General features: G+C 71.8%; 48 protein-coding genes and 1 tRNA gene (1 of these 49 running past the window's edge). 30 read left to right on the top strand and 19 right to left on the bottom strand.

All coding sequences use genetic code 11. From position 1 onward, the window contains the following. The 3 genes in view from AB0D48_RS19600 to AB0D48_RS19590 are tightly spaced (at most 49 nt apart) and all read left to right on the top strand, a layout consistent with a single transcriptional unit that may run on beyond the window. Positions 1-348 carry the 3' portion of a septum formation initiator family protein gene (locus AB0D48_RS19600; protein ID WP_362397989.1) on the top strand. 141 nt of this gene lie to the left of the window's left edge, so 348 of the gene's 489 nt are visible here — the last part of the coding sequence; its start codon lies beyond the left edge, outside the window; it ends in the stop codon at positions 346-348. 49 nt (positions 349-397) lie between these two features. Further along, positions 398-937 (top strand): DUF501 domain-containing protein, encoded by a 540-nt coding sequence (locus tag AB0D48_RS19595; protein ID WP_362397986.1) that lies wholly within the window; start codon positions 398-400, stop codon positions 935-937. Next, positions 934-1,920: a Ppx/GppA phosphatase family protein gene (locus AB0D48_RS19590; protein ID WP_362397983.1), complete on the top strand. Its 987-nt coding sequence runs from the start codon at positions 934-936 to the stop codon at positions 1,918-1,920. Before AB0D48_RS19595 ends, AB0D48_RS19590 begins: the two co-directional genes overlap by 4 nt. 46 nt (positions 1,921-1,966) lie before the next feature. Here AB0D48_RS19590 and AB0D48_RS19585 read toward each other — a convergent pair whose 3' ends face one another. Beyond that, the gene (locus AB0D48_RS19585; protein ID WP_362397980.1) at positions 1,967-2,236 is read right to left on the bottom strand and encodes a type II toxin-antitoxin system RelE/ParE family toxin; all 270 of its coding nucleotides are present in this window, start codon (positions 2,234-2,236) and stop codon (positions 1,967-1,969) included. Further along, complete coding sequence (locus tag AB0D48_RS19580; RefSeq protein ID WP_134073792.1) at positions 2,233-2,505, bottom strand: type II toxin-antitoxin system Phd/YefM family antitoxin; 273 nt, start codon at positions 2,503-2,505, stop codon at positions 2,233-2,235. Before AB0D48_RS19580 ends, AB0D48_RS19585 begins: the two co-directional genes overlap by 4 nt. A 523-nt stretch (positions 2,506-3,028) precedes the next feature. Between AB0D48_RS19580 and AB0D48_RS19575 the strand changes: the two genes are divergently transcribed. After that, entirely contained in the window at positions 3,029-4,405 is a 1,377-nt protein-coding gene (locus AB0D48_RS19575) for an NAD(P)/FAD-dependent oxidoreductase (protein ID WP_362397976.1), read from the top strand. Positions 4,406-4,550: 145 nt separating this feature from the next. Beyond that, the gene (locus AB0D48_RS19570) at positions 4,551-5,939 is read left to right on the top strand and encodes a cyclopropane-fatty-acyl-phospholipid synthase family protein (RefSeq protein WP_362397973.1); all 1,389 of its coding nucleotides are present in this window, start codon (positions 4,551-4,553) and stop codon (positions 5,937-5,939) included. A 79-nt stretch (positions 5,940-6,018) separates the two neighbouring features. Here AB0D48_RS19570 and AB0D48_RS19565 read toward each other — a convergent pair whose 3' ends face one another. Beyond that, positions 6,019-8,562: an ABC transporter permease gene (locus AB0D48_RS19565; protein WP_362397970.1), complete on the bottom strand. Its 2,544-nt coding sequence runs from the start codon at positions 8,560-8,562 to the stop codon at positions 6,019-6,021. A 63-nt stretch (positions 8,563-8,625) separates the two neighbouring features. Next, entirely contained in the window at positions 8,626-9,399 is a 774-nt protein-coding gene (locus AB0D48_RS19560) for an ABC transporter ATP-binding protein (protein ID WP_362397968.1), read from the bottom strand. 458 nt (positions 9,400-9,857) lie between these two features. Between AB0D48_RS19560 and AB0D48_RS19555 the strand changes: the two genes are divergently transcribed. After that, a tRNA-Leu gene (locus AB0D48_RS19555) sits at positions 9,858-9,939 on the top strand. Positions 9,940-10,118: 179 nt separating this feature from the next. Next, positions 10,119-10,970, top strand: a complete 852-nt coding sequence (locus AB0D48_RS19550) for a Bax inhibitor-1/YccA family protein (RefSeq protein WP_362397965.1) — start codon at positions 10,119-10,121, stop codon at positions 10,968-10,970. Positions 10,971-11,088: 118 nt separating this feature from the next. Here the strand turns inward: AB0D48_RS19550 and AB0D48_RS19545 are convergent, their stop codons facing one another. Next, the gene (locus AB0D48_RS19545; RefSeq protein ID WP_069920555.1) at positions 11,089-11,319 is read right to left on the bottom strand and encodes a DUF4287 domain-containing protein; all 231 of its coding nucleotides are present in this window, start codon (positions 11,317-11,319) and stop codon (positions 11,089-11,091) included. A gap of 101 nt (positions 11,320-11,420) precedes the next feature. Here AB0D48_RS19545 and AB0D48_RS19540 point away from each other — a divergent pair, with 101 nt between their 5' ends. Next, positions 11,421-11,756 (top strand): hypothetical protein, encoded by a 336-nt coding sequence (locus tag AB0D48_RS19540; RefSeq protein WP_362397961.1) that lies wholly within the window; start codon positions 11,421-11,423, stop codon positions 11,754-11,756. On the opposite strand, the gene AB0D48_RS19535 is transcribed toward AB0D48_RS19540, so the two are convergent. The 3 genes from AB0D48_RS19535 to AB0D48_RS19525 form a co-directional block, all read right to left on the bottom strand. Further along, the gene (locus AB0D48_RS19535; RefSeq protein WP_362398212.1) at positions 11,740-12,546 is read right to left on the bottom strand and encodes a hypothetical protein; all 807 of its coding nucleotides are present in this window, start codon (positions 12,544-12,546) and stop codon (positions 11,740-11,742) included. The genes AB0D48_RS19540 and AB0D48_RS19535 overlap by 17 nt on opposite strands. A gap of 286 nt (positions 12,547-12,832) precedes the next feature. Beyond that, complete coding sequence (locus AB0D48_RS19530) at positions 12,833-14,053, bottom strand: acetyl-CoA C-acetyltransferase (protein WP_362397958.1); 1,221 nt, start codon at positions 14,051-14,053, stop codon at positions 12,833-12,835. A 48-nt stretch (positions 14,054-14,101) separates the two neighbouring features. Then, positions 14,102-15,208, bottom strand: coding sequence for an SGNH/GDSL hydrolase family protein (locus tag AB0D48_RS19525; protein WP_362397955.1), 1,107 nt, complete (start codon positions 15,206-15,208; stop codon positions 14,102-14,104). A gap of 134 nt (positions 15,209-15,342) precedes the next feature. Between AB0D48_RS19525 and AB0D48_RS19520 the strand changes: the two genes are divergently transcribed. Then, positions 15,343-16,728, top strand: a complete 1,386-nt coding sequence (locus AB0D48_RS19520) for a cystathionine beta-synthase (protein ID WP_362398209.1) — start codon at positions 15,343-15,345, stop codon at positions 16,726-16,728. A gap of 351 nt (positions 16,729-17,079) precedes the next feature. Here the strand turns inward: AB0D48_RS19520 and AB0D48_RS19515 are convergent, their stop codons facing one another. Then, on the bottom strand, positions 17,080-17,451 hold the full coding sequence (locus tag AB0D48_RS19515; protein WP_362397952.1) for a hypothetical protein: 372 nt from the start codon (positions 17,449-17,451) through the stop codon (positions 17,080-17,082). A 141-nt stretch (positions 17,452-17,592) separates the two neighbouring features. Here AB0D48_RS19515 and AB0D48_RS19510 point away from each other — a divergent pair, with 141 nt between their 5' ends. Beyond that, positions 17,593-18,435 (top strand): MurR/RpiR family transcriptional regulator, encoded by an 843-nt coding sequence (locus tag AB0D48_RS19510; protein ID WP_362397949.1) that lies wholly within the window; start codon positions 17,593-17,595, stop codon positions 18,433-18,435. A 7-nt stretch (positions 18,436-18,442) separates the two neighbouring features. On the opposite strand, the gene AB0D48_RS19505 is transcribed toward AB0D48_RS19510, so the two are convergent. Continuing rightward, the gene (locus AB0D48_RS19505) at positions 18,443-19,615 is read right to left on the bottom strand and encodes an FAD-dependent monooxygenase (RefSeq protein ID WP_362397947.1); all 1,173 of its coding nucleotides are present in this window, start codon (positions 19,613-19,615) and stop codon (positions 18,443-18,445) included. A gap of 106 nt (positions 19,616-19,721) precedes the next feature. Here AB0D48_RS19505 and AB0D48_RS19500 point away from each other — a divergent pair, with 106 nt between their 5' ends. Together AB0D48_RS19500 and AB0D48_RS19495 are read left to right on the top strand one after the other, a co-directional pair. Then, entirely contained in the window at positions 19,722-20,276 is a 555-nt protein-coding gene (locus AB0D48_RS19500) for a TetR family transcriptional regulator (protein ID WP_362397944.1), read from the top strand. Between the two features lie 384 nt (positions 20,277-20,660). After that, complete coding sequence (locus AB0D48_RS19495) at positions 20,661-21,971, top strand: hypothetical protein (RefSeq protein WP_362397942.1); 1,311 nt, start codon at positions 20,661-20,663, stop codon at positions 21,969-21,971. Here AB0D48_RS19495 and AB0D48_RS19490 read toward each other — a convergent pair. Next, positions 21,968-23,338, bottom strand: coding sequence for a diaminopimelate decarboxylase (locus tag AB0D48_RS19490; protein WP_362397939.1), 1,371 nt, complete (start codon positions 23,336-23,338; stop codon positions 21,968-21,970). The two genes, AB0D48_RS19495 and AB0D48_RS19490, sit on opposite strands and share 4 nt — an antisense overlap. Before the next feature lie 104 nt (positions 23,339-23,442). Here AB0D48_RS19490 and hutU point away from each other — a divergent pair, with 104 nt between their 5' ends. From hutU to AB0D48_RS19450, 8 genes are all read left to right on the top strand, one after another. Then, the gene (gene hutU / locus AB0D48_RS19485) at positions 23,443-25,107 is read left to right on the top strand and encodes a urocanate hydratase (protein WP_362397936.1); all 1,665 of its coding nucleotides are present in this window, start codon (positions 23,443-23,445) and stop codon (positions 25,105-25,107) included. Between the two features lie 23 nt (positions 25,108-25,130). Beyond that, positions 25,131-26,321: an allantoate amidohydrolase gene (locus AB0D48_RS19480; RefSeq protein WP_362398206.1), complete on the top strand. Its 1,191-nt coding sequence runs from the start codon at positions 25,131-25,133 to the stop codon at positions 26,319-26,321. Further along, positions 26,318-27,685 carry a formimidoylglutamate deiminase gene (locus AB0D48_RS19475; protein ID WP_362398203.1) on the top strand — a complete coding sequence of 456 codons (1,368 nt, stop codon included), beginning with the start codon at positions 26,318-26,320 and terminating at the stop codon, positions 27,683-27,685. Before AB0D48_RS19480 ends, AB0D48_RS19475 begins: the two co-directional genes overlap by 4 nt. Positions 27,686-28,015: 330 nt before the next feature. Then, positions 28,016-29,191, top strand: coding sequence for an imidazolonepropionase (hutI, locus tag AB0D48_RS19470; protein ID WP_362397934.1), 1,176 nt, complete (start codon positions 28,016-28,018; stop codon positions 29,189-29,191). 113 nt (positions 29,192-29,304) lie between these two features. Then, a complete protein-coding gene (locus AB0D48_RS19465; RefSeq protein WP_362397931.1) occupies positions 29,305-29,985 on the top strand; it encodes an LPXTG cell wall anchor domain-containing protein in 681 nt (226 codons plus the stop codon). Positions 29,986-30,002: 17 nt separating this feature from the next. Further along, entirely contained in the window at positions 30,003-31,022 is a 1,020-nt protein-coding gene (locus AB0D48_RS19460; protein ID WP_362397928.1) for a hypothetical protein, read from the top strand. A 29-nt stretch (positions 31,023-31,051) separates the two neighbouring features. Continuing rightward, positions 31,052-32,050 (top strand): hypothetical protein, encoded by a 999-nt coding sequence (locus AB0D48_RS19455; RefSeq protein ID WP_362398200.1) that lies wholly within the window; start codon positions 31,052-31,054, stop codon positions 32,048-32,050. Further along, positions 32,047-33,408, top strand: coding sequence for a hypothetical protein (locus AB0D48_RS19450; protein WP_362397925.1), 1,362 nt, complete (start codon positions 32,047-32,049; stop codon positions 33,406-33,408). Before AB0D48_RS19455 ends, AB0D48_RS19450 begins: the two co-directional genes overlap by 4 nt. A gap of 70 nt (positions 33,409-33,478) precedes the next feature. Here the strand turns inward: AB0D48_RS19450 and AB0D48_RS19445 are convergent, their stop codons facing one another. Further along, entirely contained in the window at positions 33,479-34,996 is a 1,518-nt protein-coding gene (locus tag AB0D48_RS19445) for an oligopeptide:H+ symporter (RefSeq protein ID WP_362397922.1), read from the bottom strand. 475 nt (positions 34,997-35,471) lie between these two features. On the opposite strand from AB0D48_RS19445, the gene AB0D48_RS19440 reads away from it, so the two are divergent. Both AB0D48_RS19440 and AB0D48_RS19435 read left to right on the top strand, forming a co-directional pair. Continuing rightward, a complete protein-coding gene (locus AB0D48_RS19440; protein WP_215139424.1) occupies positions 35,472-36,149 on the top strand; it encodes a response regulator transcription factor in 678 nt (225 codons plus the stop codon). A gap of 14 nt (positions 36,150-36,163) precedes the next feature. Beyond that, positions 36,164-37,432, top strand: a complete 1,269-nt coding sequence (locus tag AB0D48_RS19435; RefSeq protein ID WP_362397918.1) for an ATP-binding protein — start codon at positions 36,164-36,166, stop codon at positions 37,430-37,432. Positions 37,433-37,527: 95 nt separating this feature from the next. Here AB0D48_RS19435 and AB0D48_RS19430 read toward each other — a convergent pair whose 3' ends face one another. After that, the gene (locus AB0D48_RS19430; protein WP_362397915.1) at positions 37,528-38,103 is read right to left on the bottom strand and encodes a GtrA family protein; all 576 of its coding nucleotides are present in this window, start codon (positions 38,101-38,103) and stop codon (positions 37,528-37,530) included. 211 nt (positions 38,104-38,314) lie between these two features. Here AB0D48_RS19430 and AB0D48_RS19425 point away from each other — a divergent pair, with 211 nt between their 5' ends. The 4 genes from AB0D48_RS19425 (at position 38,315) to AB0D48_RS19410 (ending at position 42,365) form a co-directional block, all read left to right on the top strand. Continuing rightward, on the top strand, positions 38,315-39,454 hold the full coding sequence (locus AB0D48_RS19425) for a 5-(carboxyamino)imidazole ribonucleotide synthase (protein WP_362397912.1): 1,140 nt from the start codon (positions 38,315-38,317) through the stop codon (positions 39,452-39,454). Further along, the gene (gene purE / locus AB0D48_RS19420; RefSeq protein ID WP_362397909.1) at positions 39,451-39,987 is read left to right on the top strand and encodes a 5-(carboxyamino)imidazole ribonucleotide mutase; all 537 of its coding nucleotides are present in this window, start codon (positions 39,451-39,453) and stop codon (positions 39,985-39,987) included. The genes AB0D48_RS19425 and purE overlap by 4 nt, the downstream gene beginning before the upstream one ends. Then, positions 39,984-41,162: a dipeptidase gene (locus tag AB0D48_RS19415; protein WP_362397906.1), complete on the top strand. Its 1,179-nt coding sequence runs from the start codon at positions 39,984-39,986 to the stop codon at positions 41,160-41,162. Before purE ends, AB0D48_RS19415 begins: the two co-directional genes overlap by 4 nt. Before the next feature lie 135 nt (positions 41,163-41,297). Continuing rightward, positions 41,298-42,365, top strand: a complete 1,068-nt coding sequence (locus AB0D48_RS19410) for a membrane dipeptidase (RefSeq protein WP_362397904.1) — start codon at positions 41,298-41,300, stop codon at positions 42,363-42,365. Positions 42,366-42,648: 283 nt separating this feature from the next. On the opposite strand, the gene AB0D48_RS19405 is transcribed toward AB0D48_RS19410, so the two are convergent. Beyond that, positions 42,649-43,992, bottom strand: a complete 1,344-nt coding sequence (locus tag AB0D48_RS19405) for a UDP-glucose/GDP-mannose dehydrogenase family protein (protein WP_362397901.1) — start codon at positions 43,990-43,992, stop codon at positions 42,649-42,651. Positions 43,993-44,185: 193 nt separating this feature from the next. Between AB0D48_RS19405 and AB0D48_RS19400 the strand changes: the two genes are divergently transcribed. Next, positions 44,186-45,343, top strand: coding sequence for an acyl-CoA dehydrogenase family protein (locus AB0D48_RS19400; RefSeq protein ID WP_362397898.1), 1,158 nt, complete (start codon positions 44,186-44,188; stop codon positions 45,341-45,343). Between the two features lie 235 nt (positions 45,344-45,578). Continuing rightward, positions 45,579-46,661: an NDP-sugar synthase gene (locus AB0D48_RS19395; RefSeq protein WP_362397895.1), complete on the top strand. Its 1,083-nt coding sequence runs from the start codon at positions 45,579-45,581 to the stop codon at positions 46,659-46,661. A gap of 107 nt (positions 46,662-46,768) precedes the next feature. Here the strand turns inward: AB0D48_RS19395 and AB0D48_RS19390 are convergent, their stop codons facing one another. Next, entirely contained in the window at positions 46,769-48,091 is a 1,323-nt protein-coding gene (locus tag AB0D48_RS19390; protein ID WP_362397892.1) for an LCP family protein, read from the bottom strand. 106 nt (positions 48,092-48,197) lie between these two features. Between AB0D48_RS19390 and AB0D48_RS19385 the strand changes: the two genes are divergently transcribed. Further along, positions 48,198-48,734 (top strand): acyl-CoA thioesterase, encoded by a 537-nt coding sequence (locus tag AB0D48_RS19385; protein ID WP_362397889.1) that lies wholly within the window; start codon positions 48,198-48,200, stop codon positions 48,732-48,734. Between the two features lie 79 nt (positions 48,735-48,813). On the opposite strand, the gene AB0D48_RS19380 is transcribed toward AB0D48_RS19385, so the two are convergent. Continuing rightward, positions 48,814-50,196, bottom strand: a complete 1,383-nt coding sequence (locus tag AB0D48_RS19380; protein ID WP_362398197.1) for an LCP family protein — start codon at positions 50,194-50,196, stop codon at positions 48,814-48,816. 293 nt (positions 50,197-50,489) lie between these two features. Between AB0D48_RS19380 and AB0D48_RS19375 the strand changes: the two genes are divergently transcribed. Further along, the gene (locus tag AB0D48_RS19375) at positions 50,490-51,521 is read left to right on the top strand and encodes a glycosyltransferase family 2 protein (RefSeq protein ID WP_362397886.1); all 1,032 of its coding nucleotides are present in this window, start codon (positions 50,490-50,492) and stop codon (positions 51,519-51,521) included. A 77-nt stretch (positions 51,522-51,598) separates the two neighbouring features. On the opposite strand, the gene AB0D48_RS19370 is transcribed toward AB0D48_RS19375, so the two are convergent. The 3 genes from AB0D48_RS19370 to AB0D48_RS19360 form a co-directional block, all read right to left on the bottom strand. After that, complete coding sequence (locus AB0D48_RS19370; protein ID WP_362398193.1) at positions 51,599-53,251, bottom strand: LCP family protein; 1,653 nt, start codon at positions 53,249-53,251, stop codon at positions 51,599-51,601. Positions 53,252-53,379: 128 nt separating this feature from the next. Next, positions 53,380-55,116 carry an LCP family protein gene (locus tag AB0D48_RS19365; RefSeq protein ID WP_362397883.1) on the bottom strand — a complete coding sequence of 579 codons (1,737 nt, stop codon included), beginning with the start codon at positions 55,114-55,116 and terminating at the stop codon, positions 53,380-53,382. 224 nt (positions 55,117-55,340) lie between these two features. Next, positions 55,341-56,648 (bottom strand): LCP family protein, encoded by a 1,308-nt coding sequence (locus AB0D48_RS19360; RefSeq protein ID WP_362397880.1) that lies wholly within the window; start codon positions 56,646-56,648, stop codon positions 55,341-55,343. Between the last annotated feature and the right edge of the window lie 366 nt (positions 56,649-57,014).

Below are 57,014 nucleotides of genomic sequence, written 5' to 3'. Positions count from 1 at the left end.
CTCCTGGTGCTCGTCCTCTGTACGCTGGTCGTCGCACTCGCGTATCCGATGCGCCAGTACGTCTCCCAGCGCTCGGAGATCGCGAAGCAGCAGCGGGCCGCCGCCGCCGCGCGGGACCGTCTGGAACGGCTCCGCGACGAGAAGGCCCGCTGGCAGGACAACGCCTACGCGGAGCAGCAGGCGCGCAAGCACCTGCACTTCCTGCGCCCGGGGGAGATCGGCTACATCATGACCGACCCCGGGGCGCAGGCCGCCGAGCGGCACCGGACCGGCCAGGCCGGCTCGGACCGCCCCTGGTACTCCAACGTCTGGGACGGCGTCGACAAGGCCGACCGCCCCGGCGACTGAACCAGTTCCACCCGTCATAGAACCGCGAACGAAGAGATTCCCTCCAGGCATGCAGACGCCCCCGCCCCAGACCGACCGGACCGAGCCGACCGACGCGGACATCGAGGCGTTCGAGCAGCAGCTCGGCCGCCCGCCGCGCGGGCTGCGCGCCATCGCGCACCGCTGCCCCTGCGGTCAGCCGGACGTGGTGGAGACCGCCCCGCGGCTCCCCGACGGCACCCCCTTCCCGACGCTGTACTACCTGACGTGCCCGCGCGCGGCCTCCGCGATCGGCACGCTGGAGGCCAACGGCGTGATGAAGGAGATGCAGGCCCGGCTCGCCGAGGACCCGGAACTCGCCGCCGCCTACCAGGCCGCGCACGAGGACTACATCCGGCGCCGCGACGCCATCGAGGTGCTCCAGGGCTTCCCGAGCGCCGGCGGGATGCCGGACCGGGTCAAGTGCCTGCACGTGCTGGTCGGTCACTCCCTGGCCGCGGGCCCGGGCGTGAACCCGTTCGGCGACGAGGCCCTGGCGATGCTGCCGGAGTGGTGGGCCAAGGGCGCCTGCGTCACGCCGTGCGGCGAGAAGAAGGAAGAGTCGCGGTGACGCGGGTCGCGGGCATCGACTGCGGTACGAACTCCATCCGTCTGCTCGTCGCCGACTGGGACCCGGCCACCGGTGAGCTGGCCGAGCTGGACCGGCGGATGACCATCGTCCGGCTGGGCCAGGGCGTGGACGAGACCGGTCGGCTCGCTCCGGACGCGCTGGAGCGCACCTTCGCAGCCTGCCGCGAGTACGCAGCGGTGATCAAGGACCTGGGTGCGGAGAAGGTCCGCTTCGTGGCGACCTCGGCCTCCCGGGACGCCGAGAACCGGGACGAGTTCGTCCGCGGCGTAGTGGACATCCTGGGCGTCGAGCCCGAGGTGATCTCCGGCGACCAGGAGGCGGAGTTCTCCTTCACGGGCGCCACCAAGGAGCTCACCGCGCACGAGCACCTGGAGCGGCCGTTCCTGGTCGTGGACATCGGCGGCGGCTCGACGGAGTTCGTCGTCGGCGAGGAGCACGTGCGGGCGGCCCGTTCCGTGGACGTGGGCTGCGTACGGATGACCGAGCGCCACCTGGTGGTGGACGGGGTCGTCACCGATCCGCCGACCGAGGAGCAGATCGCCGCCGTACGGGCCGACATCGAGGCGGCGCTGGAACTGGCGGCCGAGACGGTCCCGCTGGCCGAGGCCCGCACGCTGGTGGGCCTGGCCGGCTCGGTGACCACGATCGCCGCGATCGCGCTCGGGCTGCCGGAGTACGAGTCGGCGGCCATCCACCACTCCCGGATCTCCTACGACCAGGTCCGCGAGATCACCGGCCGGATGCTGACGTCGACGCACGCAGAGCGCGCGGCGATCCCCGTCATGCACCCGGGCCGGGTGGACGTGATCGGCGCCGGTGCGCTGGTCCTGCTGGCCATCATGGAGCGCACCGGAGCCACGGAGGTCGTGGTCTCGGAGCACGACATCCTCGACGGCATCGCTATCAAGACCGCAGAAGAGGCCCAGGCCGACAAGCGGCGTTCTGACCTGTCGAATCGCTGAACCGCGGCGCTCCGGTCGGCTGATCGGAGCGCCGTCGTCGTGGCACTCACATGGTGCGGTAGATGTCGCGCCGGTCGCCGACCTTGACGACGAGGATGACGAGCTCGCCGTCCAGGACCTGATAGGCGATCCGGTAACTGCCCACCCGGAGCCGGTAGAGGTCGGACGGTCCGTTGAGTTTCTTCACGTCGGCGTCCTCGCGGTACGGATCGTCTCCCAACGCGGTCAGTGCGGCGAGGACGCGCATTGCGGCCGGCTTGTCGATCGCCCGGAGCTGCCGTTGTGCCGCGGTGGTGAACCGGAACGCGTACTTCACGCCGCGCCGTCACCCCGTTCGCTGAACAGGTCGGCCAGCAGCTCGGCCATGGTCACGGTCGGCCCGCCTTCGGCGAGCACGGCCTCTGCCTCGCGTGCGAGCAGTTCGTCGGCCGCCTCTTCGAGCGCGTTGAAGTCCGCGATGGGGACAAGGGCGGCCACCGGAGCGCCGTTACGGGTGATTATGGTCGGCGCGCCCTGCTCCGCACGATTGATGTGGTCCGCGAGATGGGCACGGGCTTCGCGCACGGTCACAGCGTTCTCACTCATGGCAGCAGTGTACGCGTGAGTGTGTACACGCGCCTGTCCGGCGCCGAAGTACCGGGCCGCCTACGGGCGGGCCGGAGGCCCGGTAGGCCTTCCTGTCCGACGACCCTTCGAATCCTCCGCTCGCGCGCGGGACTTCGAAGGAAAAGCGGGCCTGAGGGGGCCCTGGGGCCCTTGATCCACATGAACTTCGTGAAGTTCTTCACAAGGAAAAGAAGCCGGTTGCGTCAACGGAAGGGCCGTTTGGGCCCTCCCCGGGGCTCTGGGGGCCCTTTCGGCGCGCGTTCGTGCGAAATATGGACGCGACGGGTTCCGTGTCGGAGGTATCGACGAAAGCCGGTGGTCCAGTCCGGTTGAGGGGCTACAGGCCAGCTCAGGACGGGTTTACAACGACTCCCGTTACACCGTGGTTCCCGTTGCGCACCATGACCCACGTCACGTGGGCGGCGGAGTGTAGCAGAGGCCCTCACACACCTTGTGAAGGGGCTCACGAGCGTCACCCCTGAGGGTGCTGGATACTCGTTCCATGAGCACCACGGAGCGTCCCAGGATCCTCGTTGTAGGAGGTGGGTACGTAGGCCTGTACGCAGCCAAGCGCATCATGAAGAAGATGCGTTACGGCGAGGCGACCGTCACGGTCGTCGACCCGCGCTCGTACATGACCTACCAGCCCTTCCTCCCTGAAGTGGCCGCAGGCAGCATCTCGCCTCGGCACGTCGTCGTCCCGCTGCGACGCGTGCTGCCCAAGGCAGAGGTTCTCACCGGCCGGGTCACCAGCATCGACCAGGACCGCAAGGTCGCCGTCGTCACGCCGCTCGTCGGCGAGGCGTACGAGCTGCCTTTCGACTACCTGGTGATCGCGCTCGGCGCCGTCTCCCGCACCTTCCCGATCCCCGGCCTCGCCGAACAGGGCATCGGTATGAAGGGCGTCGAAGAGGGCATCGGCCTGCGCAACCACGTCCTCGAGCAGCTCGACAAGGCCGAGTCCACGACGGACGAGAACGTCCGCCGCAAGGCCCTCACCTTCGTCTTCGTCGGCGGCGGCTTCGCCGGCGCGGAGACCATCGGCGAGGTCGAGGACATGGCCCGCGACGCCGCGAAGTACTACTCCACGATCAAGCGCGAGGACATGCGCTTCATCCTGGTCGACGCGGCCGACAAGATCCTTCCCGAGGTCGGGCCCAAGCTCGGCACCTGGGGCAAGGAGCACCTCGAGTCCCGCGGCATCGAGATCTACCTCAACACCTCCATGGACTCCTGTGTGGACGGCCACGTGGTGCTGAAGAACGGCCTCGAGGTCGACTCCAACACCATCGTGTGGACCGCCGGCGTCAAGCCGAACCCGGTGCTGGCCCGCTACGGCCTGCCGCTGGGCCCGCGCGGCCACGTCGACGCCGAGCCGACCCTCCAGGTCAAGGGCACCGACTACATCTGGACCGCGGGCGACAACGCCCAGGTTCCGGACATGGCCGCCCGCAAGGCCGGCGTCGAGAACGCCTGGTGCCCGCCGAACGCCCAGCACGCGCTGCGTCAGGCCAAGGTCCTCGGCGACAACGTCATCTCGGGCATGCGGGGCTTCCCGCAGGCCGAGTACTCGCACTCCAACAAGGGTGCGGTGGCGGGCCTCGGCCTCCACAAGGGCGTCGCGATGATCGTCATGGGCAAGACGAAGATCAAGCTCAAGGGCCGGCTCGCCTGGTACATGCACCGTGGCTACCACGGCCTGGCCATGCCGACCTGGAACCGCAAGATCCGCGTCTTCGCCGACTGGACCCTCGCCATGTTCCTCAAGCGCGAGGTCGTCTCCCTCGGTGCGCTGGAGACCCCCCGCGAGGAGTTCTACGAGGCCGCCAAGCCGGCCCCGGCCGCCGCGGCTCCGGCCCAGAAGGCCAAGGCCTCCTGACCCGGGTCTGACCGGAACTTCCCAGCACGACCCGAAGGGGCCGTCCGCCATCCGTGGTGCGGACGGCCCCTTCGGCGTGCTTTCCGATTGGCCGCCGCCGGAAATGGGTAGGCCGTTCGGTCGGAACTCATCGGAGGTGCCTGCCATGACCGACGCCGCGCCGCGGCTGGCCGCTCTTGCCGAGACGCTGCTGGGCACCCCGCTGCCCGTGCGCATACGGGCCTGGGACGGCAGCGAAGCCGGACCGTCCTGCGGTCCGGTCCTCGTGCTGACGCACCGGCGCGCCCTGCGCCGCATGCTGTGGAAGCCGGGCGAACTGGGCCTGGCCCGCGCCTGGGTAGCCGGGGACCTGACGGTCGAAGGCGACCTGTTCGAACTGCTCGACCGGGTCGGGGGCCTGCTCTGGGAACGGGAGCCCCCCGCGGCCGCCCCGGCCCTGCCCCGCGCCGGCCAGGCCAAGCTGGCCGCCCTGCGCCCGCACCTGCCCGCGCGGGCCTCCGGGGTCGTCGGGAGCGCCTCCGGCACGCTCGCGCTGCTGCGCGACCCGGCGGTGCGGGCCGCCGTGCGCGACCTCGCGGCGCTGGCCCACCCGTGGCCCGCGCCCGCGCCGCCGCCCGAGGAGGTGAGCGTCCGCCGCAACGGTGCCGCCCACACCAAGGGCCGCGACCGCGCGGCGGTCAGCCACCACTACGACGTCGGCAACGAGTTCTACGGGCACGTGCTCGGCCCGTCCATGGTGTACTCCTGCGCCTACTGGAGCCCCGGCTCCAGCCTGGAGGAGGCCCAGCACGACAAGCTCGACCTGGTCTGCCGCAAGCTCGACCTCGCGCCCGGCGCCCGGCTCCTCGACGTCGGCTGCGGCTGGGGCTCCATGGCCCTGCACGCGGCCCGTGAGTACGGGGTCCAGGTCACCGGCATCACGCTCTCGCGCGAGCAGGCCGCGTACGCCCGCAAACGGGTCGCCGAGGAGGGCCTGGCCGACCGGATCGAGATCCGCGTCCAGGACTACCGGGACGTCAACGACGGCCCGTACGAAGCCGTTTCCTCGATCGGCATGGCCGAACACGTCGGCGCCGCCCGCTACCGCGAGTACGCCGGCACCCTGTACGGGCTGCTGACCCCCGGCGGCCGCCTGCTGAACCACCAGATCGCCCGGCCCCCGGAGCCCGACGAAGAGGCGTACCGCATCGACGAGTTCATCGACGCGTACGTCTTCCCCGACGGGGAGCTCTCCCCGCTCGGCAGCACCGTGGGCGAGCTGGAGCGGGCAGGCTTCGAGGTCCGCGACGTGGAGGCGCTCCGCGAGCACTACGCCCTGACACTGCGGGCCTGGGTGGGGCGGCTGGAGGAGCACTGGGACGAGGCCGTGCGCCTCACCTCGCCCGGCCGGGCCCGGGTCTGGCGGCTGTACATGGCGGCCTGCGCCCTCGCCTTCGAGCACGGGCGGCTCGGCGTCAACCAGGTCCTCGCGGTACGCCCCGGGCCCGGCGGGGCCTCCGGTCTGCCGCTGAGGCTGCGCACCTGGGGCGCGTAGGACACGCAGCGCGAAGGGCCCCGGGGCAGCTGCCCCGGGGCCCTTCGCGATCCGTCGCGGCGACCCGCGGCGGCTCCTGCTACTCGGTCTTGATGGCCGTCAGCATGTTCAGACGGGCGGCGCTGCGGGCCGGCCACATGGCGGCCAGGACGCCGACCAGTCCGGCGAGGGCGAAGAAGATCCCGATCCGGTCGAAGGGGATGACCAGGGAGTAGCCCGGGATCGAGCCCGCAATCGTCTTGCCGCCGGCCCAGGCGAGGAAGACGCCGACGCCGATGCCGAGGACCGCGCCGAAGAGCGAGATGACCACGGCCTCCAGTCGGATCATGTTCTTGACCCGGCGCCGGTCGAGGCCGACCGCCCGCAGCATGCCGATCTCCTGCTGGCGCTCGTAGACCGACATCGCGAGGGTGTTGACCACGCCGAGGACGGCGATGATCAGGGCCATGCCGAGCAGGCCGTACATGATGTTCAGCGCCGTGTTCATCTCACCGGCCATCTCGTTGCGCATGTCGGCCTTGTCGGAGACCTTGATGGCCGGGCTCTTGCCCAGGGCGTCGATGACGGCCTGCTGGTTCGCCTCGGAGGCGCCGCCGGCGGTCTTGACGAGGACCTCGGGCAGGTACTGCTCGTCGTTGTGCACGGCGAGGACCTTGTTGTCGAGGACGTAGTCGTCGAGCTGGTCCTTGCCGTCGAAGAGCGCGCCGACCTGGAGCTTGCCCTTCTGGCCGTCGTAGAACTGGGCGTCGACCGTGGAGCCGACCTGCAGCCCCTTCTTCTCCGCCTCCTTCGCGGAGACCATCAGCTTGCCCTCGCCCAGCGCGGCGAGGCTGCCGCCGGTGGTCTTGACGTCCAGGACGGCGGCCAGCGCGGCCGGGTTGACGCCGTTGACCAGCTGGGAGGTGCCGGCGAGCTTGACGATCTCGCTGGTCTTCGGGGAGACGGCGGTGACGCCCTTGCCCTTCTCCAGGGCGGGGAGCACGGACGTGTCGAGGTTCATGCCCTCGCCGGCCATCGTGACCCGGTAGTCGGCCCTGATGTTCTGCGTGGTGGCCTTGTCGACGGCCTGGCCGACGGTGATGCCCATCACCGACATGGCGGTGACCAGGGTCAGACCGATCGTCAGGGAGGCGGCGGTGACGGCGGTGCGGCGCGGGTTGCGGACCGCGTTCTGCGCGGCCAGCTTGCCGGCGACGCCGAAGACCTTCTCCAGCAGCGGGCGGACGGTGGCGATGACCGGGCGGGAGAGCATCGGCAGCAGGACGAAGAGACCGATGAGGAGGAGGAAGGCGCCGGCCGCGATGGTCATGCGGCCGTCGCTCTTCTGGCTCACGCCGAGGAAGACCACGCCGGTGCCGGCGAGGGCCAGGACGCTGCCGATGGAGTTGCGCAGCACCAGGGACTTCATGGTGGCGGGCAGGTGGGCGCTGCCCATGGCGGCGACCGGGGCGATCCTGGAGGTCCGCCAGGCGGGCAGCAGCGCGGCGAGCATGGTCACCATGACACCGATGACCAGCGCGATGACGACGGTGGCGGGGGCGATGATCAGCGAACCGGCCGGGATCTTGGCGTCGAAGAGCCCCATCGCGGAGCGCATGGCGACGGCCAGTCCGATGCCGGAGACCATGCCGATGGCCGAGGACAGGAGGCCGACGACACCGGCCTCCAGCAGGACCGAGCGCCTGACCTGGCCGCGGTTGGCGCCGACGGCGCGCAGCAGGGCCAGTTCCTTGGTGCGCTGGGCGACCAGCATGGTGAAGGTGTTGTAGATGAGGAAGATGCCGACGAAGAGGGAGACCCCGGCGAAGATCAGCAGGCCGGTGCTCATGCCGGACATGGCCCGCTCGATGGCCTTGGCCTGCTCGGCGGCGAGGGCGGCGCCGGTCTTGGCCTCGGAGTTCTTGCCCAGCAGGGGCTTGATCTCGGTCAGCAACTGGTCCGCGGTGGTGCCCGCCTTGGCGCCGACGGAGAGCTCGCTGTAGAAGCCGGGCTGGAGGTAGAGCTCCTGGGCGACGGCGGTGTCGAACAGGACCAGGCTGCCGCCCGCGTTGACGGCGCCGTCCTCCGTGGTGAAGACGCCGGAGAGGGTGTACTCCTTGACCGGGCCGTTGGTGGCGACGCGGATCTTGTCGCCGACCTTGTACTTGCCCTTGGAGGCCGTCTCCTTGTCGAGGGCGACCTGCGCGGCCGTGGCCGGCCCGGTGCCTTCGGTGAAGTCGTAGCGCGGGTCCTTGCCGTCCTTGACGGGGGCGTAGTTGGAGCCGGCGTTGGCCCAGCCGCTGCCGATCAGCCTGCCGTGCTCGTCGCCGACGCCGGCGAAGCCGGTGACCCGGCCGGATACGGAGTCGACGCCCTTCAGCGCCTTGACCTTGTCGAGGGTCTGCTGGCTGATGCCGGGGTCGCCCTGCTTCTCGCCGTCCTCGTTCCGGGAGGCCCCGCGGTCGGTGACGGAGACCGCGACGCCGTCGTACGACTTCGCGGACTGGTTGGACATGGCGTTGCTGAGGGTGTCGGTGAAGACGAGGGTGCCGGAGACGAAGGCGACGCCGAGGGTGACGGCGAGCACCGTCATCAGCAGCCTGGCCTTGTGCGCGAGTACGTTGCGCAGGGCGGTACGGAACATGGGGTCTCAGTCCTGGGGCTGGAAGTCTGGAGGAGGGCTTCGGGGCGGGGGCGGGGCCCCGGATCAGCTCGTACGGCCCTTGGCGTCGAACGCCTTCATGCGGTCCAGCACGCCGTCGGCGGTGGGGCTGAGCATCTCGTCGACGATCCGGCCGTCGGCCAGGAAGATGACGCGGTCCGCGTAGGAGGCGGCGACCGGGTCGTGGGTGACCATCACGACGGTCTGGCCCAGCTCGCGCACCGAGTTGCGCAGGAATCCGAGGACTTCGGCGCCGGAGCGGGAGTCGAGGTTTCCGGTCGGCTCGTCGCCGAAGATGATCTCGGGGCGGGAGGCCAGGGCGCGGGCCACGGCCACGCGCTGCTGCTGGCCGCCGGAGAGCTGGGTGGGACGGTGGGAGAGGCGGTCGGAGAGGCCGACCATGCTGATCACCGCGTTCAGCCACTGCTTGTCGGGCTTGCGTCCGGCGATGTCCATGGGGAGCGTGATGTTCTCCAGGGCCGTCAGGGTCGGCAGCAGGTTGAAGGCCTGGAAGATGAAGCCGATCTTGTCCCGGCGCAGCTGCGTGAGCTGCTTGTCCTTGAGGGAGCCCAGCTCGGTCTCGCCGATGCGCACGGAGCCGGAGGAGAAGGTGTCCAGGCCCGCGACGCAGTGCATCAGGGTGGACTTGCCGGAGCCCGAGGGGCCCATGATCGCGGTGAACTGCCCCTGGGCGAAGTCCACGGAGACGTTGTCCAGGGCGACCACCTGGGTCTCGCCCTGGCCGTACACCTTGGAGAGGCCGGTGGCGCGGGCGGCCACGGCCTGGGTGGTGCGCGGGGCGTAGTTCGTGGTGGTCACGGAAGCGACTCCTGTCAGGGCGGGGACCGCGGACCGGCTACGGCCACGGTCCGCTCAGCGGCGGGACGTTTCCATCCTCGCCGCGCCCACCCCCGCTGCGGATCAGCCGCGGTGCCCGTTCCCGGGCCCACTGGAGTCTGACCGCGGGCGCGCCCGTCTCCTCCTTTGGTATGACAGCAGCCCTGACGGCCGGGGGGAGGCCGGGCGGGGGCCGGGCGGGGGAGCGGGGTGGCGCGGAGGGTGGCGTGCGGGGTGGCGCGGCCATCGAAATCCCGTCAATCCCAGGTCGCGCGTGATCGTCGCAGAGAAGGGGCCCACCGTGCGTTCTCGGGCCTGACGCACCCTCAAGCGCCAATAAAATCAGACAACATCGGAAAGACGGCCCGTTGGCCGCTAGGGCGTTCCGGATAGGCTCGGCGCAGCGTTGAAGGCTTTTTACACGGGGGCCGCCACGCCCTGCCCGGATGGTGGAATGCAGACACGGCGAGCTTAAACCTCGCTGGCCTTCGGGCCGTGCCGGTTCAAGTCCGGCTCCGGGCACTCCGCAGCTCCCTCCACGGATCGGCGAGGCCCGGAGGGGCTCCGTGAAGCTCCCTCCGTTTTAACACCTGCGCTTCGCCATGCCTTCTCCTAAGATCCTCCTCCAGCAGTAGGGTGCTTTTTTTGCGAGCGCATTACTCTTGATGCAAGGCCGCGCTCGGTGGCCACGGAGGAGTGAGATGAGGAGCAGTAACCCGGTCTTCTCGCGACGGGGGTTCAGCCGCGACAACGGTGGCTACGCGGGGTTTGACGCGCAGCAGCACCAGCAGGCCGGGACCAACCCGTACGCGACGAATCCGTACGCGACCGACCAGGCCACGGGCATGCCGCAGGCGCCGGCGCGCGCCAACGTGATGACCATGGACGACGTCGTGAGCCGTACGGCAATGACGCTCGGCACGGTCATCCTGACGGCGACCCTCGCCTGGGTCCTCCTGCCCGTCGACCCGGCCAACCTGAACAAGTCGTACGGCATCGGCGTCGGCGCGGCCCTCGTCGCGTTCGTGCTGGCGATGATCCAGTCGTTCAAGCGCAAGCCGGTCCCGGCGCTGATCCTGGGCTACGCGGCGTTCGAGGGTGTCTTCCTGGGCGTCATCAGCGCGGCCACCAGCACCTACCTGGGCGCCGGCGTGGTCATCCAGGCCGTGCTGGGCACGATGTGCGTCTTCGCCGCCGTGCTGCTCGCCTACAAGATGGGCTGGATCCGCGTCAACCGGCGCTTCGCCGGCTTCGTGATGGCCGCCGCCATGGGCTTCATGCTGCTCATGGTCGCGAACCTGCTGTTCTCGGTCTTCGGCGGCGGTGACGGCCTCGGCTTCCGCAGCGGCGGCCTGGGCCTCCTGTTCGGTGCCATCGGCGTCATCCTCGGTGCGTGCTTCCTCGCCCTGGACTTCAAGCAGGTCGAGGACGGCGTTGCCTACGGCGCCCCGCGCGAGGAGTCCTGGCTGGCGGCCTTCGGCCTCACCATGACCCTGGTGTGGATCTACCTGGAGATGCTGCGCATCTTCCAGATCCTCTCGGGCGACGACTAGCAGGACCGGCAGCCGCTGCGGCTGCCGTCCACGGCATGGGGAAGGCCCCGCGAGCACACGCTCGCGGGGCCTTCCCGCATCTGGGGGTCGGAGTCGAAGTCGGGGGAGTGGAGAGGGCTCAGCCGAACCGGCGGGCGGCTCTGCGCAGGTCGTACTCGTGGATGATCGCCTTGGCCTGGCCGTACGACAGTTCGTGCGCGCCGCGCAGCCAGCTGACCTTCTCCTCGAACCGGACGAGGGAGGGGCCTTCGTCGACGGTGCGGAGCCAGTCGGAGAGCTCACGACCGGTGGCCTGGGGGATTCTGTCGATCATGTTGCGGTGGGTCTGCTCGGAGAACTCTACGGACATGGGCGCCTCCGGAGGTATCGCCGTGCTGTTCTCTTCACGCCACCGTGCCGGAGAGTTCGCCCGTTGGCAATGGTGCCGGGGCGGCGCGTAGGGTCGGCCGGGTGCTCGATACCTCACCCTTGACCGCCGTCGTGGAACGTTTCGCCGACCGGCTGCGGGCCGCCCCCCAGAGCCGCCTGCAGCAGGGCGCCGCCGCTGCGGCGCTGGAGCTGGCGCGCGAACTCGCCCTGCGGGCGCAGACCCTGGAGGGCGCCCCCGTACGGGAGGTGCCGGACGCGGGGATCTTCGTCGTCGGCGACCAGGTGGCGGTGGCCGGGCTGGACCTCGCCGAGGCGCTGCGCGCCGTGCGCGCCGGGGACAGCGGAACGGCCCCGTCCGAGATGCTGGACGAGGCCGTGCGCCTGGTGGAGCAGACGGAAGTCAGAGCGATGCGATGACGCGGTCCGCGAGGATGTAGACGTTGCTGTCGGGGTCCTCGGAGTCACCGCAGGAGAACGTGAGCGCGTAGGCGCCGGAGATGCCCGAACCGCCCAGCAGGACCGGCGCGGTGCCCGAGCGCAGGGCCTCGGCGAGGCGCTCCGCGGTCTCCCGGTGGCCGGGGGTCATGCAGAGCGTGGTGCCGTCCGTGAAGACGTACACGTCGAGCGTGCCCAGCGGGCCGGGACGGACATCCGCGAGGGCCGTACGGGCCTCCGCGAGCTCCTCCAGCCGGCTGACGGTGCGCTCGTGGTCCGCGCCGGGGGCGGAGGCCTGGACCGGTACGAAGTCGGGGTGCGAGGGGTGGCGCCGGCGGGCCGCGGCCAGCTCGGCCGAATCCTCGGGGTACTCCTCCACGGATTCCTCGCCGAGCAGCGGCTCCAGGCCCACCATGTCGGCCTGTCGGGGCAGGAAGACGGGGCTGTCCTCGCCGAGGCCGGGCAGGCCGCCCAGCAGCGAGGGCGCGTCGGCGGAGTCGCGGGCCTCCTGTGCGGCCCAGAAGGCGCGCGCCTCGGCGAGCTCGCGCTCGCGCTCCTCGGCGAGGGCCTCGGCGACGGCGGCTCGTATCTCGGCGGCGGGTGACTCCACGGCGCCCCGGGCGTGCGGGACGGTCGCGGCGCGGGCGTGGGCCGGCACGGCCAGTTCGCTGCGCAGGGCCGTGACCTGCTTACGGAGGCCGTGGACGGCGTGCAGCGCAGCAGCGCCCACGGCCGTGGCAGCGGCCGTGGTCAGCAGCAGGGCAAGAGACATGGCGCTCACTGACTAACTCCTGAGGTGATTCGATCCCCCGACTTCCTACATCAGAGTGTCCTGACCTGGGAATGGCGCGCAGTGCATTACGTCACGAATTGGACAGGGCTTTGGTCACACCTGACCCGGGCGCACCGACTCTGACCTGCGCACATGCCACTCCCCCAGGACGTAGGTCACATCCTGGGGGAGATTCGGTCACAGGTCGGCCGCGACGGGATTAGATTCGGCGTCAGTACGGGGCCGGGGATCCGGCCGGATCCCTTGGGGCGACTGGGCCGCCCCGTTAGCTGAGGCGCTCGATGACCATGGCCATGCCCTGGCCGCCGCCCACGCACATGGTTTCCAGACCGAACTGCTTGTCGTGGAACTGCAGGCTGTTGATCAGGGTGCCGGTGATGCGGGCGCCGGTCATCCCGAACGGGTGACCGACGGCGATGGCCCCGCCGTTGACGTTCAGCTTGTCCAGCGGGATCTCCAGGTCCCGGTAGGACGGGATGACCTGGGCCGCGAAGGCCTCGTTGATCTCGAACAGGTCGATGTCGCCGACGGTCAGGCCGGCCCGCTTCAGGGCCTGCTTGGACGCCTCGACCGGGCCCAGGCCCATGATCTCGGGGGAGAGGCCGGTGACGCCCGTGGAGACGATCCGCGCCAGGGGGGTCAGGCCCAGCTCGCGCGCCTTGGTGTCGCTCATGATGACCAGCGCCGCGGCGCCGTCGTTGAGCGGGCAGCAGTTGGCGGCGGTGACCAGGCCGTCGGGGCGGAAGACGGGCTTGAGGCCCGAGACGCCCTCCAGGGTCACGCCGGCGCGCGGGCCGTCGTCGGCGGAGACGACCGTGCCGTCGGGGGTGGTGACCGGGGTGATCTCGCGGGCCCAGAAGCCGTTCTTGATGGCTTCCTCGGCCAGGTTCTGGGAGCGGACGCCGAACTCGTCCATGTCCTGGCGGGTCACGCCCTTGAGGCGGGCCAGGTTCTCGGCGGTCTGCCCCATCGAGATGTAGGCGTCCGGGATCAGGCCGTCCTCGCGGGGGTCGCGCCAGGAGGAGCCCTCGCTCTGCGCGACGGCGGCCGTACGGGCCTCCGCATCGGCGAAGAGCGGGTTGTGCGTGTCCGGAAGGCCGTCCGAGGAGCCCTTCGCGAACCGGGAGACCGTCTCGACGCCCGCGGAGATGAAGACGTCGCCCTCACCGGCCTTGATGGCGTGCAGCGCCATGCGGGAGGTCTGGAGCGAGGAGGAGCAGTAGCGGGTGATCGTGGTGCCCGGCAGGTAGTCCATGCCCATCTGCACGGCCACGATGCGGGCCAGGTTGTGGCCCTGCTCGCCGCCGGGGAGGCCACAGCCGAGCATCAGGTCGTCGATCTCGCGCGGGTCCAGCTCGGGGATCTTGGCGAGGGCGGCCTGGATGATCGCCGCGGTCAGGTCGTCCGGGCGGACGTCCTTGAGGGACCCCTTGCCGGCGCGCCCGATCGGGGAGCGGGCAGTGGAAACGATGACGGCTTCGGGCATCGAAGGCTCCAAGGGTGTGTTGCGGCTCTATCCGGACCGCAAGCGAAGTTACCGCCCCGTACGGTCGGGGTCACCGGCCTTGGGGTGTGATGCCGGTCGCTCCGCAGCTCGCGGGGGCGTCGGGGTCCCGGTCTCCGGGGCCGCCGCGCCCGTCGCCCCGGCCTTGTGGGCGGCCGGGAGGTCCTCGCCCGGGACCCGGCGGCGGCGCCGGTGCTTGAGCAGGGCCCAGGGGCCGCGGGCCGCCGTGACCTCCGTACCCGCCTGGCCGGCCGCCGCCGACGCGGCCTCGGCCACCGGGAGCATGTCCTCGTCCCGGGACACGTCCAGCCGGTCGGACTCCGGCCACAGCCCGAGCGCCGCGCACACGGTCGGCAGCATGGCCATGGCGGCCGTCGCGTAGCCCTCCGCCGACGGGTGGTAGGAGTCCGGGCCGAACATCTCGCGCGGGTTCGCGGCGAACTCGGGGCCCAGCAGGTCCCCCATCGAGACCGTACGGGCGCCCAGTGCCACCACCCCTATGGTCTGCGCGGCGGCCAGCTGGCGCGAGACCCTCCGGGCCATCCAGCGCAGCGGCTGGTACACCGGCTCGATGGTGCCCAGGTCCGGGCAGGTGCCCACGACGACCTCGGAGCCCGCCAGCCGCAGCCGGCGCACCGCCCCGGTGAGGCACCGCACCGACTGGGTCGGCGGCATCCGCCGGGTCACGTCGTTCGCGCCGATCATGATCACGCACACGTCCGGGGCGGGCGCGTCACCGTCCAGCAGCAGGCCCACCTGCCGGTCCAGGTCGTCCGACATGGCACCCGACAGGGCCACGTTGCGGAGCTCCACCGGCCGCTCGGCCACCGCCGCGAGCCCCGAGGCCAGCAGGGCCGCCGGAGTCTGCCGGGCCCGCCGTACGCCCAGCCCCGCGGCCGTGGAATCGCCCAGCATGCCCAGCCGCAGCGGGCCCGGGCTCTGCTCCGGTCCGCTGAACTCGCTCCCGTACAGCCCGTCCGCGCGCGGCGGATCCGGCAGCCCCGACCCGACCGTCCGCTTGGCGAACTGCACCTCCGCCAGCACCAGACCCACCGCGGCGACCCCGACCAGTCCGAGTCCGCCCCCGCCGTACGCTGCCCCCGCCGCGATCCGGCGGGCCGTTCTCGCCCTGGACACCCTTCAGGCCACCTCGCTCTCTTGTCGGGCCTCGATGACCTTCCTGCCCCGTACGTACGGTCGGCCAATCCCTTTCCGCATAGTCTGGCCGTGCCTCCCGGAGAACCCGTGGAGTCCCCTCCTTGGAGAACATGGTGCAATTCCACGACTCGATGATCAGCCTCGTCGGCAACACCCCGCTGGTGAAGCTCAACCGTGTGACCGAAGGCCTCCAGGCCACCGTCCTTGCGAAGGTCGAGTACTTCAATCCCGGTGGATCCGTGAAGGACCGGATCGCCGTACGGATGATCGAGGCCGCCGAGCAGAGCGGAGCCCTCAAGCCCGGTGGCACCATCGTGGAGCCGACCAGCGGCAACACGGGTGTAGGACTCGCCATCGTGGCCCAGCAGAAGGGCTACAAGTGCATCTTCGTCTGCCCTGACAAGGTGTCCATGGACAAGATCAACGTCCTGCGCGCCTACGGTGCCGAGGTCGTGGTCTGTCCGACCGCCGTCGACCCCGAGCACCCGGACTCGTACTACAACGTGTCCGACCGCCTCGTGCGCGAGACGCCGGGCGCCTGGAAGCCCGACCAGTACAGCAACCCGAACAACCCCCGTTCGCACTACGAGACCACCGGTCCCGAGCTGTGGGAGCAGACGGACGGGAAGATCACCCACTTCGTCGCCGGCGTCGGCACGGGCGGCACGATCTCCGGTACCGGCAACTACCTCAAGGAGGTCAGCGGCGGGAAGGTCAAGGTCATCGGCGCCGACCCCGAGGGCTCGGTGTACTCCGGGGGCAGCGGCCGCCCGTACCTCGTCGAGGGGGTCGGCGAGGACTTCTGGCCGACCGCGTACGACCCGAACGTCACCGATGAGATCATCGCGGTGTCCGACAAGGACTCCTTCCAGATGACCCGCCGCCTCGCCAAGGAGGAGGGCCTCCTCGTCGGCGGCTCCTGTGGCATGGCGGTCGTCGCCGCGCTGAAGGCCGCAGAGGGCCTCGGCCCGGACGACGTCGTCGTCGTCCTGCTGCCGGACAGCGGGCGCGGCTACATGAGCAAGATCTTCAGTGACGAGTGGATGGCAGGACACGGCTTCCTGGAGGAGGCCGGGCCCGCCGCACGCATCGGTGACGTGCTGAACGACAAGGAGGGCGGCATCCCCTCCCTCGTCCACATGCACCCCGAGGAGACGGTCGGCGAGGCAATCGACGTCCTGCGCGAGTACGGCGTCTCGCAGATGCCGATCGTCAAGCCGGGCGCGGGTCACCCGGACGTGATGGCCGCCGAGGTCATCGGCTCGGTCGTGGAGAAGGAGCTGCTGGCGGCGCTCTTCGCGAAGCAGGCCGCGCTGAGCGACCCGCTGGAGAAGCACATGAGCGCGCCGCTGCCGCAGGTCGGCTCCGGCGAGCCGGTGTCCGAGCTGATGACGGTGCTGGGCGAGGCGGACGCGGCGATCGTGCTGGTCGAGGGCAAGCCGACGGGCGTCGTCAGCCGCCAGGACCTGCTGGCGTTCCTCGCCAAGGGCGCGAAGTAGCGGTTACGGAGCGGGGCCCGGCCGTCGCACAAACGGTACGGGCCCGACACGTGACGGCAGCACCGGCTTAACACGGCTCCGGCACAGTGGTGGTTGTCGGCGGGGAAGTCCGGGAGACCGGGACCCGGCCGGCACCACCGAACGGCGTTGCGTGCCTCCGGAGCGGCTCCCGGACCGCGTGGAACGCCACCGGACGCGGACGGCCCTGACCCGGCCCGTGTCCTTCGCGGGGACCGCCGTCGTCCCGCCCCCGGGCAACCGGGGTGCGGCGGTCCCCGCCTCACCATTCCCCGGTCCCGCCGGCGTTCGCGGCGCGGGATCCGGCGCAGCCGCAACGGAGCCGCACCCGCGTCAGTCGGCCGACCCCCGCCGGAGGCGTTTGGAGGCGTGGATGAAGTTCACGCCCAGGATCCCGGCCCAGGCCACCACGAGTCCGCTCAGATGGGCATGGGCCGCGGCGATCGCCGACAACGGTACCGCCAGGACCAGCGTGACGACGGCGAAGCCGAAGCGTTCGCCGAAACCCCCCTCCGCAAGGGCGGCCGGACCGGCGGGGCCCCGCGCTGCGGACAGCCGGTCCTCCGCGAGCCGCCGCCGGAGCTGCGTGTCGACCTTGTCGACGAACGAGTCCACCAGCGCGGCCTCGTACTCCGGGCCCAGCTCCCGCCGGGCGTCCAGCGTGGCGTCGAGTTCCTTCTTCAGCTCTCGGGCGTACGCGTCCATGCCCCCACCGTAGGAACCGCCGGAGCCCCCGGCACTGGGGGTAGCCCCCGTATCCGGATCGCGGGAGCGGCTTGCCGTGCTGCATAACCACATGCAGAGTGCTCGGTGACTGAATATCTCACCGGGACGGAGGGGACGGGCATGAGCGACAGCCCGGCCGCGCGGCTGCAGAAGCTCTTCGAGGGGCACCGGCTGACGCCGACCCAGCGGCGCATCGCGCACTGCATGGTGCGCGGAGCGGCGGACGTGCCGTTCCTGTCGAGCGTGGAGCTCGCCGATCTGGCCGGGGTGAGCCAGCCGTCGGTGACCCGGTTCGCGGTGGCGCTGGGCTTCGACGGGTACCCGGCGCTGCGCCGGCACCTGCGCGAGGTGGCCCCAGGGGAGCGGACCGAGGCCGGGCACGAGGACGCGTACAACGAGTACCAGCAGGCCGTCCAGGGCGAGATCGAGAACCTGCGGCAGCTCGCGGCGATGCTCGCCGACCCCGCGCCGGTCCAGGAGGCGGGGCGGCTGCTGGCGGCCTCCACCCCGCTGCCCGTCCTGGGGCTGCGGGCGGCGTCCTCACAGGCGCGCGGGTTCGCGTACTTCGCCGCCAAGGTCCACCCGGACGTACGGCTCCTCGACGAGGGCGGCTCGATGCTGGAGGACCGGATCGACGCGGCCGCCGGCGCGGGCGCCTCGGCGCTGCTCTGCTTCGCGCTGCCCCGCCATCCCCGGGAGGTCGTGGACACCCTGGAGCGCTCCCGGCGGGCCGGGCTGACCGTGGTGACGGTCGCCGACTCGGTCTTCGCGCCCGTGGCCCGCCACTCGGACCTGCTGATCCCGGCGCCGGTCGGGACCGGGCTGGCCTTCGACACGGCGTGCGCGCCGATGCTGCTGGGCCGGGTGCTGCTGGAGGCGATGGCGGACGCCCTGCCGGACGCGCAGGCCCGGCTGGAGGCCTTCGACGCGCGGGCCGCCGCGCGCGGGCTGTTCGTGGAGTGAGGGCGGTTCACCGGTAGTCGAGCTCGGCCAGTTCGGTGGCGAGGCGGTCGCGCAGCGCCGGGACGCGGGCGAGGACGGGGAGCACGGCGTTGCGCACGGCGCGCAGCGCCGGGTTCCGGGTCGTGGCGACGCGCGTCATCCGGTCGGTGAGGGCGACCACCCGAAGGGCGACCGGGCGGCGGCGGGCCTCGTAGGCGTCGAGCTGCCCGGTGGCCAGGGCCCGGCCGAGGGCGTAGCCGTCCTGGATGCCGGTGTTCATGCCCTGGCCGCCGGCCGGGCTGTGCACGTGGGCGGCGTCGCCCGCGAGCAGCAGCCGTCCGGCGCGGTAGCGGTCGGCGACCCGGTGGTGGATCCGGAACCGGGAGGACCAGGCGAGTGCGGTAACGGTGGCCTGGCCCGGGGCGCGCTCGTCGAGCAGGCGCTGCACGAAGGCGAGGTCCGGCTCGGCGGGGGCGTCGGCGACGGTCGCGACGATCCGGTAGTGCTTCCCGGGCAGCGGGGCGACCACGGTCAGCCCGGCGGCGCCGAAGGTGAGGGAGACCTCGCCGGGGCCCGGGGCCCAGTCCATGGCGACGTCGGCCAGGACGAACGACTCCTCGTAGGCACTGCCCGTGAAACCGATCCCGGCGGCTTCGCGGACCGTGCTGTGCCCGCCGTCGGCGCCGACGGCGTAAGAGGCGTGCAGGGTTTCGCCGGTGGCCGTGGTGAGGGTGACCCCGGACCCGTCCGCGTCCTGGGCGACTTCGGTGACCTCGTACGGACGGTGGACGTCCCCGCCGAGGGCGCGCAGGCGCTGGAGGAGCACGGCCTCGGTCTCGTACTGGGGGACCATCAGCGCGTACGGGTGGGCGGTCCGCAGGCCGTCGAAGGGGATCTCGGCGAGCGGGCGGACGCCGTCGCGGATCCGGAACCGGCTGACGGGGACGCCGCGGCCGATCAGCTCGGCCGAGAGGGCGCCGGCCGGGTCGAGCTCGTCCAGGACCTCCAGGGTCCGGGCGTGCACGACGGCGGCGCGGGACGTGTTGGCGCCCTCGCCCTGCCGGTCGAGGAGGACGAAGTCGACCCCCGCCCCGGCCAGGGTGACGGCGAGGGCGAGCCCGGTGGGGCCGGCGCCGACGATCGCGACCTCGGTGCGGACGGGGAGCGGGCGGGACTGCGGGAGTACGGCGTTGCCGGTCATGCGGGCCTCCTCCGGCGGGGCCAACGTTTGTTGGCCAACGGCTGTTGACACAAGAGTGCGCCCGCTGGGCTGGCATGTCAACGGTTGTTGGCCTACGGTTGTTGGCATGACGGCGCGGCGCTCCGAAGAGACCAAGACGACGATCCTGCGCGCGGCCCGGGAGCGCTTCGCGGCGCAGGGGTACGAGCGCACCACCATCCGGGCCGTCGCGGCGGACGCGGAGATCGACCCCTCGATGGTCATGCGCTACTTCGGCAGCAAGGAGCAGCTCTTCGATGCGGCCCTGGCGGTCGACCTGCGGCTGCCGGACCTGAGCGCCGTGCCCGCCGCCGAGCTCCCCGCCGCCCTCGTCCGGCACTTCGTGCAGCGGTGGGAGGGTGACCCGGCCGACGACGCCCTGCTGGTGCTGCTGCGCTCGGCGGTGACGAACGAGCGTGCGGCGGAGCGGATGCGGGAGGTGTTCGCCGCCCAGGTCGCCCCGGCGCTGGCGGCCGCCCTCGGTCCCGAGCGTGCCGCCCGCGCGGCGGGCCTGGTCTCCGCCCAGCTGCTGGGCCTGGCCCTGACCCGCTACCTCCTGCGGCTCCCCGCGGTGGCCGCCCTGACCCCGGACGACCTCGTCGCGGGCCTGGCCCCGGCCCTCGCGGTCACGCTCGCCGGCTGAGCCCGGTCCGGGCCTGGCGGAACCCTGTCCGAGCCCTGCCCTGCCTTGCCGTGCCCTGCCTTGCCGGGCCCTGCCCGGTCCTGCCCCGTCGTCCTGCCCGGGCTTCGCCATGCCCCGTCCGGGCCCTGACCCGGCCTGACTCTGCCCCGCCCCGCCCCTACCCCGGCCCTGCCCCGGCCTTCACCCGGTCGGCGGAGCCGAACCGGCCAGGGCCGCTTCCGTCCAGCCGTTCGCCCTTCCAACTGCCGTGCCGGGCAACGAGATTAGTGGATGTCACCGGGCGCCACACCCGCAACGGACCGCACAGCTGTACCTGCAGGGCAGCTGTCGTCGGTCGGGTGGACCTCCCGCGCCCCTCCCCACTTCTCTCCGCAGGAGAAAGCCATGTCGCTCCGCCGCGCCCTTCGCCGGTCCGCCGCCACCCTCGCCCTCGGTGCCACCACCCTGGGCATGGTCACCCTCACTTCGACGCCGGCCCAGGCCGCCGCCATCTGCGGCGGTGACGTGTCGATCTACGGCACCCTCGCCGACGGACGCCTCACCTACACGGCGATATCCCCGAACACCGGCGACCGGGTCAAGACCCTGATCGGCCCCAACCTCGGCTTCACGCCCAAGGCGATGGCGACGCTCAACTTCAACACCGTCCTCGTGACGTCGACGGCCGGCGAGCTGTACCGCGTCGACATCCAGACCAACGACAACGCGCTGGCCCTGGCCGGCGTCACGAAGATCTGGGACAGCGGCTGGACCTTCGACAAGATGACCTACGACGGCTACGGCCACCTCTACGGCACGGTCGCCGGCCAGCTCCACCGCTACAACGTCTCCCAGGCCAAGCCCTCCGGGCCCGCCCACATCGCCAAGCACGCGGTGATCGACGAGGGCTTCGTCCTCAAGACGCTCGCCGCCGCCGGCGACGACGTCCTCATCGCCAGCACGGCCGACGGCAGGCTGCTCTCCTACCAGGTCAACGGCGTGGGGGACTGGGAGAGTTCGGAGCTCAAGGGCTCCGGCTGGTCGGCGGTCGACAACCTGGTCTCGCCCGGCGGCGGCCTCTACTACGGCCGTACGAACGGCGGAATGTACTGGTACCACGACGCCGACCCCACCGACGGCAAGGGCACCGACATCGCCTACCACTCCGACGACCCGGTCGACGCGAGCGGCTGGACCCAGAGCCTGCTCTCCGCCTACGCGAGCGACTGCACCTACCAGCCGCCGGCGCCCCCGACCCCCACCCCCTCCAGCCAGGGTGGTCAGATCGCGCGCAGCGAGGTCATGAGCCGCGCCGTGAACTGGCTGAACCGCGACATCCCGTACAACCAGGGTGCCTACGCCGGCGACCCGGACGGCGACCACACCTACCGCACCGACTGCTCCGGCTTCGTCTCCATGGCCTGGCACGCCAACACCAGCTACACGACGTACAGCCTGCCGGGCGTCAGCAGCGTCATCTCGAAGTCCGACCTCCAGCCGGGCGACGCGCTGAACACCCAGGACGGGCACGTCGTGCTCTTCGAGAAGTGGGTCGACAAGGCCGCCGGCAAGTTCTCGTACATCCACGAGGCCAACACCAACGACGACATGATGCGCGGTCAGGACTACCTCAACGGCGGCACCGACGGCCGCATCGCAGGCCACGCCGCCTCGGGGTACGTCGCCCTGCGCTACGACAAGATCGTCAACGGCTAAGGGCTGTCCCGGAGCAGCGCGTCCGCGAACGCGCCGCCGGCCTCCGCGACGATCTCCGTGAGGGACTGCGCCGGGCGGGCCAGGGTGAAGCGGACCTCCCCCTCCGGGGCGACCGTGAAGCCGTGGACCGCCGGGCGCGGCAGGCTGTTGTAGCCGTAGTGGGCGGTGAAGAAGTACGCGCCCGTGTCCGGGACGCCGATCAGGTCGCCCGCCTCCAGCCGCGGCAGCTCCCGGGCCGTGGCGAGCAGGTCCCCCGCGAAGCAGGCCGGGCCGGCGATGTCCTGGGCGAGGAGGTCACCGTCCTTCGGGGCGCCCTTCGCGTCGTACGGCAGGATCCGCACCGGCCAGGCCGCCGGGGCGTACACCGTCCGGGTCGCCAGCTGGACCCCCGCGTGGGTGAGGGCGATCGGGCGGGCCCCGGTGGTCTTGGTGTACTCCACCCGGGCGAGGACCAGTCCGTGCTTGGCCAGCAGGGACCGGCCGAACTCCGTGACCAGGCCGTACGAGCCGTCGAAGAGGGCGGGGACCGCCCCGCGCAGGGCGGAGACGTACTCCGCGTACGTCGGGGTCTCCTCGTCCGAGGCGAAGTTCACCGGCAGGCCGCCGCCGATGTCGAGGGTGTCGACCTGGCGGCGGCCCGCCGCCGCGTTGATCTCCTCCGCCAGTGCGTGCAGCTCCCGTACCCCCTCCGCGATCAGCGGCAGCGGGACGCCCTGCGAGCCCGAGTGGGCGTGCAGCCGGGTCAGCCACGGGCGGTCGAGGAACGCCCGTACGAGCCACTCGCGTGCGCCCGGGTCGCGCAGCGCGATCCCGAACTTCGAGGTCGCCGTCGCGGTGGACAGGGCGTCGATGGCGCCGGCCCCGGTCTGGGGGTTGATCCGGACGCCGATCGGGGACCGGGGCGGGGACGGGGCCGCGGCGACCAGGGCGTCCAGCCGCTCCAGCTCCTGCCGGTTGTCGGCGTTGACGGCGATGCCGAGGGCCAGCGCCCCGCCCAGCTCGTCCGCCGTCTTGGCGGGGGAATCCAGGACGGTCCGCTCCGGCTCCACCCCGGCCGCCCGGGCCAGCGCCAGCTCGCCGGGGCTGGCCACCTCGCAGCCGAGCCCCGCGCCGGCGAGCAGCCGCAGGACGGGCACGATCGGGGCGGCCTTGACCGCGAAGGCGTGCAGGACGGGGGTGCCGGGCGCCAGCGCCGCCGCGAATGCGCTGGTCAGGGCGGTGGCGGAGGCGCGGATCCCGGCCGTGTCCAGCAGGCAGACCAGGGGCTGCGCGGAGTCGTGGCCGCCCACCAGGCCCTGCTCGACCGCGGCCCGTACCGCCAGATCCCGGCGCTCGGCGGCGCCCCGCATGTCCCTGTCGGCAGCCATGTCCGCCATCTCATCACCCGGCGCGGCCGCCCGCAGCTGTTGACTGAATCTATTCAGAAGGCGAGGATGTGAATGGATTAACCAACATCGGAGGAGGCACAGCCATGTCAGGACCTCGCCCCGTACGGGCCTCGCGCGGTACCGCACTCAGCACCCTGGGATGGCAGCAGGAGGCCGCGCTGCGGATGCTCCAGAACAACCTCGACCCCGAGGTCGCGGAGCACCCCGACAAGCTCGTCGTCTACGGCGGCACCGGCAAGGCCGCCCGCGACTGGCGCTCGTACGACGCCATGGTCCGCACCCTCCAGACGCTCAAGCAGGACGAGACGATGCTCGTCCAGTCCGGCCGCCCGGTCGGCGTGATGCAGACCCACGAGTGGGCGCCGCGCGTCCTGCTCGCCAACTCCAACCTCGTCGGCGACTGGGCCAACTGGGAGGAGTTCCGCCGCCTGGAGCAGCTCGGCCTGACCATGTACGGGCAGATGACCGCCGGCTCGTGGATCTACATCGGCACCCAGGGCATCCTCCAGGGCACGTACGAGACCTTCGCCGCGGTCGCCGCCAAGAAGTTCAACGGGACCCTCGCGGGCACCATCACCCTGACCGCCGGCCTCGGCGGCATGGGCGGCGCCCAGCCGCTGGCCGTGACGATGAACGACGGCGTCGCGATCTGCATCGACGTCGACCCGCGCGCCATCGAGCGCCGCATCGAGCACCGCTACCTGGACGTGAAGGCCGACAGCCTCCAGCACGCGCTCCAGCTCGCCGTCGAGGCCCGCGACGCCCGCAAGCCGCTCTCCATCGGCCTGCTCGGCAACGCCGCCGACCTGCTTCCGCAGATGCTCGCCGAGGGCGCCCCGATCGACATCGTGACGGACCAGACCAGCGCGCACGACCCGCTGGCCTACCTCCCGACCGGCGTCGACTTCGACGACATGGCGTCGTACGCGGCCAAGGACCCGGCCGGCTTCACCACGCGGGCCCGCGAGTCCATGGCCAAGCACGTCGAGGCCATGGTCGGCTTCATGGACGCCGGCGCCGAGGTCTTCGACTACGGCAACTCCATCCGCGGCGAGGCCCAGCTGGCCGGCTACGACCGCGCCTTCGCCTTCCCCGGCTTCGTCCCCGCCTACATCCGGCCGCTGTTCTGCGAGGGCAAGGGCCCGTTCCGCTGGGCGGCCCTGTCCGGCGAGGCCTCGGACATCCACAAGACCGACAAGGCGATCCTCGACCTCTTCCCGGAGAACGAGTCCCTGCACCGCTGGATCAAGATGGCGGGCGAGCGCGTCCACTTCCAGGGCCTGCCCGCGCGCATCTGCTGGCTCGGCTACGGCGAGCGCGACAAGGCCGGCGAGCGGTTCAACGACATGGTCGCGAGCGGCGAACTGGCCGCTCCGCTGGTCATCGGCCGCGACCACCTCGACTGCGGCTCGGTGGCCTCCCCGTACCGCGAGACCGAGGCCATGCTCGACGGCTCCGACGCCATCGCCGACTGGCCGCTGCTCAACGCCATGGTCAACGTCGCCTCCGGCGCCTCCTGGGTCTCCCTGCACCACGGCGGCGGCGTCGGCATGGGCCGTTCCATCCACGCGGGCCAGGTCACCGTCGCCGACGGAACCCCGCTCGCCGGCGAGAAGATCCGCCGCGTCCTCACCAACGACCCGGGCATGGGCGTCATCCGCCACGTCGACGCCGGCTACGACATCGCCGAGACGGTGGCGGACGAGCGCGGCGTCCGCGTCCCCATGCGCGAGGGTGACACCGCGTGAGCGAGGCTCCCTCCTTCCACACCATGTGGGCGGAACTCGCGTCCATCGGGCGCGACGCCGGCACCGGCGGGTACCGGCGGTACGCCTGGAGCGGTGCCGACACCGACTGCCGGAGCTGGTTCCAGGCGCAGGCGCAGGCGCGCGGGCTGACGTACGAGACCGACCGCAACGGCAACCAGTGGGCCTGGCTCGGCGACCCCCTCGCGGGGGACGCCGTGGTCACCGGCTCGCACCTGGACTCCGTCCCCGACGGCGGGGCCTTCGACGGCCCCCTCGGGGTGGTGTCCTCCTTCGCGGCCCTGGACGAACTCCGCAGGAGAGGCGCGGAGTTCGCCAGGCCCCTTGCCATCACCAACTTCGGTGACGAGGAAGGGGCCCGCTTCGGCCTCGCCTGCGTCGGCTCCCGGCTCGCCGCCGGGCAGCTGACCAAGGAGAAGGCGTACGAGCTCCGCGACGCCGACGGCGTCTCCCTGCCCCGGGCCATGGAGGCCGCCGGGTACGACCCCGAGGGCATCGGGGCCGACCCCGGACGCCTGGGCCGGATCGGCGCCTTCGTCGAGCTGCACGTGGAGCAGGGCCGGGCCCTGGACCTGTCCGGGGACCGCGTCGGCATCGCCTCCGCGATCTGGCCGCACGGCCGGTGGCGGTTCGACTTCCGCGGCGAGGCCAACCACGCGGGCACCACCCGCCTGGTGGACCGCCGCGATCCGATGCTCACGTACGCGGCGACCGTGCTGGCCGCCCGTACCGAGGCAGCCCTCGCCGGGGCCGTGGCCACCTTCGGGAAGGTCTCGGTCGAGCCCAACGGGGTCAACGCGATCCCGTCCCTGGTGCGCGGCTGGCTCGACTCCCGCGCCGCCGACCAGGCCACCCTCGACACGGTCGTCACCGCCATCGAGAAGGCCGCCCGCGAGCGCGCCGACCAGGACGGCATCGACCTCGGCGTCGTCCGGGAGTCCTTCACCCCGGTCGTCGAGTTCGAGCACGCCCTGCGCGACGAGCTGAACCGGATCCTGGGCGGCGCCGTCCCCGTGCTCGGAACCGGGGCGGGACACGACGCCGGAATCCTCTCCGCGGCCGTCCCGACCGCGATGCTGTTCGTACGGAACCCCACCGGCGTCTCCCACTCCCCGCGGGAGTTCGCCGCCGAGGACGACTGCGTGGCCGGCGTCCTCGCCCTCGCCGACGTACTGGAAGGCCTGGCGTGTCGCTGACCGCGCACAAGACGTACTGGCTGGAGCACGCCTGGCTCGGCACCCATGTCGAGCCGGGCGTCGCCCTGACCGTGTCCACGGGCGGCTCCGCCGCGGGAGCGGCCGACGGGCGGATCGCCTCGGTCCGCACCGGGGTCGAGAGCCCGCCCCCGGGCGCGGAGATCCTGCGCGGCCTCACCCTCCCGGGTCTGGCCAACGCCCACAGCCACGCCTTCCACCGGGCCCTGCGCTCCCTCGTCCAGGTCGGCTCGGGCACCTTCTGGACCTGGCGCGACTTCATGTACAAGGTCGCCCAGAACCTCACCCCCGACACGTACTTCGCGCTCGCCCGCGCCGTGTACGCGGAGATGGCGCTGGCCGGCGTCACGAACGTCGGCGAGTTCCACTACGTCCACCACGCCCCCGGCGGCGCCCCGTACGCCGACCCGAACGCCATGGGCGAGGCCCTGATCGAGGCCGCCGCCGAGGCCGGCATCCGGATCACCCTCCTCGACACCGCCTACCTCTCGGCGGGCTTCGGAGAGGCCCCGAACCCGCACCAGCTGCGCTTCTCCGACGGCACCGCCGACGCCTGGGCGGAGCGGGTCTCCGCCCTCAAGGGCCGTGATCACGCCCTGATCGGCGCCGCGATCCACTCGGTACGCGCCGTCCCGGCGGAGCAGTTGGCCACGGTCGCCGCGTGGGCGCAGGAGCGCCGGGCCCCGCTGCACGTCCACCTCTCCGAGCAGACGGCCGAGAACGACGCCTGCCAGGCCGCCCACGGCCGGACCCCGACCCAGCTCCTCGCCGACCACGGCGTGCTCGGCCCGCGCACCACCGGCGTCCACAACACCCACCTCACCGACGAGGACATCGCCCTCCTCGGCGGCACCGCCACCGGCACCTGCATGTGCCCCACCACGGAACGCGACCTCGCCGACGGGATCGGCCCGGCGACCCGCCTCCAGCGCGCGGGCAGCCCGCTCTCCCTGGGCAGCGACAGCCACGCCGTCATCGACCTGCTCGAAGAGGCCCGCGCGATGGAGCTGAACGAGCGGCTGCGCAGCCGTACGCGGGGGCACTGGACGGCGAACGCCCTGCTGACGGCGGCCACCGCCGACGGCCATGCGGCGCTCGGCCGGCCCGACGCGGGCCGCCTGGAGGCGGGTGCGCTCGCGGACTTCACCACGATCGCCCTTGACTCCGTGCGCACGGCGGGCCCGCTGCCGCGGCTGGGGGCCGAGACGGCCGTGTTCGCCGCCTCTGCGGCCGACGTCCGCCATACGGTGGTGGGCGGACGCCACGTGGTCCGCGACGGCGCCCACACCCTGGTCCCCGACGTCCCGTCGGCCCTGGCCGAGTCCATCGCCGCCGTCCGCGGCTGACGCCGCTTCCCCACCCCGCCCCTTTCCGTAACCGGGGACTCAGCCCCCAGCCCCCCATCGCCGGCGCGGCTCGAAGACCCGGGGCTCCGCCCCGGACCCCGCGCCTCAAACGCCGGCGAGGCTGAAAGACCGGGGCTCCGCCCCGCGCCTCAAACTCCGGCGAGGCTGGGTCTGGCTTCGCCTCACACCGGCGAGGCTGGATTTGCGGAGCGAATTCCAGCCCGCCCCGCGTTTGAGGGCACGGGCGCGAAGCGCCCGTACGGGGTCCGGGGCGGAGACCCGGTTACGGGAAGGGGCGGGGTGGGGGAGGAACCCCCCTGAGAGGAACCCATGACCACCACCGTCATCACCAACATCGGCAGCCTCGTCACCAACGACCCGGCCCTGGGCGAAGGCCCCCTCGGCCTGGTCGAGAACGCGGCCGTCGTCATCGAGGACGACAAGATCGCCTGGGTCGGCCCGGCCGGCAAGGCCCCGGCGGCGGACGAGACGTACGACGCCGACGGCCGCGCCCTGATCCCCGGCTTCGTCGACAGCCACAGCCACCTCGTCTTCGCCGGCGACCGCACCCAGGAGTTCAACGCCCGGATGTCGGGCCGCGCCTACTCCGCAGGCGGCATCCGCACCACCGTCGCCGCCACCCGCGCCGCCACCGACGCCGAGCTCGAAGCCAACCTGGTGCGCCACCTGGACGAGGCCCGCCGCCAGGGCACCACCACCTTCGAGACCAAGTCGGGCTACGGCCTCACCACCGCAGACGAGGCCCGCGCCCTGCGCATCGCCGCCGCGCACACCGAGGAGGTCACCTACCTCGGTGCGCACATCGTCTCCCCGGACTACGCCGAGGACCCGGCGGGCTACGTCGACCTCGTCACCGGCGACATGCTGGCCGCCTGCGCCCCGTACGCCCGCTGGGTGGACGTCTTCTGCGAGAAGGGCGCCTTCGACGGGGACCAGGCCCGCGCGATCCTCACCGCGGGCGCCGCCGCCGGACTGATCCCGCGCGTCCACGCCAACCAGCTCTCCTACGGCCCGGGCGTCCAGCTCGCCGTCGAGCTCGAAGCCGCCTCCGCCGACCACTGCACCCACCTCACCGACGCCGACGTCGACGCCCTGGCCCAGGCCGCCGACACGACCGTGGCCACCCTGCTGCCCGGTGCCGAGTTCTCCACCCGCGCCCAGTGGCCCGACGCCCGCCGCCTGATCGAGGCGGGCGCCACCGTCGCGCTGTCCACGGACTGCAACCCGGGCTCCTCCTACACCAGTTCGATGCCGTTCTGCATCGCGCTCGCCGTCCGCGACATGCGGATGACTCCCGACGAGGCCCTGTGGTCCGCCACCGCCGGCGGCGCCCGCGCCCTGCGCCGCACCGACATCGGCGCCGTCACTCCCGGAGCGCGCGCCGACCTGGCCCTTCTGGACGCGCCGAGCCACGTCCACCTGGCCTACCGCCCCGGCGTCCCGCTCGTTTCCGCGGTGTGGCAGAAGGGTCTGCGCGTCCACTGACGAACGGTCAATCCGGGCCTGTCCTTTGTCTTCCCTCCGTAAGGCCCCGGGCGTACCTTGAGCCACCAATCTGATGTGTCGTCAGTAACTTGTGGCCCGAGGGGAAGGCGAAGGTGTCCGACCGGAAACGCTCCACCGCGCTCGCGCTGGCGTCCGCGCTGGCCGGATCGGCGGTCCTGCTGGCCGCCCCCGCAGCCCACGCCGCCGTCGTCGACGTGGCGTACGACTGCAAGACCCCGATCGGGGACAAGTCGGCCGTATCGCCCATCGACATCAAGGCCGTGAAGGAAGGCGACGGCTACAAGCTGACGATGACCTTCCAGAAGGGTGTCTCGTCCAGCCCGATCGAACTCGGCAAGGGCGCGATGAACCCCAGCGCCGTCATCCTCGTCGGCGGCGCCGAGAAGGTCTCCGTGCCGGTCTCCGGCCCGCCCAACCCCGAGGCCGCGCCCGCCAACACGCCCATCAAGATCACCGACCTGTCGGGCACCTACACGCCCAAGAAGAGCGGCAAGGTCACCTTCACCGCCGACGTGCTCACCATCAAGGCGATGGGCACCACGACCACCTGCACCCCCGGCAACAGCCCGGGACCGTCCCTGGAACTGGACGTCACGGCCCCCGGCGGCGCCGCCGCGCAGTCCGGCGGCGACGGCGAGGGGGACGGCACGCTCCCGCAGACCGGCCCCACCGACTCCGCCCTCGCCCTCGGCACCCTCGGCGGCACCGTGCTGCTGTCCGGCGCCGCCGGCGTGCTCTGGCTGACCCGGCGCGGTCAGCGGGCCCGGTCCTGAACGGAGCACCCCCGGCCATGCGCGTGCTCCGAACCCCCCGAAGGCTCTGCCGGCTCGGGGTGCTGCTCCTCGCGGCCACCGCGCTGTACGCGGCCGCCGCGGCCCCCGCTGTGGCCGACGACCCCGGCTGGACCGCCGAACCCGCCGCCGGGACGGCGGCCCGCCACGGCGGCGTCCACCCGTACTTCGCGCGCCCGTATTACTACATGGCGGGCACCGCCGGCACCGTACTGGAGGACCGCCTCGCCCTGGCCAACACCACCGACCGGGAGCGCACCGTCACCCTGCGCGGGGCGGACGCCTACAACACCGCCGACGGCGCCTTCGCGGTGCGCCCGGCCAGGGAATCGAGGGGCGCAGGAGCCTGGATCAGCTTCGGCGCCGGTGCCACGGTGACGATCCCGCCCCGCACCCGCGCGGTGGTCCCCTTCACCGTCACCGTGCCGCCCGCGTCCCCGCCCGGCGACCACCCCGCCGCCGTGGTCGCCACCGAGGGCGGCCACGAGGTGGGCGTACGGGTCCATCTGCGGGTCAGCGGCCCCACCCTGGCCGCCCTCACCGTCGAGGACGTCGCCGTACGGGGCCGGGGCCCGGCCGCGGTCGTCACGTACACCCTGGTCAACCGGGGCAACGTGGCCCTCGCCCCCGAGCTCGCGCTCGACGCCGAGGGCCTCTTCGGCGAGGTCCCGGGCCGCGGCTCCCGCGCCCTGCCCGTGGAACTCCTCCCCGGCCAGCGGGTGGAGCTGACCGAGCCCTGGCCCGGCGCCCCCGTGGCCGACCGGGTGCGCGTCACCCTCACGGTCACCGCCCCCGGCGGCGCCCGGGCCGTCGGCGCCGGAGCGCGCTGGCTCGTGCCCCGGGACCTCGCCGGTTGGACGGGCCTCGGCCTGCTCGGCCTCGGCGGGACCGCCGCGGCCGCGCTGTTCCTCGCACGTGGCCGGCGGCCCCGCCAGGACCCGCCGGGCGACGCGTCGGAGGACCGGCAGCCCGCCCCGACCCCCGCACCGGAACACGAACTGACGGGAGCCTCCAGGTGAGAAGACTCGGAGCCCTGCTCGCCGCAGTGCTGGCGGTGTGCGCGCCGGCGCTGTTCCCGGCGTCCCCGGCGGCCGCCGACGAGGGCAAGCCCGCCGTGGCGCTCTCGCTCCAGGAGGCGGCCAAGGGCACCGAGATCACCGTCACCGGCACCGGCTGGCGGCCCAAGACGCTGGTGATGCTGCTGGTCTGCGGGCAGAACATGATCGGCGGCACCAACAGCTGCGCCAACGCGGACGGCGCGGCCGTCCCGGTCGCCGACGACGGGCACTTCACCGCGCAGCTGCCCGTGGTGGCCCCGCCCAAGCCCTGCCCCTGCGTCGTCAACGTCACCTCCGTCAACGGCGACCAGTCCACCGTCGCCGCGCCCCTGAAGATCACCGACCACGCGGTGGCCGAACTGCCCGCCGAATCCGGCACGCCCCGCCTGGCGATGCTCACCGGGGTCCGGCTGGAAGGCGAGGACGGGGTGCTGACCTGGTTCGGGGCCCCACCGAGCCGGAAGTTCAAGGTCACCGTCGGCAACCTCGGTTCGGCCCCGGTCAACGACCCGGTCTTCCAGCTCGGCACCGCCCACGGGGTGTTCGCGCCCCTGTGGGAGGAGGCCCGGTGGAAGGGCACCATCCCGCCGGGCGGCAAGGCGGAGATCGCCCTGGACGTCGGCCTGACCGCGGGCGCCCACGGCGACTACACGATCTCCCTCAAGTACGGCGAGACCGTCGTGGCCACCCAGCCGTGGGGCGTGGACCGGCCGTACGGGGTCCTGCTCTTCTGGGGCCTGCTCCTGCTGGTGGTCCCGGCCGCCGTCTTCCGCGTCGGCATGGCCGTCGTCGACAAGGTCCGGCCGCGCCCCGCGGCCGCCGGAGGCCGCCACCGGGGTCCCGTCCCGGCCCGCTCCGAGCGGCCGCCGGAGCCCCCTGAGACCACCACGGCGGTCCTGCCGTGGTTCACCCCGGACAGCGCGCCGGAGACAGCACCACAGACGTCCGCACCGTCTGAGAACCGTTCGACGACGAAGGGACATTCGTGAAGACCCAACGGAGGGTGAGCGCGGCCGTGGTCGCGCTGCTGCTCGGCGGCGCGGGTATCGCCACATCGGCTTCTCCCGCCCTGGCCGCCGAGGCCACGTACAAGGTCAAATGCGTTCCGCCGGCCGGCGGCGGCGACCCGGTGGAGGGCGAGACCACCGCCAAGATCACCGCCCCGGCCACGGCCAAGGTCGGCGACGAGGTCGACGTGGTCTGGGAGACCGTCAAGCCCGCCTCGAACAACACGGACCTGATGGACATCCCGAAGGACGCGGTCCAGCCCACCGGCTGGATCGCGCTGGGCGGGGGGATGGGCGAGCTGAAGGTGGTCGGGGAGAAGAAGAACCCGCCGATCCCCAAGAAGGCCCCCATGGTCATGTCCCCGATGAAGGGCAAACTGAAGCTCACCAAGGCCGGCAAGATCACCCTGACCCCCGGCAAGTACGACGTCGCCGTCACGTTCTCCTTCGGCACCTTCGTCACCAAGTGCGCGCCGGTGGGCGAGGTGAAGGGCGGGGCGACCATCGACGTGTCGGCCGGCTCCAGCGGCGGTTCGACGAGCGGGGGCACGACGAGCGGCGGTACGACGAGCGGCGGTACGACGAGCGGGGGCACGACGAGCGGGGGCACGACGAGCGGGGGCACGGCCTCGGGCGGCACGACCACCGGCGGCTCCACCACGACCGGCGGTTCCACGACCACCTCGGGCGGCTCCACCACCGGGGGAGGCGGCGGGCAGACCGACTTCCCGGGCAAGCCCGTCGAGGTCTCCTTCGACTGCGGTCCCGTCGTCCCCGGAGGCATCAAGACGCCGGTGACCATCAACGCCAAGAAGAACGGCGGCAGCTACGACCTGACCGTCAAGACCGCCAAGGGTGCGATGGCCGCGCCCATGGCCCTGCCGGCGGGAGCGCTCAAGCCCTCGATGGACGTCAAGCTCGGCGGCGCCGACAGCGGCACGGTCAAGGTCGCCGGCCCAGCCAACGCGGAGGCGATCCCGGACAAGGGCCCGGTCAGCCTCAGCGACATGACCGGCACCTACAAGCCCGGCAAGACCGGCAAGGTGACGCTCAGCCCTGACCAGCTGACGATCGACGTCACCATGGCCCCGGGCGCCACACCGATCAACGTGCCCTGCAAGGCGGCCAGCAGCGGTGTCTCGCTGGAGTTGGACACCACCGCCCAGGCGGGCGGCTCCGGCTCCTCGACCAGCACCACCACCTCCGGCGGCCTCGCCGACACGGGCGCCGAGGACGAGGGCGGCATCCGGGCCCTGGCCCTGGTCGCCGGCACGGTGATCCTGCTCGGCGGCGCGGTCTTCACGTTCACCCCGTGGCGCCGCCTGCGCGGCACGCGGTAGCCCGTACAACGCGGCGGCCCGGCACACCAGGAGGTGTGCCGGGCCGCCGCGCGCGTTGCGGGGGGGTGCGTCAGTGCACGTCGCCCATCAGCGCCTGGACCTTCTTGCGGTACGCGTAGACCGCGAAGCCGGCCAGGGCCGCGGCGGCGGCCTGGAAGCCGATCACCCACGTGCCGTTGAGGTCCACACCGCCGATGGACAGGAGGCTGGTGGTGCAGTCACCGGCGGTGACCGCGAGGAACCAGACACCCATCATCTGGGAGGCGTACTTCTGCGGCGCCATCTTCGTCGTGACCGAGAGGCCGACCGGGGAGACGCACAGCTCACCGATGGTCTGGATCATGTAGATCGAGACGAGCCACATCGGGGAGACCTTGGCGTCACCCGTCGCCATGCCCATCGGGACGATGAAGACGAAGAACGAGGCACCGATCAGGACCAGGCCCATCGCGAACTTCACGATGGTGTTCGGCTCCTGGTTCTTGCGCGCCAGCCACACCCACAGCCAGGCGAAGACCGGGGCCAGCGCCATCACGAAGAGCGGGTTCAGCGACTGGTACCAGGTGGCCGAGAAGTCGAAGCCGAAGAGGGTGCCGGCAGTCTTGTCGTCGGCGAACAGGGACAGCGTGGAGCCACCCTGGTCGTAGATCATCCAGAAGACGGCGGCGGCGACGAAGAACCAGATGTACGCGGTCATCTTCGACTGCTCGGCGCCCGACAGGTCCTTGTCGCGCTTGATGCGCGTCAGCACGGCGATCGGGATGAACAGGCCGGCCAGCGTCAGCGGGACCAGGGCCCAGTTCAGGGTGTAGGCGCCGAGGGCGACCACGGCACCGTAGAAGACGGCGATGCCCAGAACGGCGAAGACGACCTTGGTGAGGACGGCCTTGCGCTCCTCCGGCGTCAGCGGGTTCGGGACCTGGCTGCTCTTCGGGCTCAGGTGCTTGGTGCCGAGCAGGAACTGGGTCAGGCCCAGGCCCATGCCGACGGCGGCAAGGGCGAAGCCCAGGTGCCAGTTGTGCTCCTTGCCGACCGTTCCGACGACGAGCGGGGCGACGAAGGCACCGAGGTTGATGCCGATGTAGAAGAGCGTGAAGCCACCGTCACGGCGCGGGTCGTCCGGGCCGTCGTAGAGGTGGCCGACCATCGTGGAGATGTTGGCCTTCAGCAGACCGGAACCGGCCGCGACGAGGATCAGACCGACGAAGAACATCGCCTGGCCGGGAAGGGCCAGCGAGAGGTGACCGGCCATGATCACGAAGCCGGCGATGGCGACCGTCTTGCGGGCGCCCCAGATGCGGTCACCGAACCATCCGCCCGGCATGGCCATCAGGTAGACCATGGAGACGTACACGGAGTAGATGGCCGTGGTCGTGGCCGCGGTCATCGCCAGACCGCCGCCCTGGCTGCCCGTGGCCGCGTCGGCGCCGCCCGAGACCAGGTAGTACACGAGAAGTGCGCGCATGCCGTAGTAGGAGAAACGCTCCCACATCTCGGTCATGAACAGAGTGGCCAGGCCACGGGGGTGGCCGAAGAAGGTCTTCTCGGCGGACGGATCCGCCGGGTCCCTCGTCAGGCTGGAAGCCATGGTCGATCCTTGCTTGGTCGGGACGCGCTTCGCTTCGTGAGCTGTTCAGCGCCCGGTGGGGGGTGGCCGGCACCGGCAGCGGGTGACCCACCCCACGCCCAGGGGTCCCGCCTCCGACGGATCGGAAGCGAAAGGTCAGCCGTAACCGGGATCCACGCCCTGTCGCGCAGCTTCGTGGCGACAAGGCCCGGCCCACAGGTCATTCACTGTCATCTGGGCCGGACAAACCGACCAGAGCAGAATTTGAGGTCTTTGGCTCGCTTTTCGGCACAAAGATCCCCTGGGTAGTGCATCAGGCGTCTCGCCACCATACGACACGACACTGCGGCATATGGAAGGACTTGAGATATGCATCACAGGTAACCCGGGAACCGATCGACCATATTCGAAGGCACCCCCTCGCTCATAACCACAGATCAGGAGGGTCCCGCAGGCATGCCCCTCCTTGCAGCCGCCGCGGACTACCATCACCCACATGACGCGTGTACTGCTCGCCGAGGACGACGCATCCATCTCGGAACCCCTGGCCCGCGCCCTGCGCCGGGAGGGGTACGAGGTCGAGGTCCGTGAGGACGGCCCGACGGCCCTGGACGCAGGCCTGCAGGGCGGCGTCGACCTGGTCGTCCTGGACCTGGGCCTGCCGGGCATGGACGGCCTGGAAGTCGCCCGCCGGCTGCGCGCCGAGGGCCACGGCTTCCCCATCCTGGTCCTCACCGCCCGCGCGGACGAGGTCGACACGGTCGTCGGCCTCGACGCAGGCGCCGACGACTACGTGACCAAGCCCTTCCGCCTCGCCGAACTGCTGGCCCGGGTCCGGGCCCTGCTCCGGCGCGGCGCGAACGAGACCGCCCAGCCCCCCGCCACCCACGGCGTGCGCATCGACGTCGAGTCGCACCGCGCCTGGATGGGCGAGGAGGAGCTCCAGCTCACCGCCAAGGAGTTCGACCTGCTGCGGGTCCTGGTCCGCGACGCGGGCCGGGTCGTCACCCGCGACCAGCTCATGCGCGAGGTCTGGGACACCACGTGGTGGTCCTCCACCAAGACCCTCGACATGCACATCTCCTGGCTGCGCAAGAAGCTCGGCGACGACGCCGCCAACCCCCGCTACATCGCCACCGTCCGCGGCGTCGGCTTCCGCTTCGAGAAGAGCTGAGCGTTGACTGAGCCATGCGCCGCCGCCTGATCCAATCCACGCTCGCCGTGGTGCTCGTCGTGATCGCCGTCTTCGGGGTCTCCCTGGTCATCGTGGAGACCCGGACCATCACCAGCAGCGCCCAGGACCGCATCGAATCCGAGGCGCTGCGCCTGGTGGGCATCGTCGAGGCGAACGTCCTGGAGAAGCAGCCCGTCGACCCCCAGGCGCTCGCCGACCAGCTCGACATCGGCCACCACGCCAGGATCACCATCCCCGGCCGGCCGGCCGTGGAGGTCGCCGACCGCATCGACGGCGACGTCATCCGGGGCACCGCGCGCGGCGAGCAGGGCGAGATCGTGGTCGTCGAGGAGTCCCGCTCCACCGTGACCAAGGAGGTCGGGCGGACCCTGGCCGTGGTCGGCGCCGTGGCGCTGCTGGCCGTCGTGGCGGCCGTACTGCTCGCCGTACGGCAGGCGAACCGGCTCGCCTCCCCGCTCACCGACCTCGCCGAGACGGCGGAGCGGCTGGGCTCGGGCGACCCGCGGCCCCGGCACAAGCGGTACGGGGTCCCCGAGCTGGACCGGGTCGCGGACGTACTGGACTCCAGCGCCGAGCGGATCGGACGGATGCTGACCGCCGAACGGCGCCTCGCCGCGGACGCCTCCCACCAGCTGCGGACCCCGCTCACGGCGCTGTCGATGCGGCTGGAGGAGATCACGGTCACCGAGGACCTGGAGACCGTACGGGAGGAGGCGACCATCGCCCTCACCCAGGTGGAGCGGCTCACGGACGTCGTGGAGCGCCTCCTCACGAACTCGCGGGACCCGCGGACGGGCTCGGCGGTCCCCTTCGACCTCGACGAGGTCGTCAAACAGCAGGTGGAGGAGTGGCGCCCCGCCTACCGCAGCGCGGGCCGGGCCATCGTGCGCTCCGGCAAGCAGGGCGTACGGGCCGTCGGCACCCCGGGAGCCGTCTCGCAGGTCCTGGCGACCCTGGTGGAGAACGCGCTGATGCACGGCGGCGGCACCGTCGCGCTGCGCACCCGGGTGGTCGGCAACCAGGCGGTGCTGGAGGTCACGGACGAGGGACCGGGGGTCCCGCCCGACCTCGGCAACCGGATCTTCGAGCGGGCCATCAGCGGCCGCAACTCCACCGGGATCGGCCTGGCCGTCGCCCGGGACCTCGCGGAGGCGGACGGCGGACGCCTCGAACTGCTCCAGGCGCAGCCGCCCGTCTTCGCGCTCTTCCTCAGCCGCACGGCACCGCGGCGGACCGAGCCGGAGCAGGCCACGGTCCGGTAGGGGACCGGGCCGGGTGTGCGCGGCCGGGTCCTGGCGGGGCGAGCCGGGCGATCCGGGCGATCCGCGCGGGCCCGCGAAGGCCGCCCGGACAGGCCCTAGTTCGCGGGCGAGGGGATCGGATCGGGCACCGGATCCGGCAGCGGGTCGGGCATCGGCTCCGGCCTGGGCCCGGGCTTGGGCAGCGGCGCCGGATCGGGCATCGGCTCGGACTGCGCGACGCCCGGCGCGGCCACGGGCAGGGCCTTGAAGACCCAGGTCCGGTACGACCAGAAGCGGAAGACGGTGGCGGTGCCGATGCCGATGAACTTGAAGACGTTGGTGGCGACCGGGCCGTCCCAGCCGAGGCCGTACGTGGCCGCGTACAGCACGCCGTTCTCGATGACCAGGCCGATCGCGCTGAAGGCGGCGAACAGGGTCAGCTCGCGGGTGCGGCCGCCCTGGGCCCGGTCCCGGTAGGCGAAGTAGCGGAAGCCGAGGTAGTTCGTGGCGATGGCGACGGCGGTGGCCATCACGCTCGCGCGCACCACCTGGAGGTCGGTCGTGTTGCGGATCAGGTTGAAGACACCCAGGTTGACCAGCACGCCCAGACCGCCGACCGCCCCGAACTTGGCGACCTCCCGAACGAGACCGCGTACGCGTTCGAGAACAGATCCGTTCCCCGGCGTGCTCATGTGAATGGCAGTCCCTGTCGGTTACCGCCCCGCCTCGGGGCGTCCGGTCTTCTCCGTCAACCCCCACATGTTAAGTGTCCCCCCTGTGGCCCGTCTGTGCCTTCGGACACCGTGCGACGCACGGCACACCGGCACCACCCGGACGGCACACCGACGGGTCCGAGCCAGGGTCACGTCCGGATGGCGGAATACCGCCGGATACCCTGGAGGAGTGACGTTCCCGGTAGTCGGCATGGTCGGCGGCGGACAGCTCGCCCGCATGACCCACGAGGCGGGCATCCCCCTCGGCATCAAATTCAAGATCCTCAGTGACACCCCACAGGACTCGGCGGCCCAGGTCGTGAGCGACGTCGTCATCGGCGACTATCGCGACCTGGAGACGCTGCGCGCCTTCGCGCGCGGCTGCGACGTGATCACCTTCGATCACGAGCACGTACCCACCGAGCACCTCAGGGCCCTGGAAGCGGACGGCATCCCCGTCCGCCCGGGGCCCCACGCGTTGGTGCACGCCCAGGACAAGGGGGTGATGCGCGCCAAGCTCGACGAGATCGGCGCGCCCAGCCCCCGCCACCGGATCGTGCGCGATCCGGCGGACGTGGCGGCCTTCGCGGACGAGGTGGGAGGCTTCCCGGTCATCCTCAAGACGGTGCGCGGCGGATACGACGGCAAGGGCGTGTGGTTCGTCCGCACCCCGGACGACGCGGAGGCGCCCTTCAGAGCGGGCGTCCCCGTCCTGGCGGAGGAGAAGGTCGAGTACGTCCGCGAGCTCGCGGCCAACATCGTCCGCTCCCCGCACGGCCAGGCGGTGGCCTACCCCGTCGTGGAGTCCGTCCAGGTGGACGGCGTCTGCGACACGGTGATCGCCCCCGCACCGAACCTCTCGGAGGAGCTGGCCGGCGAGGCCCAGGCGCTCGCCCTGCGCATCGCGAAGGAGCTCGACGTGACCGGCCACCTGGCCGTGGAGCTGTTCGAGACCGTCGACGGCCGCATCCTGGTCAACGAACTGGCCATGCGCCCGCACAACAGCGGCCACTGGACCCAGGACGGGGCCATCACCTCCCAGTTCGCCAACCACGTACGGGCGATCCTGGACCTTCCGCTGGGCGACCCGCGCCCGCGTGCCCGCTGGACGGTCATGGCGAACGTGCTGGGCGGGGACTACCCCGACATGTACGCGGCGTACCTGCACTGCATGGCCCGCGACCCGCAGGTGAAGATCCACATGTACGGCAAGGACGTGAAGCACGGCCGCAAGGTCGGCCACGTCAACACCTACGGCGACGACCTGGACGATGTGCTGAAGCGCGCACGCCACGCTGCCGACTACCTCAGAGGGACGGTCACGGAATGAGCACCCCCACAGCTGGTCCCGTCATCGGCATCGTCATGGGCTCGGACTCCGACTGGCCGGTCATGGAGGCCGCCGCCCAGGCCCTGGACGAGTTCGAGATCCCGTACGAGGTCGACGTCGTCTCCGCCCACCGGATGCCGCGCGAGATGATCGCGTACGGGGAGCAGGCCGCCGGCCGCGGCCTCAAGGCGATCATCGCGGGGGCCGGCGGCGCCGCCCACCTGCCCGGCATGCTCGCCTCCGTCACCCCGCTGCCGGTCATCGGCGTCCCGGTGCCGCTGAAGTACCTCGACGGCATGGACTCGCTGATGTCGATCGTCCAGATGCCCGCCGGGGTTCCCGTCGCCACCGTCTCGGTCGCCGGGGCGCGCAACGCAGGCCTGCTGGCCGTACGGATGCTGGCCGCGCACGACACCGAGCTGCTGGCCCGGATGCGCGACTTCCAGCAGGAGCTGAACGACCAGGCCACCGAGAAGGGCAAGCGGCTGCGCACGAAGGTCGCCGGCACGGAGTCCTTCGGGTTCGGCAAGTGAGCGCGGCGCAGCGCCTGGACGAGGCGCGAGCACTCCTGGCCGAGCACCCCGTCGCGGACGGCCACAACGACCTTCCCTGGGCGCTGCGCAAGCAGGTGCGCTACGACCTGGACCAGCGGGACATCGCCGCAGACCAGTCGGCGTACCTTCACACCGACATCCCCCGGCTGCGGGCCGGCGGCGTCGGCGCACAGTTCTGGTCGGTGTACGTGAGTACCGAGCTGACCGGCGACGAGGCGGTCAGCGCCACGCTGGAACAGGTCGACGCCGTGGACCAGCTGATCGACCGTTACCCGGACGACCTGGTGCGCGCGCTGACGGCGGACGACATGGAGGCGGCCCGCGCCGACGGCCGGATCGCCTCGCTGATGGGCGCCGAGGGCGGCCACTCCATCAACAACTCGCTCGCCACCCTGCGCGCCCTGCACCAGCTGGGCGTGCGGTACATGACGCTCACGCACAACGACACCATCGACTGGGCGGATTCGGCGACGGACGAGCCCCGGCACGGCGGCCTCACCGATTTCGGCCGTGAGGTCGTCCGCGAGATGAACCGCGTCGGCATGCTGGTCGACCTCTCGCACGTCGCCGCGACGACGATGCGCGACGCGCTGGCCGTCTCGGCCGCGCCGGTGGTCTTCTCGCACTCCTCGGCCCGCGCGGTGTGCGACCACCCGCGCAACGTCCCGGACGACGTGCTGGCGCTGCTGCCGTCCAACGGCGGGGTGGCGATGGCCACCTTCGTACCGAAGTTCATCCTCCCGGCGGCGGTCGAGTGGACGCTGGCCGCGGACGCGAACCTGCGGGCGCACGGCTTCCACCACCTGGACACCACGCCCGAGGCGATGGCCCTGCACCGGGCCTTCGAGGCGGAGCGCCCGCGCCCGGTGGCCACGGCCGCCACGGTCGCCGATCACCTGGACCACATGCGCGAGGTGGCCGGCATCGACCACATCGGCATCGGCGGGGACTACGACGGCACGGCCTTCACCCCGTCCGGGCTGGACGACGTGGCGGGCTACCCGAACCTGATCGCGGAACTGCTGACGCGCGGCTGGTCCAAGGCCGACCTGGCCAAGCTGACCTGGTCCAACGCGGTACGGGCGCTGCGCGACGCGGAGGCGGTGGCGCGGGACCTCTCGGCGTCCCGCGGTCCTTCGAACGCGGTGATCTAGCAGGCCGGGCGACCGGGGCAACGGGTGTGACCTTCGGGTTACACCCGTTTGCCACATCTGCCGGGCGGCCAGGCCGTCCCGCATGTCACGGTGGCACCATCTCTCCCTGCTGCCGCCGAGACCGGAGCGAACGCCATGGCCGACCTGCAGGATGAACCCCACTCCGTGGGCATCGGAGCAGAAGACCTGCCCGCAGCATCCACGGTGGCGGCCGGCGCCCTCGAACGGGCCGCCGCGCTGCTGTCCGTGCATCCCGTCGCGGACGGGTGCAACACGCTCGTCTGGACGCTGCGCCAGAGCCCGTACCACGACATCGACAAACCAGGGGACAGCGGTGTCGACACCGACCTCCCCCGACTGCGCGCGGGCGGAGTCGGCGCGCAGTTCTGGTCCCTGCTGAGCCCGCACGAGACCGGCGCCCCGACCGACCAGGTGGTCTCCGACACCCTGGAACAGATCGACGTGGCACTGGCCCTGATCCGCCGCTACCCGGACAGCCTCTGCCTGGCGCTGACCGCCGACGACATGGCCGACGCCCGCAACCGCGGCCGGATCGCCTCGTTCCTCGGCCCGGTGCCCGGCCGGACACTGACCGACTCGCTGGGCGCGCTGCACGCCTTCCACGCGCTGGGCGTACGGATCTTCGCGCCCGCGGGAGCGGCCTGGGCCCAGCATGACCTGACGGCCTTCGGCCACGAGGTGGTCCTGGAGGCCAACCGGCTGGGCATCGTGCTGGACCTGACCGGCTGCCAACCGACGGTGGCCCGCCAGCTCGCGGCTGCCTCCAAGGCCCCGGTGATCATCTCGAGCACCGCGGCCGCGGCCCTGAACCCGTATCCCGGCAACGTCACGGACGAGGTCCTGCTCGCGCTGCGGGAGGCGGACGGCCTGGCGATGGTCACCTTCGACGCCATGCGGACCGGGGACTCCCTGCACGCGGTCGCGGACCACGTCGACCATGTCCGCGCGGTCGCGGGTCCGCACTGCGTCGGCCTGGGCGCCGCCTTCGGCACCGAACAGGGCACCGCCCGCCCGGCCGGTCTCACGGACCCCTCGGGCTACCCCCGCCTGATCGCGGAACTCCTGGACCGAGGCTGGCCGGAATCCGACCTCGAACTCCTGACCTGGGGCAACGCCCAACGAGTCCTCCGCGACGCGGAATTCATCTCCCGCGCGGCCCAGCACCGCCGCGGCACTTCTTAGGCCGCCCCTCGCACGGCTCGGCCCGGGCGGGCCTCCCCGGCCCCGCACCGCCGCGCCGGCCTCCGTCCGCCGGGGGCCGGGCCGGGCACGTGCAGCCCGGCCCGGGAGCCGGCATCTGCAGCAGCCCGGCCCCGGGAGCCGTCATCTGCGGGCTCGCCCGGGTTGCCCGTCACAGCGGCAGCCGGGGAGAAGGGGTGGGGGAGCCCCCGTGCGGCGGCCCGGCGGCCACCCTGCCGCGCCGTGCGGGTCCGCCTGCCGCGCCACGCGCGGGTCCCGCCAGGCGCTACGCGCGGGGCCGGCCCATGGCCCGGTACGTCCACCCCGCCGCACGCCAGAGCTGGGGATCGAGCGCGTTGCGACCGTCCAGGATCAGCCGGTCGGTGACGACGCGGCCCAGCTCCGCCGGGTCCAGGTCGCGGAACTCCCGCCACTCGGTCAGGTGGAGGACCACCTCCGCCCCCCGGGCCGCCTCCTGCGCGGAGTCCGCGTAGCCCAGCGTGGGGAAGACGCGCCGGGCGTTGTCCATGCCCTTGGGGTCGTAGACCGTGACCTGGCCGCCCTGGAGGTGGATCTGCCCTGCCACGTTCAGCGCGGGCGAGTCGCGTACGTCGTCCGAGTCCGGCTTGAAGGTGGCGCCCAGCACCGCGACCCGCTTGCCGAGGAAGGATCCGCCCACCGCCTCCCGGGCCAGCTCCACCATGTGCCCGCGGCGCCGCATGTTGATCGAGTCGACCTCCCGCAGGAAGGTCAGCGCCTGGTCGGCGCCCAGCTCACCGGCCCGCGCCATGAACGCCCGGATGTCCTTCGGCAGACACCCGCCGCCGAAGCCGATCCCGGCCCGCAGGAACTTCGCGCCGATCCGCTCGTCGTAGCCGATGGCCTCCGCCAGCTTCACCACGTCACCGCCCGCGGCCTCGCACACCTCCGCCATGGCGTTGATGAACGAGATCTTGGTGGCCAGGAACGAATTGGCGGCGGTCTTCACCAGCTCGGCGGTCGGGAAGTCGGTGACCACCAGCGGGGTCCCCTCCGACATCGGGGTCTCGTACACCTCCCGCAGCAGCTTCTCCGCGCGCTCGCCCTGTACGCCGATCACGATCCGGTCGGGGTGCAGGGTGTCCTGCACCGCGAAGCCCTCCCGCAGGAATTCCGGGTTCCAGGCCAGCTCCACGTCCGCGCCCGCCGGGGCCAGCTCCACGAGCTTCGCCGCCAGCCGCTCCGCCGACCCCACCGGCACCGTCGACTTGCCGACCACCAGCACCGGCCGCGTCAGGTGCGGGGCCAGCGACGCCATCGCCGAGTCGACGTACGACATGTCACAGGCGTACTCGCCGTGCTTCTGCGGAGTGTTCACGCACACGAAGTGCACGTCGCCGAACTCCCCGACCTCCTCCCAGGAGGTCGTGAACCGCAGCCGCCCCGTCGAGCCCGGCAGCCCGGCCACGTGCGAGGCGAGCAGCTCCTCCAGTCCGGGCTCGTACATCGGCACCCGGCCCGCCGCCAGCATCTCGATCTTCTCGGGCACGACGTCCAGCCCCAGCACCTCGAAGCCCAGCTCCGCCATCGCCGCGGCGTGGGTCGCGCCGAGGTAGCCGGTGCCGATCACAGTGATCCTGAGGGGGGCCATGGGTGCTCCAGAGGTGCGGGGCCGTTTGCGGCCACTGAGCATAGTCGGGCCCACCAGGGGGGACGTTCCCCAGGAGGAGCCCGCTGTCACGCAACTCACGTAGGCCGTCCATATCGCCATCCGTGACCGGACCACTAAGCTTGGGTTACTTAACGGTAGTTAGCACACGCATCACCCTGGGGAGTGAGAGATCTTGGCGGGTTCTGCCGACTTCGACCTGTACCGCCCGGCCGAGGAGCACGACATGCTCCGCGAGTCGGTCCGTTCGCTCGCCGAGGCGAAGATCCTCCCGTTCGCCGCCGCGGTCGACGAGGAGTCCCGCTTCCCGCAGGAGGCCCTGGACGCCCTGGTCGCCAGCGACCTGCACGCCGTCCACGTGCCCGAGACCTACGGCGGCGCGGGCGCCGACGCCCTTGCCACGGTGATCGTGATCGAGGAGGTGGCCCGCGTCTGCGCCTCCTCCTCCCTGATCCCGGCCGTCAACAAGCTCGGCTCGCTCCCGGTGATCCTCTCCGGCTCCGAGGAGCTCAAGGCCAAGTACCTCGGCCCCCTCGCCAAGGGCGACGCGATGTTCTCGTACGCGCTCTCCGAGCCGGACGCGGGCTCCGACGCCGCCGGCATGAAGACCCGCGCCGTGCGCGACGGGGACTTCTGGGTGCTCAACGGCGTCAAGCGCTGGATCACCAACGCGGGCGTCTCCGAGTACTACACGGTCATGGCCGTCACCGACCCGGAGAAGCGCTCCAAGGGCATCTCCGCGTTCGTCGTCGAGAAGTCGGACGAAGGCGTCTCCTTCGGTGCGCCCGAGAAGAAGCTCGGCATCAAGGGCTCCCCGACGCGCGAGGTCTACCTCGACAACGTCCGCATCCCCGCCGACCGCATGATCGGCGCCGAGGGCAGCGGCTTCGCCACCGCGATGAAGACCCTCGACCACACCCGCATCACGATCGCCGCCCAGGCGCTCGGCATCGCGCAGGGCGCCCTGGACTACGCCAAGGGCTACGTCCAGGAACGCAAGCAGTTCGGCAAGCCGATCGGCGACTTCCAGGGCGTGCAGTTCATGCTCGCGGACATGGCCATGAAGATCGAGGCCGCCCGCCAGCTGACGTACGCGGCCGCCGCCAAGTCCGAGCGCGTCGACGCCGACCTCACCTTCTTCGGCGCCGCGGCCAAGTGCTTCGCCTCCGACGTGGCCATGGAGGTCACCACGGACGCCGTCCAGCTCCTCGGCGGCTACGGCTACACCCGCGACTACCCGGTCGAGCGCATGATGCGCGACGCCAAGATCACGCAGATTTACGAAGGCACGAACCAGGTCCAGCGGATCGTCATGGCCCGCAACCTGCCGTAGAGCCTTCGCAGCAGGTCAGGCGCCAGCCCCCCGACGCACTGTCGGGGGGCTGTTGCGCGGGGCCGGCGCTACGGCGAGCACCGCCGCGTCATTGGGGGACACACCGAGCGCTTCGGCCGTACGGGTGGGCCACGGTGCCGGAGGTGGGCGAACACATCCGCCCGAGGCCCTTGGGTGGCACTCGGATGGGCTAAATTTGGACCTTCGTACGCCGGAATCGGTTGGGGAGAACGCAATGACGGAAGCGATCCTGCTGGTCGGCGGACAAGGGACGCGGTTGCGTCCCGTGACGGTGAACACGCCGAAGCCGATGGTCCCCACAGCAGGCGTCCCGTTCCTCGCCCACCAGATAGCTCGGGCCGCTGCGGCCGGAGTCACGCACATCGTGATGGCCACCTGCTATCTCGCCGAGGTCTTCGAGCCCTACTTCGGCGACGGATCCGAGTTCGGCGTCCACCTGGAGTACGTCGTCGAGGAGGAGCCGCTCGGCACCGGCGGTGCCATCCGCAACGCCGCGCAGCTGCTCACGGGCGGCCCGGACTCCGCCGTCCTCGTCTTCAACGGCGACATCCTCACCGGACTGGACATCGCCGGCCTCGTGGCATCCCACAAAACGGCCGACGCCGACGTCTCCCTGCATCTGGTGCAGGTCGACGACCCGCGCGCCTTCGGTCTGGTCCCCACCGACTCCGAGGGGCGGGTGCTGGCCTTCACCGAGAAGCCGCAGACCCCCGAGGAGATCATCACCGACCAGATCAACGCCGGGTGCTACGTCTTCCGCCGCAGCGTGATCGACTCCATCCCGGCCGGGCGCCCGGTCTCCGTCGAGCGCGAGACCTTCCCCGGTCTGCTCGCCTCCGGCGCCACGCTGCACGGCGTCACCGAGAACACGTACTGGATGGACCTCGGCAAGCCGGAGTTCATCGTCCAGGCCTCCGCCGACCTGGTCCGCGGTGTGGTGTCCTCCCCGGCCGTCCCCGGACGGCGCGGCGAGTTCCTCGTGCTGGACGGCGCCCAGGTGGCCGCCGGGGCCAAGCTGTCGGGGGGCACCGTCGTGGGCGCCGGCGCCCGGATCGAAGCGGGAGCGGTCGTCAAGGGCTCCATCGTGCTGGAGGACGCGGTCATCGGCGCCGACGCGCAGGTGAGTGCCGCCCTGATCGGGGCCCGCGCCTCGGTGGGCGCGCGGACCGTGCTGGACGGCGCCGTCATCGGTGACGACGCCGTCGTGGGGGCCGACAACGAGCTCCGCGCGGGCGCCCGGGTGTGGTGCGGGGCGCAGCTGCCCGCCGCCGCGATCCGCTTCTCCCCGGACGCCTGATCCCGGACGCCTGATCCCCGGCGGCCGGGGATCAGGCGGATCACGCAGGTCACGCAGGCCAGGCGCGGGTGACGCAGCCGGCGCGCCAACCGCCCGGACCGCCCCGGTCAGTTCCCGCGGACGGTGACCTTCTCGTCGTTCTGGATCTGCTTCACCAGCTGCTGCACCTTCGCCTTGTCCCAGACCAGGTTGCCGCCCCGCTGGCCGGAGATCGGCATGTTCATCGAGACGCCGTCACCGCCGTTGACGCCCTTCATCGCGAAGAACATCTGGCCCATGTCGTACAGACCCATGTCCTTGTCCACGATCAAGGTGTCCAGGCCCGCGCCCAGCACCGGGTACAGCTCGAACGGGTTGAGGACCGTGGACGGGGTCGCCGCCTGGCCGGCGAGCGCCGACAGGAACTTCTGCTGGTTCTTCGTCCGTTGCAGGTCCGACTCGGCGAAGGCGTACCGGGTCCGTACGAAGGCCAGCGACTGCTCGCCGTTCAGCGTCTGCTTGCCGGCCTTGAAGTCGGCGCCCGACTTCTCGTCCTTGAAGCCCTCCTCGATGTCCAGCTCCACACCGCCGAGCGCGTCCACGATGTTCGCGAAGCCGGCGAAGCCGATCTCCGCGTAGTGGTCGATGCGCAGGCCCGTGTTGTGCTCGACCGTCCGCACGAGCAGCTCGGGGCCGTCCTCGGCGTACGCCGCGTTCAGCTTCACCCGCCGCCCCTGGGCGGGGAACTTCTTGCCCGACTGGGAGCCCACGAAGGAGGGGATCTCCACGTCCGAGTCACGCGGCAGCGAGATCATCGTGTTCCCGCTGGAGCACTTCGCCAGGATCATCATCGAGTCGGTCCGCTTGCCCTCGGCCGAGCCCGTGTGGAGCTTCTTCTTCTCCTCGTCGGACATGCCCTCGCGGCTGTCGGAGCCCACGATCAGGTACGTCGTGCAGTCGCCCTCCTTCGGGCGCTCGATGACCTTGGAGAGGTCCACCTCCCGGCGCACCTTGGAGTCGGCCCAGAAGTAGGTGGCGACCGAGGTCACCAGCAGCGCGGAGACCAGCACGATCGAGCCGACCTTGATCCGCTTGCGCCAGTCCGGGGCGGGCCCGGGCGCCCGCCCGGGGCGGCCGGGGCCCGACGGCGGCTGCGCGGGCCCGCCGGGCCCCGCGGGCGACCCGTAGACCTGGCCGGTGTTGTAGCCGCTGTCGTAGCCGTACGCGTCGGGGCCCTGCGTCTGCTGCGGAGGCACACCCGGGGCGGGCGGCGGCGTTCCGGGCCGCCGGGCGGGCGGCGGGACCGCCGGGCGCGTGGGCTGCTGCCGCTGGACGTGCCGCATCCGCTGCGCGCCCTCGGGCTGCGCCTGCGCGCTGCCGCGCCCGTACCCGTCGTCACGGCGGCCACGTTCGTCGCGGTCGCCGCTCCACCCTTCTGGCCAGTCATTCATGCGCCCAAGGATGCCTGCCCGGGCGCGTCGTCCGACAGCCCGGGGGGCGATCCGTACCGGGGCTGTTGCAGAGCTGATGCCTCTGGTACGCATCTAAGGTGTCCGTATGACAGAGATACCGGGCGAAATCCCGGGGAAGCCGACCGCGGCCTCCCGTACGACCCTCAGCCACATCATGACCGCCAACGACACCAACCTCCTCGGCACGGTGCACGGCGGTGTGATCATGAAGCTGGTGGACGACGCGGCGGGCGCCGTCGCCGGCCGCCACTCCGGCGGCCCGGCGGTCACCGCGTCGATGGACGAGATGGCCTTCCTCGCCCCCGTACGGGTCGGCGACCTCGTGCACGTGAAGGCCCAGTGCAACTGGACCGGCCGCTCCTCCATGGAGATCGGCGTACGGGTCCTCGCGGAGCGGTGGAACGAGTCCACCCCCGCCACCCAGGTCGGCAGCGCCTACCTCGTCTTCGCGGCCGTGGACGCCGAGGGCAAGCCCCGCCGGGTCCCGCCGGTCCTCCCGGAGACGGAGCAGGACGAGCGGCGCTACCAGGAGGCCCAGATCCGGCGCACCCACCGGCTCGCCCGCCGCAAGGCGATCATGGCCCTGCGCGAGGAGCGGGCGGCCCAGGGCTTCGACGAGTGACGACCGCCGTGGCGCCGCGGGCCGGCCGCGTGACGGCCGCCTCCCGGCGCCGCGGGCCAGGCGGAAATGACGACGGGGTCTAGCTGCCGCACACCACGTCGTCGCCCGTGACCACCCCGGCGGTGCCGGCCTGGTACGGGTCCTCCGCACGCACCGGCACCACCTTGCGGTAGTCCGCGCCCGCGATCACCAGCACCGTCCGGCCCTGGCCCGCCACCGCCCGCAGCGCGCTGCCCGGCAGCGCGGTCGCCACCGACCGGGCGGAGCGGTCCCAGCGCGGGTCGTAGGTGACCACCGTGCGCCTCACGTCGCGGCTGGCGCCGTTGCCCGGCGCCCCGGTGGTGTCGAAGCCGGTGGCGCGCAGCGCCGCGTCGACCCGGCCGCCCAGCCCGTCGATCCGGGTCCCGTTCTCCACCTGGACCCGGATCTGCTGCGGGGGCACGTCCACCGGGACCGCCGCCGGCCGGCCCCCCGGCTTCCCGGGCCGGGCCGGGGCGAGCGGCCGGTCCTGCCGCACCGCCTCGAAGAGCTTCGCGGCCTCCGGCTCGTCCCACTTCACGGTGGATCCCAAGCCCTTGACGGGGTACGAGGGGTCGCCGACGGGCACGGAGGCGAACTCCGAGGAGGACGGCGTGAAGTCCCGCATGGCCTGCCCGAGCGCGAGCATCTGCTCCGAGCCGAAGCCCCTGTCGGCCCGGACCGAGCCGAGCAGCGTGGAGCTGACCTGCTTGAACTTCACCGGGTTGAGCAGCACTCCGCCGCCGGTCGCCTGCTGGATCAGGGCGGCGACGAACCGCTGCTGGCGCTGCATCCTGCCGAGGTCGGAGGCCCCGTCGATGTGGCGCGAGCGTACGTACTGCAGGGCCTGCCCGCCGGCCAGCCGGTGGGTGCCGGGCAGCAGGTCGAGGCCCGTGTTCGCGTCGCGCATGGTCTTGGCGGTGCAGACCTCCACCCCGCCGATCGCGTCGACGGTCTTCATGAAGCTGGTGAAGTCGACCTCCAGGTAGTGGTCGATCTTCACCCGGGTCATGTTCTCGACGGTCCGCACGGTCAGGTTGGGCCCGCCCTCCGCGTAGGCGGCGTTCAGCTTCATGGGGTGCCCCTTGTGCGGCTTGCCGCTGACCAGGTCCTGGTGCTCGGGGATCTCGGCGTAGCTGTCGCGGGGCAGGCTGATCACGCTCGCCCGCTCCCGGTCCGCCGACAGGTGCACGAGCATGATCGTGTCGGTGCAGTGGCAGGGCGCCCCGCCGAGGCGGTACTCGCGTTTCTCCTCGGGGCTGATCTTGTCCCGGCCGTCGGTGCCCACCAGCAGGAAGTTCAGGCCGTGCCCGGCCCGGGGGCGGTTCTTCATGTCCTTGAACGGGTCCACCCGCTCGATCCCCGTGTCCAGCCCGGTCATCACGGCGTGTCCGATGGCCCCGGAGCCCAGCACCACCACCGACAGCCCGGCCGCGATCCGCACCCCCCACCGGGGTCTGTCGCCCCGGCGCCGGGCCGGACCGCCCGTACCGCCGCGCCGTACGCGCTGCGGCTGGGGCGGCCTGGCGGGACGGGTGGGGCGGTGCGGCTGGGGCACGGTTGGACACCTCCGCGGGGATCAGCAGTACGGGCCGGTCGACGGTCGGGCCAGATCGGTCTGATTAGTCAGAACAGTAGGCCCATACGATCAGCCTCTGTCCGTACCGCTCACTCGGCGCGCACCCGGTTCCCTCGTACGCGGTAACGTGACACCGATACCCGACCTTGAAGGACCACATGCCCGCCCAGCAGCCCGCAGTCTCGGTGATCATGCCGGTGCTCAACGAGGAGCACTACCTCCGCGACTCCGTCCGCCACATCCTGGAACAGGAGTACGCGGGCGAGATGGAGGTGGTGATCGCACTCGGGCCGTCCACGGACCGCACCGACGAGATCGCCGCTGAGCTCGTCGCCGAGGATCCCCGAGTCCACACCGTCCCGAACCCCACCGGCCGGACCCCGGCGGCGCTCAACGCCGCCATCAAGGCCTCGCGTCACCCGATCGTGGTACGCGTCGACGGCCACGGCATGCTCTCTCCGAGCTACATCGCCACCGCCGTGCGCCTCCTGGAGGAGACCGGTGCGCAGAACGTCGGCGGCATCATGCACGCCGAGGGCCAGAACGCCTGGGAAGACGCCGTCGCCGCCGCGATGACCTCCAAGATCGGCGTCGGTAACGCCCCGTTCCACACCGGAGGCCAGGCGGGACCGGCCGAGACCGTCTACCTCGGTGTCTTCCGCCGCGAGGCGCTGGAGCGGCAGGGCGGCTACAACGAGGAGTTCATCCGCGCCCAGGACTGGGAGCTGAACTTCCGGATCCGCGAGGCCGGCGGCCTGATCTGGTTCTCCCCGGAGCTGAAGGTCCAGTACCGTCCGCGGCGCTCCGTGCGGGCCCTGGCCAAGCAGTACAAGGACTACGGCCGGTGGCGGCACGTGGTGGCCCGCTACCACGCGGGCTCCATCAACGTGCGCTACCTGGCCCCGCCGACCCTGGTCTGCGCGATCGCGGCGGGCGTGGTCGTGGGCGTGGCCGTCACCCCGCTGGGCTTCGCCGTCCCGGCCGGCTACCTCGCGGCGATCGCCGTGGGCTCCGTACCGGCGGGCAAGAGCCTATCCCTCAAGGCGCGGGCGCAGATCCCGCTCGCCCTCGCCACCATGCACCTGTGCTGGGGCTACGGCTTCCTGACGAGCCCGCGCTCGCTCGCGAACAAGCTGATCGCGAGCCGCCGTCCGGCCGTGCACCAGGACGCCCCGCAGGTCCAGAGGTAGACGAGACGTACGAAGGGGCCCGGCGCGGCGGCTGCGTAGATCACAGCCGTCGCGCCGGGCCCCTTTCGTGTGCGCGCCTACCAGGTGAACCCGGGCTGGACCGGCATGCACGCCTTGTCGTTGTCGCCGTTGAGCGCGTGGGCGGAGTCCGGGGCCTTGGTCGGGGCGGGCGGCGGCAGGGTCGGCGCGTCGCCGGTCCGCCAGTCCTTGCCGACGAACACGGTGATCCCCGACACCTCGTCGGTCTTCTGCACCGAGGAGGCCGGCAGGCCGAGCGCGGTGGCCACGGCGGCGGCGTCGGCCGCCTGGCCGTCGGTGGCGAAGCGGACCACCGTGGTGTCCTCGGCCCCGGTCTGGGTGTCGGCGTTGGCCCTGGTGAAGCCCTTGCCGGTCAGCAGCGTGGCGACTTCGTTCGCCCTGCCCTTGGCCTTGGCCTGGGCGCCGTCCTTGCCGCCGGTGGCGTTGCGGACGCTGACCGCGATCTTCGCCGGCGGTGCGGCCGGCGCGGCCGGGGCGGTGGTCGGCGCCTGGGCCGGGGGAGCCGGGGCGGTGGCGGCGGCCGACGGGGAGGCGGCGGCCGTGGGGGCGCCCGAGCCCGTGCCCTTGCCGTCGAGCGCGATGTCCTCGCGGACCATCCGGAACACGTCCTCGGCCTCGCCCGCCATCGGCTCGACCCGGCCGTCCAACCCGGGCTTCGTGCTGTAGACCCACGGCATGGTCGTCATGGTGATGCGCCCCGGCGGGACCTTCTTGAGCTCCATGCTGAGGTCGTACAGCTTGTCGATCTTGTTCAGGCCGGGGTCCACGACCATGGCCTCGATCGCCGCCTGCGCCAGGCTGTTGAGCTTGACCGGGTTGGTGAGCTTGGCGTTCTTGCGGAACTCACGGGCCATCGAGTTCATGTACTGGTGCTGGGCGTGGGTGCGGCCGATGTCGGTGCCGTCCTCGAAGCCGTAGCGGGTGCGCAGCCACTGCAGGGCCGTCTCGCCCTGGATGACGCTCGTGCCCGCCGGCAGCTTCAGGCCGGAGCCCTTGCCGTCGCGGGTGCGGGAGAGGACGTTCTGCTCGACGCAGACCGGGACGCCGCCGATGGCGTCCGCCATCGAGACCACGCCCTTGAAGTCGATCATCATGAAGTGGTCGATGGGTATCTTCGTCAGCTCGGTCCAGGCGGCGACCGTGCAGCCCGGTCCGCCGCGCTGGAGCGACTCGTTCGTCTGGACGAGCCCCTTGCTGGCGGGGTGCACCTTGCCGTTCGGCTCGGTGCACTTGGGCATCATCAGCATCGTGTCGCGGGGCATCGACACCACGGACATGTTGCTGCGGTCCGCGGACAGGTGCAGCAGCATCTGCACGTCCGCCAGCGGCGGTCCGTCGAAGGTGTCCGTCGCACCACCGAGGGCCTGGTTCGCCGCGTCGTTGCGCGCGTCGGAGCCGATGAGAAGGATGTTCAGCGGGGTCTGCCCGAAGGCGTTGGGCTTGGAGCCGCCCAGCTTGGTCTCGCCGAGGTTCAGCGGATCCGTCTTGATGCTGCCGTTCAGATGGCGGTAGTAGAGGTAACCGGCCGCCGCCGTCCCGAGTATGAGCAGGGACAGTACGGAGGCCACCCAGCGCAGCACGCGCCGGCGGCCCCGCCTGCTCCCGGGGCCGCCCGCCGCCCGGCGGGCGGCCCGGGAGCCGTCCCGCGGCCGCGGCACCGAGCCCGCGGCGCCCGTACCGCCGCCGGACATGTCCCCTGACGTGTCGTCGGCGGCGCGGGCGGTCGCCCCCTCCCCCCGCACGCTGCTGTGCCTCACGCGTACTCCCCCTAAAGATCCTGATGACCCGGCGTTGTGCCGGTATTACCTGCTACGGCCCGTTACTTGGCGCAGATCGCCTTGTCGGCCTGGGCCTGCTGGACGTCCTTGGGCAACTCCTGCGGAACGGGCGGCGCCAGCGGCGCGCCCGGCTCCTTGAAGTCCGGGCCCAGCGTCAGCTTCATGGGCGTCTTCGCCCCGGCATCGGCCGTCCCCATCTTCATCGCGGAGGCCGAAAGCCCCATCATCTCCGCCAGCGCCCGGGCCTGGTCCGCCTGGTTGGGCGCGAACTCCAGCTGCGTGGCTGCGACCTTCGCGGGGGCGTTGCCGTGGTTGCTGGCCTTGGGCACGCCCTTGGTGATCTGCAGCCACTTCAAGGTGGTGGAGGCGGAGCCCTGGGGGCCACCGCCGTTGTACACGTCCACCCGTACGTCCGCGGCGGGCGCCTTGTTGCCCTGGAGCAGCGCGTCCTGCTTGGCCTTCGCGTCCGCGTCGGCCGACTCCTTCGCGGCCTGCTCCCTCTTCTCGACCTCCGTGAGCGAGACGTCCCCCCGGATCATCTGCAGCAGCGGATCGGCCAGCGCCTGGTTGACGACGACGGTGGCCTTGCGGTTCGGCGGCTCGTCCGGGTTGTCGAGTACCGGCACGGTCGTGAAGGTGATGTTCTTGAGGTCGATGTCCTTCAACTCGCCCGCGAGGTCGGTGAGTTTGTCGATGGAGCCCAGGCCCTGGTCCACGGTCAGCGACTTGGTGGCCGCCTCCGCGAGCGAGAAGAACTTCTTCGGACTCGTCAGAGTTTCCTTCGACTTCATCTCGCGCATCATCGAGCCGAGGAACTGCTGCTGGGTCTTGATCCGGTCCAGGTCGCTCTCGTTGCCGAAGGCGTGGCGGGTCCGTACGAACGCCAGCGCCTGCTCGCCCGACAGCCGGTGCTCGCCCTCCGACAGCTTGAGCTTGGAGTCCTCGTCGTCGACGGCCTTCTCCAGGCAGACGGGCACCCCGCCCACCGCGGTGCTCAGGGTCTTCACCGCGTTGAAGTCGACCATCATGAAGTTGTCGACCTCGATCCCGGTGAGGTCCTTGACGGTGCGCATCGTGCAGCCCGCGTCGCGGCCCTCCTGCCCGAGGCTGTTGTTGAAGCGGGTGGCCCGCGTGCCCTTGATCTCCTTCGTCGTGCCGTCCGGCTGCTTGGTCGGGCAGGACGGGATGTTGGTGATCAGGTCGCGCGGGATGGACAGCGCGGTGGCGTTGGAGCGGTCCTTGGCGACGTGGAAGAGGATCGTGGTGTCGGCGTGGCCGACGCTGTCCTTGTCCCCGTAGCCCTCGTTGCCCGCACCGCTGCGCTTGTCGGTGCCGATGACCAGGATGTTGATGGCCTGGTCCTTCTTGAAGCCGCCGGTGCCCGCGCCCGCGATGTCGGTGACGCTGAGGTTGCCGTTCAGGTGGTCGTAGTAGAGGTACGCGCCCACCGAGCCCGCGACCAGCAGGAACGCCAGCGTCCCGCCGGTGATGAGCAGCGCCTTCTTGCGCCGCCCGCCGCCTCCGCCCTTGCGGGAACGGCCACCGCGCCGGCCGCCGGGCGGCGGCCCGTCGGCGCGCCGCGGCTTCGGTACGGAAGGGGAAGGAGAAGGGGAAGGGGCGGTGGGCGCCGATGGCGCTCTGCGCGGGGCGCCGACAGTGGGCCGCTGCTGCGCAGCGGAGTCGGCCAGTCGCAGTTCGTAGTGGCCTGTGCGGGGATTGAGCACCCACTGGTCTGCGGGGTCGATCTCGTCGGCCCGCCCACGGCTTTGCGCATCCACGGTTGCTCGAATCCTCCGTCGGTGCCTCGCGACGCGCCTCCCCCAAGGCGCACGGTCAACGATCCGGCTGCTGGTGCCCGGCCTCTGGTCCGGCCGGGGCACCGGATCGCTCACCTTATCCGTCAGGTTCGGCTGCAAACCATGCTGGTGACAAATTCCACTCCCCTTATAACGGGGCGAACCGCCCATCCCGCTCGGTTCGGTCACCGGCTTTTGGGATTGCTTTACCGGCAGTCGGCGATGCCCGCCGTGGTCCCGGTAAAGGTGGGGACGGGTGCGGGGGGCGTGGTGGTTCCCCCGGGCGTCTCTCCCGGTCCGGACGGCTCCGCTGCGCGGGGCCGGGCCTCGGCAGGCCCCGTAACGCTCGGCGTGGCCTCGGCCGGCCCCGTAAAGCTCGGCGTGGCCTTGGCCGGATCCGTAACGCTCGGCGTGGCCTCGGCCGGCTCGATCGCGCTCTCGGGCTTCGGCGGGGCGACCGTCACCGGCTTGTCCGTCCGCAACTGCTCGAAGAGCCGGGCCGCGTCCGGCTCCGCCAGCTCGTCCCGGTTCGGGTTCGCGGAGTACGGCCGGCGCGGCACGGTCAGGAACTTGACCTGGTCGGTCGGTATGTCCCGTACGCCCCGTACGAGTTCGTACAGGCCGCGCAGCGATGCCAGCCCCGGGTCGGTGGTCACCGAGGAGGTCGCCGCGTCCAGCAGCGGATACAGCCGGGCCGGGTTCAGCAGCACCCCGTTGCTCTGCACCTTCTTGACGAGCGAGCCGAGGAACTGCTGCTGGCGCTCCATCCGCTCCGTGTCGCTGCCGTTGCCCAGGCTGTAACGGGCGCGTACGAAGCCGAGCGCCTGCTCACCCTGGAGGGTCTGCCGCCCGGCGGGCAGCCTCAGCTTCGCCTCGGAGTCGTCGACCGGCTGCTTGAGGCAGACCTCCACCCCGCCGATGGCATCGACCATCTGCTTGAACCCGCCGAAGTCGATCACCATGTGATGGTCGATGCGGATGCCGGTGAGCTTCTCGGTCGTACGGATCGTGCAGGCGGCCCCGCCCCACTGGAAGGCCCAGTTGAACTGCGCGAACTGTTCGGGGGTGCGGCGCCCGTCCGTCATCAGGCAGGCGGGGACGTCCGCCATGAGGTCCCGCGGTATCGACACCGCCGTCGCGCTCCGCCGGTCCGCCGGCAGGTGCAGCAGGATCGTGGTGTCCGAGCGCTGCCCGCTCTGGTCCGGCCCGTACCGGGCGTTGTCCTTGCCGGAGCGCGAGTCCGAGCCGATCAGCAGGATGTTCTGGGCACCGTCCGCGAAGTGCGCCGGGCGGTCGCGCTCGTAGCGCAGCAGCTCGGCCGCCGCCGAGGTGTCCTCGGTGATGTTCCCGTCGAGCTTCTTGTAGAGCCACCAGCCGGAGGCCGAGCCCGTCAGGACCGTGCAGGCCGCCCCGAGTCCGATCCAGCGCAGGAGTCGGCGCCGACGGCTGCGCGGAGGCTTCGGGGCGCCTCCGGCCGGGTCGGTCCCGCCGGGTATGCCTGCGCTGTCCGTCACTGGCGTCCGTCCCCTCGCCGATGCGACCGCGGCCGTACGGGTGAGCACGGCCACTGCCGATCCTGCCCCCGGGCTGCGGGAGCGGCCCGGGGGCAGGGCTGTGTCTAGAGCCATGCGGGTGACAAATCGCCCGTTCCCGTGCTTGACCAGTCTGGGTGACGGCTGCGCGCCCGGCGAGGGGACGGCCCGGGTGACCAGGTCATGCCCGGCCAGGGCGCGGAGCAGTGCGCCGCGTCCTCAGGTCGTGTCGTCAAAGTCCCGTCTGGCTGGAGGGGCCTGGCACGCACGCTCGCCGCGTTGTCGTCGGTCACCGACGTCCCCCAGCTACCGCTGGGAGGTGCCCCCACCGCGTCGATTCCCTCCTCC

The organism is Streptomyces sp. NPDC048269 (genome assembly GCF_040652395.1).
Taxonomy (GTDB): domain Bacteria; phylum Actinomycetota; class Actinomycetes; order Streptomycetales; family Streptomycetaceae; genus Streptomyces.
The sequence above is the reverse complement of the archived record's forward strand: the minus strand, read 5'-3'. Positions and strand labels throughout refer to the sequence as shown.

Excerpts from the sequence above, each read along its gene's own strand:
- AB0D48_RS19370 (WP_362398193.1), bottom strand. The coding sequence starts at position 53,251 with ATGTCCGGCGGCGGTACGGGCGCCGCGGGCTCGGTGCCGCGGCCGCGG.
- AB0D48_RS19505 (WP_362397947.1), bottom strand. The coding sequence starts at position 19,615 with ATGACCGGCAACGCCGTACTCCCGCAGTCCCGCCCGCTCCCCGTCCGC.
- AB0D48_RS19565 (WP_362397970.1), bottom strand. The coding sequence starts at position 8,562 with ATGTTCCGTACCGCCCTGCGCAACGTACTCGCGCACAAGGCCAGGCTG.
- AB0D48_RS19390 (WP_362397892.1), bottom strand. The coding sequence starts at position 48,091 with ATGAATGACTGGCCAGAAGGGTGGAGCGGCGACCGCGACGAACGTGGC.
- hutI (WP_362397934.1), top strand. The coding sequence starts at position 28,016 with ATGACCACCACCGTCATCACCAACATCGGCAGCCTCGTCACCAACGAC.
- AB0D48_RS19480 (WP_362398206.1), top strand. The coding sequence starts at position 25,131 with ATGTGGGCGGAACTCGCGTCCATCGGGCGCGACGCCGGCACCGGCGGG.
- AB0D48_RS19530 (WP_362397958.1), bottom strand. The coding sequence starts at position 14,053 with ATGCCCGAAGCCGTCATCGTTTCCACTGCCCGCTCCCCGATCGGGCGC.
- AB0D48_RS19510 (WP_362397949.1), top strand. The coding sequence starts at position 17,593 with ATGAGCGACAGCCCGGCCGCGCGGCTGCAGAAGCTCTTCGAGGGGCAC.
- AB0D48_RS19445 (WP_362397922.1), bottom strand. The coding sequence starts at position 34,996 with ATGGCTTCCAGCCTGACGAGGGACCCGGCGGATCCGTCCGCCGAGAAG.
- AB0D48_RS19405 (WP_362397901.1), bottom strand. The coding sequence starts at position 43,992 with ATGGCCCCCCTCAGGATCACTGTGATCGGCACCGGCTACCTCGGCGCG.
- AB0D48_RS19495 (WP_362397942.1), top strand. The coding sequence starts at position 20,661 with ATGTCGCTCCGCCGCGCCCTTCGCCGGTCCGCCGCCACCCTCGCCCTC.
- AB0D48_RS19460 (WP_362397928.1), top strand. The coding sequence starts at position 30,003 with ATGCGCGTGCTCCGAACCCCCCGAAGGCTCTGCCGGCTCGGGGTGCTG.
- AB0D48_RS19430 (WP_362397915.1), bottom strand. The coding sequence starts at position 38,103 with ATGAGCACGCCGGGGAACGGATCTGTTCTCGAACGCGTACGCGGTCTC.
- AB0D48_RS19385 (WP_362397889.1), top strand. The coding sequence starts at position 48,198 with ATGACAGAGATACCGGGCGAAATCCCGGGGAAGCCGACCGCGGCCTCC.
- AB0D48_RS19515 (WP_362397952.1), bottom strand. The coding sequence starts at position 17,451 with ATGGACGCGTACGCCCGAGAGCTGAAGAAGGAACTCGACGCCACGCTG.
- AB0D48_RS19375 (WP_362397886.1), top strand. The coding sequence starts at position 50,490 with ATGCCCGCCCAGCAGCCCGCAGTCTCGGTGATCATGCCGGTGCTCAAC.
- AB0D48_RS19550 (WP_362397965.1), top strand. The coding sequence starts at position 10,119 with ATGAGGAGCAGTAACCCGGTCTTCTCGCGACGGGGGTTCAGCCGCGAC.
- purE (WP_362397909.1), top strand. The coding sequence starts at position 39,451 with ATGAGCACCCCCACAGCTGGTCCCGTCATCGGCATCGTCATGGGCTCG.
- AB0D48_RS19440 (WP_215139424.1), top strand. The coding sequence starts at position 35,472 with ATGACGCGTGTACTGCTCGCCGAGGACGACGCATCCATCTCGGAACCC.
- AB0D48_RS19570 (WP_362397973.1), top strand. The coding sequence starts at position 4,551 with ATGACCGACGCCGCGCCGCGGCTGGCCGCTCTTGCCGAGACGCTGCTG.
- AB0D48_RS19410 (WP_362397904.1), top strand. The coding sequence starts at position 41,298 with ATGGCCGACCTGCAGGATGAACCCCACTCCGTGGGCATCGGAGCAGAA.
- AB0D48_RS19435 (WP_362397918.1), top strand. The coding sequence starts at position 36,164 with ATGCGCCGCCGCCTGATCCAATCCACGCTCGCCGTGGTGCTCGTCGTG.
- AB0D48_RS19580 (WP_134073792.1), bottom strand. The coding sequence starts at position 2,505 with ATGAGTGAGAACGCTGTGACCGTGCGCGAAGCCCGTGCCCATCTCGCG.
- AB0D48_RS19595 (WP_362397986.1), top strand. The coding sequence starts at position 398 with ATGCAGACGCCCCCGCCCCAGACCGACCGGACCGAGCCGACCGACGCG.
- AB0D48_RS19500 (WP_362397944.1), top strand. The coding sequence starts at position 19,722 with ATGACGGCGCGGCGCTCCGAAGAGACCAAGACGACGATCCTGCGCGCG.
- AB0D48_RS19395 (WP_362397895.1), top strand. The coding sequence starts at position 45,579 with ATGACGGAAGCGATCCTGCTGGTCGGCGGACAAGGGACGCGGTTGCGT.
- AB0D48_RS19535 (WP_362398212.1), bottom strand. The coding sequence starts at position 12,546 with ATGTCTCTTGCCCTGCTGCTGACCACGGCCGCTGCCACGGCCGTGGGC.
- hutU (WP_362397936.1), top strand. The coding sequence starts at position 23,443 with ATGTCAGGACCTCGCCCCGTACGGGCCTCGCGCGGTACCGCACTCAGC.
- AB0D48_RS19545 (WP_069920555.1), bottom strand. The coding sequence starts at position 11,319 with ATGTCCGTAGAGTTCTCCGAGCAGACCCACCGCAACATGATCGACAGA.
- AB0D48_RS19575 (WP_362397976.1), top strand. The coding sequence starts at position 3,029 with ATGAGCACCACGGAGCGTCCCAGGATCCTCGTTGTAGGAGGTGGGTAC.
- AB0D48_RS19490 (WP_362397939.1), bottom strand. The coding sequence starts at position 23,338 with ATGGCTGCCGACAGGGACATGCGGGGCGCCGCCGAGCGCCGGGATCTG.